The sequence below is a fragment of the Idiomarina sp. X4 genome, assembly GCF_002808045.1.
Classification (GTDB): domain Bacteria; phylum Pseudomonadota; class Gammaproteobacteria; order Enterobacterales; family Alteromonadaceae; genus Idiomarina.
In genome coordinates, this window is sequence record NZ_CP025000.1 from 746,900 (window position 1) to 803,693 (window position 56,794).

Below are 56,794 nucleotides of genomic sequence, written 5' to 3' on the forward strand. Positions count from 1 at the left end.
CCGCTTTTAACGTTGCTAGTCGCTGCTGAATGGTAACGGCGTCTGGCGTCGTGTGCCGTTCTGGTAGCAGTCGACCAATCAAGCCACTGCCGGTTGTTCCGATAACGGCAGATTCTCTTCCAACTCGCTGAGCCAGCTGCGCAATAATATGAGTCACTGAAGTTTTACCGTTAGTACCGGTAACGCCGACAACGGTCATACCTTTTGAAGGGTGGTCAAAAAAGTTGCCGGCAATTTCCGATAAGTGCTCACGAACCCCACTAAATCCGACAACAACAGCGCCACGACGCTGCTCTACGGCCAAGCCCGGAGACTCAGCAACAACGGCAACTGCACCTTGGTCAATTGCTGCATCAATATAGGCGCGTCCGTCAGTCTCATAACCAGGAACCGCAATGAACAAGTCGCCATTGGCGACTTGACGGCTATCCAGTTTAACACCCGAAACAGTGACCTCCGGAATGTTCAGTGATGCCGGCAACATTGTTAGAAGTTCAGACAATGCTTTCATTGCTGACCTCCAAAGCCTGCGGCTCTAATTTCTGTATCATTCGGGTTGTCAGGCGGTACATTGAGCAAACGCATCGTTTGCGCCACGATACTAGAAAACACGGGCGCCGCTGCCGTACCACCGTAATAGTCATCAGTTCCGGGCTCGTTAATTGTTACCACAACCACCACTTCAGGATTACTCACCGGCGCAATGCCGGCAAATAACGCCACATATTCGTCACCATAACCACCGGTTGCTTTGGTTTTGCGTGTGGTTCCGGTTTTTCCGGCAATACGATAGCCCGGAACTTGGGCTTGTTTTGCCGTACCGTCACTCACCACTTCTTCCATCATATGCAAGACCGCACGCGTGTTATCCGGATTAAAGACTTGTTCACCCGGGAGTGGCGACTCCTGTCGGAATATGGTCAGTGGTCGTTTGATACCGCCTGAAGCGATAATACTGTACGCTTTAGCCAGCTGTAAGGTTGTAACGGACAAACCATAACCATAAGAAAGTGTGGCTAGTTCAAACTCGGACCAACGACGGCGATCGCTCAAAAGCCCCATACCTTCACCCAATAAAGCCACTCCTGTGTCGCTGCCGAAACCAGCGTCAGCATAGGTTTGTAGTAGTGGGTCAACGCCTAAATCGAGCGCCATTTTAGTCACCCCAACGTTCGAGGAGTGCTTAAGCACTTCTGTCAGGGTCAGTTCTCCGCGGTTGCGCGGGTCACTGACTCGACGGCCGCCCAGGCGTAGCCACCCCGGGCTGGTGTCGATAACGTCACCCGCTTTGTGACGACCATTTTCCAGAGCACTCAGTACCACTAAGGGTTTGACCGTAGAGCCTGGCTCATAGCTGTCAGTAATCGCCCGATTCCTCATTTTATAAGACTGTAAATCGGCGCGATTGTTAGGATTAAAGGACGGGCTGTTGACCATTGCCAGGATTTCACCAGTATCAACATCGAGTACAATAGCGGAGCCAGACGTTGCCTGGTTGTAGCGCACGGCTTTTTTTAGCTCTGTATAGGCTGTCGCCTGGATCCGCTGATCAATACTCAAGGTCAATTGTTTTGGTTGTTGTGCCTCTGTCTGGCTAATTTCCTCAACAACCCGCCCTTGCGCGTCCTTGCGATAAACTCGTTTACCCGGTTGCCCGGTTAAATGTTCGTCATACAGTAATTCAAGCCCTTCCTGGCCTTCACCATCAATATTAGTCAACCCAACTACGTGTGCTGCAATTTCGCCGGTTGGATAGTAGCGTCGGGACTCTGTTTTTAAATAAACCCCAGGAATGTTCAATTGCTTGACGTAGTCAGCTTCTGACGGCGTCACTTTTCGCTGTAAATACACGAAACGCTTGCTGGGGTCATCCACTTTATCAACCAACGCTTCACGGTTCATACGGAACGTTTCAGCTAAAGCCTGCCAACGGCGGCTATCTGCCAGTGCATTGTGTTCATCAATTCGTTTCGGATCGGCCCAGACCGTTTCTACAGGAACACTGACCGCAAGTTCGCGACCGTGACGATCAACAATACTGCCGCGCTGAACCGGTAAGCTGTCAGAACGCAAGCTACGCATATCGCCTTGCAATGAAAACCTATCAGGGCTGATAACTTGAATATAAGCAGCGCGGGCGACCAGAACCGTAAACACCCCAAATAATACGATAACGGCAGTGTAAAAGCGCCAGCGAGTGCCAGCTGGCTCTGTCCGCTTTTTACGCTTCGCCATTACCATGAGACCATAACCTCCGTGTCAGATGTGACATCGCGCATACCAAGTTGTTCTTGTGCTATGCGCTCCACACGGCTGTGTTCCGTCAAAGCGTTTTGCTCAATGACCAAGTGTCGCCACTCACGATCCAGCGTGTCACGATAAGACAACAGGTCGTCACGCTCTGCAGTCAGCTGACGATTTAAGTGAGCAACATAGACAATGCTAAGCGCATTGATAACGACCACAACGCCCAATAAAACAACCCACTTGTGCTGCACTAAATCTTGCAACACCATTTTGGTTAAGCTTGGATAGCGTTGTTTAGTCATGATAAACCCTCCGTGCTATGCGCAGCACTGAGCTGCGGGCGCGAGGGTTAGCCGACACTTCCTCTTTACCGGGTTTAATTGCCTTACCGACTTTTTCTAAGGACTTGTCTTTATTCAGTTCTGCGTCTGTGACCGGTAAGCCTGCCGGCACTTGCTTACCTTCGCTGTGTTTGCGAATAAAGCGTTTCACCAGACGATCTTCCAGGCTATGGAAGCTAATGACTACTAAGCGCCCGTCTTGCTTCAATGCCGCTAGCGACGCTTCCAGCGCTTGCTCTATTTGTTCAAGCTCTTTATTCACATGAATTCGAATGGCCTGAAATGTCCGCGTTGCCGGGTGCTTATGTTTCTCTTTGACAGGGCTAACACGAGCGATCATGTCCGCTAGCTGCTTAGTGCGCACAAACGGCTCTTTTTCGCGGTCCATCACAATAGCGCTGGCAATTTTACGGGCAAAACGCTCTTCCCCGTATTCTTTAAGAACCCAGCTTATTTCATCTTTTTCGGCTCGGTTAAGCCATTCGGCAGCGGTTTCACCGCGCGTGGTATCCATTCTCATATCGAGCGGTCCGTCGCGCATGAAGCTAAAACCTCGTTCGGCGTCATCAAGTTGTGGGGACGACACGCCAAGGTCAAATAAAATACCGGTGACTTTTCCGGTTAATTGCCGCTGCTCCAGTACCTGTTGCAGGTTTGAGAAAGGGGTGTGAACAATATCAAAACGTGGGTCGCTTTGCAGTGGTTTAGCGGCTTCAATGGCTTGTGGGTCTTGGTCTAGGGCAATAACTTTAGCATCACTGCCTAGCTTTTCTAACAACGCACGCGTGTGACCACCACGTCCAAATGTGGCGTCAATATAGGTGCCTGCTGTATCAGTCACTAAAGCGTTGATGGACTCTTGCAATAGCACCGAAACGTGTTGCGGTGACGTTGTTATCATTATAAAGAGAAGTCTTCCAGTCTTTCATTCAGGGTGAAGTCGCCCTCGCGCTCAACGTCCATATCCTGAGCCACTTGGTCATGCCAAGCGTCTTCATCCCACAGTTCAAATTTGTTCAGCTGACCAACCAACATAAGCTTCTTCTCAAGCCCGGCATGTTGTCTTAACGGTGCTGATATCAGTAAACGACCGTTTTTATCCATTTCACAGTCGTCTGCATGACCGAGTAACAACCGCTGTAAGCGGCGCTCTGCGGGGTTCATACTCGATAAACGGGTGAGTTTCTGCTCAATGATTTGCCACTCGGGAAGCGGGTACAACAACAGGCACGGTTGTTTAATATCAATCGTGCATACCATTTTCCCTTCACAGTCTAAAGACAAGGACTGACGATACTTAGCTGGGATTGCTAAGCGCCCCTTACTGTCAAGACTGAGTGTTGTTGCTCCTCGGAACATGATCCCACCTGATCATTAAGATCCACTATTATCCACAAATCCCCACAATGTTACAGTCTAGGTTCCACTGTTTCCCACTGTCAAGAAAAAACCGCTCTATTTATCAGGGTTTCTGGCCGATAATCACTAAGCTATTGAAGAAGCATATGAAATCTATCTGATAGAGCGTTGAATAAATTTGTGTAATACTCGAGCGAGACACTTTGGGGTAAGTTTGCAAATGAAGCGGTTTTGGCTTTTTATAATTTTGAGCTTTGCGCTATCTAGTGCCGGCGTCATTTGGTTTGCAGAAAACCAACATGCCCAAACGGTTGAAGCGCGTAAGCGCACGGCAACAGAGCGATTGGGTAAGTTGAGAGCCGCACTAGAGGGACAAGTCAATTCCTCTTTGGTGACTGTGCGCGCCTTACGTGCCGAAATTAAACTTTCTCCGAATATTTCCAGCGACCGCTTTGCCGCATTAATGCAGGAGCTCATGACAACAGACCTACCAATCCGCCACGTCGCTCTTGCCCCAAACCTCATCATTCAATATGTGCACCCTCTTGAAGGCAACAAAGATGCATTAGGATTTAATTACCGGGATTCAGAGATCCAATTTGCCGGAGTGCAAAAAGCCATTGAAAATGGTGACGTTGTGATTGATGGTCCGGTTCAGTTGGTTCAGGGAGGATTAGCGCTCATCGCGCGTGCTCCGGTGATCATTGATAACAACTTGTGGGGGGTTATCGCTGTTGTCATTCAAATTGACGAACTGATGGAAAACAGCGGCGTTAACGCCAGTAATGGTATTTATACAAGCGCTTTAGCTAAGGTATCAGAGTCAGGCAAACGGGATTTTGAATTTGGTGACGAGTCGGTCTGGAATAAAGATCATGTGACCAGTAATGTCGTTCTGACCTCTGGTCGCTGGTTACTCGCAACAGCCCCGATGAGCGGAAGCTGGGTCTCCCGAGGACCGCTTTACTGGAGTATTGTTAGCATAGGACTGCTATTAGCGTTAATCATGAACGCTTTTATGTACTACTTGCTTCATACACAGGTAAGGCTCCGAGCCGCTCTCAAAACGATAGATGAGCAAGCCAACTTTGATTCGCTAACTCAATTACACAACCGCCGCTCTTTCATTAAACAATTAAACCGTTTAACGAGTAAAGACTCAAAATACAACAGCTTTGCCGTACTGTTTATCGACCTCGATCATTTTAAAGAAGTGAATGACAGCTTAGGACATGACTTTGGAGACGAGTTACTAAAAGTTGCTGGTTCGCGTTTAAAGCAGCAACTTAGGACGGAAGACTTTATCGCTCGGTTGGGTGGTGATGAGTTCGTCGTGGTGATTAATCGCCTTAAATCAAAAGAGGTCATTAACCAATTAGCCCTCAAACTTAATAGTGCGTTAACCAAACCGTTCCTGTTACAACACAGCCAAACACAAACGTCTTGTAGTATTGGCATTGCCTTGTATCCCGATGATGGCCTTAATACTGAGCAATTACTTAAGAACGCTGACCTCGCAATGTACGCAGCAAAAGCAGCCGGTCGTCGTACCCATTACTTCTTTAATGACGAATTACGCCAACGCACCGAGCATCAAAATTCCATACATAACCGCATGCGCCTTGGGTTAAAAAATAACGAGTTTCGTTTGGTCTACCAACCTATTGTTAATTTGACCTCTGGAAAAATAGAAAAATGCGAAGCGCTCTTACGCTGGACAGATGATAACGGCGATACAATATCTCCTGCTGAATTCATTCCCGTCGCTGAGAGTACGGGGTTAATACACGAGCTTGGTCAATTTGTTCTGGAGCAGGCATGTGCCGATTGGAGTTTATTGCATAAGGGCAACATGCGTATCGGGTTATCTATTAACCGATCCGAACGCGAACTGAACGACTTAAACGCAGCAAAACAATGGCTTGAATGTATTCGCCAGCACCAGTTACCAACGGAAAAAGTAACGTTTGAAATTACTGAGTCACTGCTTATGAGCAACAAGCAGCGGCAAATCCAAATTCTTCACTACTTACGCTCCCACGGCGTGAAAATAGCCACCGACGACTTCGGTACAGGTTATTCAAGCATTAATTACTTACAACGTTATCCGGTTGACTATCTTAAAATTGACCGCAGCTTTTTGAATAACGCACCAGAGAATCGGATTCAAGTGGCGTTAACTGAAGCGCTATTGCGTGTCGCCCGAGCTCTGGATATTGATGTGATTGCGGAAGGGGTGGAAAACAAAGCGCAATGGGAGTTCTTGCAACGCCAGCAATGCGATTTTGCACAAGGCTTTTACATCAGCCATGGCTTGAGCCTTGATGAACTTATTACTTTCCTGAAAAAGTGGCAATTCTAGTAGAATCAGGCAACGACATAAGAAAGAAGGGGAGAGTCGGCCGATAAGCCGGGTTCTGTCGTGGACAATCATTCATCTAGTGATCAGGTTGCCCTGACCCTCAAGCAGTCTACCCGGGTTCAACGCGGGCCGCGCCAATGAACCCCTATTTGACCTTGCTCCGGGTGGAGTTTACCGTGCCGCGAACTGTTGCCAGCCGCGCGGTGCGCTCTTACCGCACCCTTTCACCCTTACCTGTGCTGCAAGCAGCCATCGGCGGTTTGCTCTCTGTTGCACTAGTCGTCGACTTACGCCGCCCAGACGTTATCTGGCACCCTGCCCTATGGAGCCCGGACTTTCCTCCCCCTGTAAACAGGCAGCGATTGTCTGGCCAACTCTCCGGCGACGGATTCTACGCTGTGTCGTCCACTAACTCAATCGTTGTTTTTCTGGCTGAGTGCCCACTGATACAACTCGTTTTTACGCTCACCGTGAAGCTTCGCACATAATGCAGCGGCTTTTTTCAACGGCAGCTCTTCAAGCAATATTTGCAACGTTCGTTTCGCATCCTCTCCAGGACCAGAGGTGTCCGTTGGCGCTTCAAAAGGTTCCACTAACAGGACCATTTCACCACGCTGTTGGTTTGGGTCGTCAGTTAGGCGCTTGACGAGCTCACTCGCCGAGCCCGTTAAATACGTTTCAAACTGTTTGGTTAGCTCTCGCGCTAACACCACTTGCCGGTCTTCCTGAAAAATTTCTCGCATATCCTCAAGGGTATGGAGAATACGGTGTGGACTCTCATAAAACACCAATGTCCGCACCACAGTCGCTAAACTTTCCAGTGTCGCACGACGCTGCGTTGGCTTCGATGGTAAAAAACCTTCGAACTGAAAACTATCCGTTGGAAGGCCCGCACCAGATAACGCAACCGTCAATGCACACGCTCCCGGTAACGACGTGACTTTTACATTCTGCTGTCGACACAAGTTCACCAGCGCATAGCCCGGATCACTGATTAACGGCGTACCCGCATCGGAGACCAACGCGATAGAATCGCCTCCCTTCACACGCTCAACAAGCTGTTCAGCTTTCGCTTTTTCGTTATGATCGTGAAATGCAAACACGGGAACTTGTATTCCATAGTGCTCAAGTAATTTACGAGTATGACGTGTGTCTTCCGCGGCAATTGCATCAACTTCCCTGAACACCGACAGTGCCCGTTCAGTAATATCAGAGAGGTTTCCAATTGGTGTGGGTACAATATAGAGTGTGCCCGTATCCGACATAAGAGTGCCTTCGTTTGTGTCCATGTGCAATGCGGTTTATAGTATCACCGAATAGTCGTCAATGCGGAATCTTACTGTGTTTAAAGCGTATCGTTTTGTTTTTATCGCCATTATTGCCTGCTTTGCTCTGACACAATGCACGTCAGCGCCTAAACGCACGCAGGCGCCGCAAGAGCGTCCGGACGTTCAACAGCAAACTCTTGATTTAGAAGACGCTAAAAGCTCCACCGATTGGCTTAATGACGCTTGGCAGGCTTCCAATGACATCGCTAAAAACTCGGCTCTTGTGCAGGCAGCATTAACCTTACAAGATGAAAAGCAATGGCAAAAGTCAGCAGCGATACTGTCCCGCCTCGATAAAAGCCAACTCACTAGCGATGCAAACCGCTATTATCGTTTGGCTAAGGGTCGTTGGTACGCGCACAATGAGCAATGGTCTTTGGTTTACGACGTTCTTAACGGGCTTCCCGAACGTTTCACTCAAAAAGAATACAAGCGTTTAACCCTTGAGTTGCTTGCTTTTGCCGCTAGTGAGAGTAAGCAGTACTGGCAAGCGCTGGTATGGCAAGTGGAAGCCCAACGCTATTCCGACGAACCTTCACCGCAACTGTTATGGCAGACAGCTCGCTGGGTTACTCAATCGCAACTGCCGGAAGCGCGCCCCAGAGACCTGATTTTAGCAGGTTGGTGGCGGCTCATTGATAATCACCACCAGGCAATGGCATCGCCCGAGTCTTTCGCAAGGTTACTGGATAACTGGCAAAACAGTTTTCCGAATCACCCCGCACAAGAACTGGTTCGCTCATGGAAGCAAGACAATAGTGAACATGCTGAATCGGAAATGAACACAGCTAAAACCATTGCGGTATTGCTGCCACTGTCTGGCCAATATGAAGCTCAAGGTTTGGCCGTGCGCGACGGTATCATTGCAAAAGTCAGTGAAAACACCTCGTCTGAACTGGTCTTTATCGATACAAATGCATTAAGCTTCGAGCAACAACAGTCAAAAGTACAAGAGCTAATGCCGGCCGGCATTATTGGCCCCCTTTTAAAAGACTCAGTTACCCATTGGGTCAGCCAGGCAAATTCAACGATTCCTCAAGTATTCCTTAATCAGCTTGAAAACAATACACCTCAATCGCTTGAAAGTGGCACAACCCTTTTCTTTGCGCTAAACCCCGAAACAGAAGCACAGCAAGCGTCAGACTTTATGAGCTCGGCATCGAGCCAAACTAAGCGTCCGCTGGTTCTGGCCGCGGACACGCCAAGTTCAAAGCGAATGGTTGAACGATACAAGGCAAGCTGGTCAGGTATTAATGAGCCTTCAGTCAGCCTATTTAGTCAGCGCGATGACATGAAGTCAGCGGTTGAAACATCGCTGGGGCTTATTGGCAGTAAAGAGCGTATTCGCGCAGTAAAAATTGCAGCAGGTAAAATCATCGTTGACGAGCAAGAGCGGAGTCGCCGTGATATAAGTGGTATTTACTTGCCGGGTAATCTCCAACAAGTTCGTCTGTTAAAACCCTTTATTGATGTAAGTATATCACCGTTTGCTCAGCGCATTCCTGTTTACGGAACCTCATCTGCGCATGAGCTCAGCAATCAACTGGGCGACAACGATTTGAATGGTCTAATATTTTCAGAGACCCCTTGGCTAGTCCAAAATGGTGGGGAAAATATACTTCTCAATCAATGGCTTGAAGCTCGCCCGGGGTGGGGGCTGTCGCAAGCCAGATTAGCCGCTATGGGCTACGACAGTGTCGACTTAGTACAGCGTCTGGCTATCATGCAACGCATGCCCGGAACGCAATTGAAAGGTTTAAGCGGTGTCCTTAATGTGGAGCAACAAATTGTGCATAGGCAGTTACAATGGGCGGCATTTAGAAATGGACGTCTGACCGTATTAGAGGAACAGCCCAGTGCAGGAAAAAGTCGCAGGCAATAAAGCCGAAGCGTTGGCGAAGACGTTTCTGTCTCAACATAATATCAATACCGTAAAAGAAAATTATCGAATTGATGGCGGTGAGGTTGACCTAATCGCGAGAGATAAGAACTACTGGGTGTTTGTTGAAGTGAAGTATCGGGCGAATGAAAAGTTTGCGTCAATTCTGGAACAAATAACACCCCAGCAGTGTCGTAGAATTCGCTATACTGCGCGCCATTATTTAATGACTCATAATATCGATGAACACACCTCTGCCATTAGGTTTGATGTTATTGGTATTAGCGGAAGCTCTACTGAAATAGAATGGATTAAGGACGCATTTTAACAATGATGACTGACGAGTCTGTAAAAGCGCTTTTTACACAGAGCATTCAAACCCAAATATCAGCGGTTGAAAGTCTTTCTGAAGACATGCAAGGAACTGTTGAATTGCTTGTTGGGCACTTGCTTAACGGCCAACGCGTCTTTATCTCAGGAACCGATACGAGCAGCTCGCTAGCAGGTCATTTTGTACACTTAATGACAGAAGGAATGAAGTTGGAGCGTCCTCCTTTTCCTGTCATGAGCTTGTCTGCCAATCCGAAAAAACAACTGGCAGCACTCGGTCAGTCCGGAGATATATTACTGGTTATTGCGGATAAAGATTCAGAGCAACTGACCGGCGTCATGGAAAGTGCGATTAGCCGAGAGATGATCATTATTGCACTAACTGGCGAAGGCAACGAGTTAGTATCAGGGTTACTCGGCCCTAATGATGTTGAGCTGCGCGTCCCAAGCTTAAATGCAGCTAGAGTGTTAGAAACACAGTTATTTATACTGCACAGCCTGTGCGAGCAAATTGAGTCGACTATTTTTCCTGAGGAGCATTAAGATGGTGAGTCAAAGTCGTCATAGTCTAATTATTGCGGCACTTTGTTTAGGTCTCCTTCAAGGCTGCGCTGCAGTAGCCGTTGGTGCTGCCGCCGTAGGGGTTAGCTCTGCCAGCGATCCTCGCACTATTGGTACACAAATCGATGATCAAACCATTGAAATGAAAGCCAACGCTAAATTAGGTAATGAAGAAAGACTCAATAAAGCGCGAGTGGTCGCGGTGAGTTATAACAACAATGTCCTTCTTATTGGGCAGGCACCAACAGAAGCGTTGAAGCGCCTTGCTGAAGACACCATTCGCGATACCAACGGCATTAATCAGATATTTAATCAAATTCGCATTGGCTCTAAAGCGAGCGCCGGGGTGTTAGCTGGCGATAGCTGGATAACCAGTAAAATTAAGCTAAAGTTCGCCAGTAACGAGGCCGTACCAGCCACTAGTATCAAGGTGGTGACAGAGAACGCGGAAGTTTTCTTATTAGGTAATGTCACTCAGCAACAGGCAAACGCGGCTATAGAAATAGCCAGAAATGTTGATGGTGTAGAAAGGGTCATTAAGGCATTAACAATTAAGGGTTAATGCCTTAACACTTTACTTTACAACTTTCAGATGACTGCGCTTTTTAGGCTTATCTGAGCTGCTATCACTACTCTCTTCTGACGAAGACGTTGACGCTTCAGCTTCTTCAAGTTCAGGCATATTGTCAAGTTCGGGCTCTGCTTCGAACATGGCACCAGCGCCATTTTCACGCGCATAAATCGCTAACGCCGCAGTCATAGGAACAACGACCTGCATCGGCTTTCCACCAAATCGGGCGTTAAACCTAACTTCAGCATCACCCAACTGCAATCCTTGTACTGCAGATGACGATATATTGAGAACTATTTGTCCATCGCTAACGAAGTTTTGAGGCACTACTGTCCCCACAATAGTAGCGTCAACCACCAAATGAGGAGTGAGCTCATTGTCAACGATCCACTCATACAGTGCTCGCAATAAGTAAGGACGTTTCGGTGTCATCGTTACTTCCTCCACCTTTGAAGCAAATGGTCGCGTTTATTAGGCGCGCGCAAGCTCTCTTTCAGCTTCAGTCAAAGAGTCCTGAAAAGTCTTACGTTCAAACAGGCGAACCATATACTGTTTGATTTCTTTTGCACCCTGACCTTCCAACTCAATGCCATATGCCGGTAAGCGCCAAAGTAGTGGTGCAAGGTAGCAATCGACCAAGCTGAACTCTTCACTCATGAAGTAAGGTGCATCAGCGAAGACCGGCGCCAACGACAGAATGCCTTCTTTCAACTCTTGCTTAGCTTGTGCATCACCATTCGCTATTTGGTCCGCTAGCGAGTACCAATCTCTCTCGATGCGGTACATCATTAAGCGACTAGTGCCTCGTGCGACCGGGTAAACCGGCATAAGCGGAGGATGTGGAAAGCGCTCGTCTAAATATTCCATAATGATTTGTGCGTTATAAAGCACTAAATCACGATCAACAAGCGTGGGTGCCGCCTCGGGATATGGGTTAAGCTGCAATAAATCTTCCGGTGTATAGTCTTCCGTCACGAACGTGATTTCAACACCAACACCTTTTTCAGCCAAAACCAAACGCACCTGATGACTTTTTAAATCATCCTTTCCTGAATATAACGTCATTACTGAGCGTTTATTTGCTGTTACAGCCATTCCTTTCTCCAGATAATATCAACGGCAAAAGGGTGGCAAGCCACCCTTTTAAACTCCGCTTTCGCGGACAAACAGACCCAATTACTTAAGATCTTTCCAAAACTCTTTTTTCAAGAACCAGGCTAAAAGCGTAAATATAAGTAGGAATCCGAATACAAACCATCCAATACGACGTTGCTCTAATAGCATTGGCTCGCCCATGTAAACTAAGAACGACGTCAAATCAAGCGCTGCCTGATCATATTCGCTCTCTGATAGGCGACCGCTACCATCGGTTTTAATTCCTACATAAACGTCTTTCATCTTCCCGTCGATCATACGTTCTTCGTATGTTTTCTCCGGTACACCTTGAAGCTCTTGCAATACGTGCGGCATGCCCACATTCGGGAACACTGCATTATTCACACCAAACGGACGGCTGTCGTCTTTATAGAACGAACGCAGATAAGTATATATCCAGTCCGCACCACGTACACGAGCCACGTTGGTTAAATCCGGTGCTGCAGTGCCGAACCAGTTAGACGCTGCTTCGGTGCTCATATTATTGGTAATACGGTCACCCGCTTTTTGGCCAGTAAACTGCAAGTTTTCTTCACCCAGCTCCTGTGGAATGCCAAGATCTTCAAAGGTTCGATTATAACGATGATACTGCAATTGGTGACAACCCAAGCAGTAGTTCATGTATAACTGTGCACCACGTTGCAGTGATGCTTTATCGTGCAGATCAACCTCAGCTTCGTCCAAAGGTACGGTTGGACCCGCCGCGAAAACCAGCGACGGGACCAAAGTAATAAGAGCGATTAACAATTTTTTCATTTCGACGTCACCCTTTCTGGAACCGGTTTCGTCTTCTCACGTTTACTGTAGAACCACAGTAACCCGAAGAAAGCGAAGTATAGGAACGTAAATATTTGCGCAAAAATAGTCGCTACAGGCGTCGCAGGCTGAGTACCTAAATAGCCAAGCACAATGAAGCTAATCGCAAATACGGTTAAGTTCAGTTTGTGCAATACGCTACGGAAGCGAATTGAGCGAACTTTACCACGATCTATCCATGGCAACAGCGCCAGGAAAACAATCGCTGCGAACATTAAAATAACGCCGAATAACTTGTCTGGTACCGCACGCAAAATTGCGTAGAACGGAGTGAAGTACCAAACAGGCGCGATATGCTCTGGTGTTTTCAGAGGGTTCGCTGGCTCAAAGTTTGGTGGCTCCAGGAAAAATCCACCCATTTCCGGATTAAAGAAAATGACGTAGCAGAAAACAAAAAGAAACACACCGAAACCGAACATATCTTTAATAATGTAATAAGGGAAGAACGGTATTGAGTCGACGATGTCTTTCTTACTTGTAAAGCGCTCGTGGAATTTGAATTTTGGTTTTTCTTCGTCAGGCACAGAACCTTTTGGCTTCTTAGTATCAATGCCATCAGGGTTGTTTGAGCCAACTTCGTGCAGCGCAACAATGTGTAAGAACACCAAAATAACCAATACCAGAGGCAATGCTATCACGTGCAGTGCAAAGAATCGGTTCAGGGTTGCGCCGGAAATAACGTAGTCACCACGAATCCATAATGTCAGGTCATCACCAATTACAGGAATAGCACCAAACAATGAAATGATGACCTGTGCACCCCAGTAGGACATTTGTCCCCAAGGCAATAAGTAACCCATGAAGGCTTCTGCCATAAGTACCAGGAATATGAACATACCGAACAACCAGATAAGCTCTCTGGGCTTCTGGTACGAACCATACATCATGCCGCGGAACATATGCAGATAGACAACAACGAAGAACGCGGAGGCACCGGTTGAGTGCATGTAACGCAATAACCAGCCGTATTCGACGTCACGCATAATGTATTCAACTGACGCAAACGCACCTTCGGCACTTGGTACATAATTCATTGTCAGCCAAACACCGGTCAGTATTTGGTTAATAAGAACTATCGTTGCCAAAAAACCAAAAACATACCACATATTGAAGTTTTTTGGAGCTGGGTACTGCGCCAGGTGGATGTTCCAGGTTTTTGTCATTGGGATGCGAGCATCCATCCACTCTACAAATCGCTTAAACATTATGCTTGCCCCTTATCTTCACCCACCAAAATGGTGTTCTCGTCGACAAAGTAATGCGGCGGTACAACCAAGTTTAATGGTGCAGGGACGCTTTGGAATACACGTCCGGCGATATCAAACTTAGAGCCATGGCATGGGCAGAAAAAGCCTGATTCCACACCTTCTACGTGTTCGCCCATTCCGTTCGGCAAATAAGATGGAGAACAGCCCAAGTGAGTACAAATACCTACCGCAACAAAGAACTCTTTTTTAATTGAACGGTATTGATTCTGTGCGTAAGGAGGCTGTTGTGGTTCTTCCGAATTCGGATCACGAAGTCTGTCTTCAATTTCTGTCAGCTCATTAAGCATATCCGGTGTACGACGCACAACCCAGACAGGTTTGCCTCGCCATTTCACACGGATTAACTGACCCGGTTCAGCTTTACGAATATTCACTTCTACAGGTGCACCCGCGTTTTTCGCTCTCGCACTCGGATTCCACGACGCTATAAAAGGAACGGCGACACCCACCGCACCAGCACCGCCAACCACTGAGGTAGCGACAGTCAAAAAACGACGGCGACCTTTATCTACAGGCGCATTGCTCATCCATCTATTCTCCAGTTTTGGACGCCTCACGATTCATTGTCGCGAAGTCGGAATTAGCTGCTGCTTTTGTCCGCTTTAGCGGATCACAGAAAATGCTTTGAGATAATAAAGAAAAGACACACTTTTTACAAGAGTAATGCGTCGACAACTGAGGCGTAACCCTGTTGGAGTACGCATAAAAAAACCCAGCCGGAGCTGGGTTTTTGACACCACACAAAAAGCAAATTAACGCTTCGAGAATTGTGGGCGTTTACGTGCTTTATGCAAGCCGATTTTCTTACGTTCAACCTGACGTGCGTCACGAGTAACGTAACCTTCTTTACGCAACGTAGAACGTAGCGCTTCGTCGTATTGCATTAATGCACGAGTGATACCGTGACGAATCGCACCTGCCTGACCAGTAGTACCACCACCACTTACAGTGATGTAAAGGTCAAACTTCTCAGTCATCTCTACCGCTTCTAATGGCTGACGAACAACCATTTGTGCGGTTTCACGACCGAAGTATTCGTTCAGTTCACGTTGATTAATTTTGATGTTGCCGCTACCAGGACGCAAAAATACGCGAGCCGTGGAATTTTTGCGACGACCAGTACCGTAGTATTGATTATCTGCCATAGTGTTCTTGCTCCGTATTATATATCCAGTTGTTTCGGCTGTTGAGCATTATGGTTATGCTCAGCACCTGCGTACACTTTCAGTTTACGGAACATGGCACGACCCAATGGACCACGGGGTAACATACCTTTAACCGCTTTCTGAATGACCATTTCTGGTTTCTTAGCAATCAGCTTTTCAAAACTGATTGATTTGATACCACCCGGAAATCCAGTGTGCGAGTAGTACATCTTGTCCTGAGCTTTGTTACCGGTTACAGCAACTTTCTCAGCGTTAACAACAACGATGTAATCGCCAGTGTCAACGTGAGGTGTGTACTCAGGCTTGTGCTTGCCGCGCAGGCGACGAGCGATTTCAGTAGCTAAACGACCCAAAGTTTTGCCTTCAGCGTCTACTACGTACCAGTCGCGTTTTACCGTTTCTGGCTTGGCTACAAATGTTTTCATTGTATAAAACCTACATTTTAAAAGTTCACGGACAGTAATTCCGGGCTTCCCCGCGAATCACAACAATAAAATAATGAATAAAATCATTAATTTACTTGCTGCAACCATCACTTAACCGAAGTTAACGTAATGGACTGTAACGTGGGCTGCGCGGATTATAGGAAAAATGCGGTCAAAGATCACGCATTTTTTGAAATTTATGCTTTGTGTGCCATGGCTAAATATTCACGGCTCTGCATTTCCTGTAAGCGACTCACACAACGGCGAAATTCAAAGCTCAGTTGGCCTTCAGTATAAAGTGACTCAATGGGTACTTCCGCTGACAAAATTAGCTTAACTTTACGCTCATAAAACTCATCAACTAATGCAATGAAACGGCGGGCAATATCATCTTTACCAGCCCCCATTTGCTCAACATTGCTGACTAATACGGCATGGTATAGCTGCGCTATTTCCATGTAATCATTCTGACTACGGGCTGTTTTACAAATATCCGCAAAGTCAAAGAACACGACATCATCGCACTCGGCTCTTATCCCAATTTTCCGACCTTCGATATCAATACTGTCTGACTCATACTGATCGCGGCATTCGGGAGCAAGATCCTTAAAATATTGCCACAGGTTATCATCCGCCTGGGAGTCTAATGGTGAATGAAAAATCTCGGCTTGAGTCAGCGTACGCAACCGATAATCGATGCCGCTATCGACATTCACTACTTCGCAGTTTGCTTTTATCAGTTTAATTGCCGGAATAAAGCGTGCTCGCTGCAGGCCATTTTTATAGAGGTCATCCGGGACAATATTTGATGTTGCCACCAAAATGACACCGCGTTCGAACAAATATTCAAACAACTTTCCAAGTAACATCGCATCAGTAATGTCCTGCACAAAAAACTCATCAAAACAAACAAGCAGAGTTTCATCCGCAATCTTGTCCGCAATAATTTCTAACGGATCGCTTTTCTGCTCTAACTGCTTTAATTCATTGTGGACACGATGCATAAAGCGATGAAAGTGAATACGCCATTTTTCATCAAATGGCAGGCTTTCAAAAAAAGTGTCCACCAAATACGTTTTACCGCGACCTACCCCGCCCCAAAAATAAAGTCCTTTTGGTTTCGGTGGTGCTTTTGAAAGCCAACGTTTCAACGCTGAGCTCTGCTGGTAGTCATTCCAGGCGCAGAGCTCCTCGTAAAGTCTTTGTAAATGCTCGACAGCGTTAAGCTGCGCCGCATCTTCTGAAAAACCATTGTGCTCAATGTCGTAACGGTAACGATCAATTGGCGACATTTGCTGTTGTGGCACTACCACTTCACCCCAGTTGCGATTATCCTAATAAATATTATGTTATCATGAAGGTGTTATGCAGCAATCAAGAAAACGCTGTTGTTATTTGCTGAGGAGTCAATTATGAGCTGGATTATTGGAGTTTTATTAGTGATAGCTGGAGCCATTATTGGCTTTTTCATTGCACGCTACACGCAAACAAATGGTCAGTCCGGCAATCTTGAAGAGCAGGTAGAGAAAAGCCAACAACAACTTGGTGAATATCAGCGTGAAGTTGCCGAACATTTTGCTACCGCTAACGCAATGATGGAGCAACTGTCTGACACTCAGCAGAAGTTACAAAGCTACCTGAATCAGAGTGCCGAGCTCCTCCAGCAGCCAGGTTCTCAGGGAGATTTGCCGTTTTTCTCGGAAGATACCATTAAGCAGTTGCGAGTTGCGAATTCATTGAATCAAGATCATCGCTCAGGTCGCGATGGTCGTGAGGCTGAACAAATTCCGCGCGACTATACGGAAGGACCGAGCGGTCTTTTCTCTGACGACCGACGTGAGTCAGACAAAAAGATCCGTCTAACATATCTTGAAACATTTTTAGAGTGAACTCATATCACTGACAGACGGTCATAAAGTGGAACCGTTTGTCAGTGATTATTTAAGGAGTTACTCTAATCATGAAGCGAGTCTTAGCCTTATTCAGTGCTCTTGTTATTGTTGCATCAACATCCTTGAGCGCTCCAGCCAATGCCGGCATTCCATTTTTTGACAAAGACGATGAGCAACCAACGCTTGCTCCGATGCTTGAAGAAGTCACACCAGCCGTTGTCAACATTTCGGTTAAAGGGAAGCGGGAAGTCCGGCAGCGTCTACCCGACGCGTTGCGCTTCTTCTTTGGTCCAAACGCCCCTCATGAACAAATCCGTGAACGTCCATTCCAGGGCTTAGGTTCAGGCGTCATTATTGATGCTGAAAATGGATATGTTGTTACTAATAATCACGTCATTGACGATGCCACCGAAATTTTAGTCACGTTAAAAGACGGACGCGAGTTCGATGCCAAAGTGATAGGTACAGACGAGCGCTCCGATGTTGCGCTACTAAAAATTGAAAACGGGAAAAACCTTACCGAAATTCAACTGGGTAAATCATCGGAGCTGCGTGTTGGTGACTTTGTTGTTGCTATCGGCAACCCATTTGGATTAGGGCAAACGGTTACATCAGGCATTGTCAGTGCATTGGGTCGGGCCGGTCTTGGTATTGAAGAGTTGGAAAACTTCATTCAAACCGATGCCGCCATTAACAGTGGTAACTCGGGCGGCGCCCTGGTTACGCTAGACGGCAAGCTAATAGGCATTAACACGGCGATTTTAGGCCCTAACGGCGGTAATATCGGTATCGGTTTCGCTATTCCCTCAGACATGATGAACAACTTAGTTCAGCAATTGATTGAATTCGGAGAGGTCCGTCGAGGTGTTCTTGGCGTGCGCGGTAACGACCTCACTCACGATGTTGCACAAGCCCTGAACATTCCTGTTAACCGTGGTGCTTTTGTGTCTCAGGTTATTCCGGGAAGCGCAGCCTCGGACGCCGGTATTGAGTCGGGCGATGTGATTGTTGAAGTTAACGGTCAATCCATTCGCTCATTTTCCGAACTGGGTGCATTAGTCGGTTCGATTGGCTCTGGTCAGGAGATTAAGTTGGGTATTATTCGCGACGGCGAAGAGATGACCATTGATGTCACTCTAGGCTCCCAAGATACCGCAGTGACCGCAGCAGCAATTCACCCGGCGCTTGAAGGGGCTACCTTAGCAGTGGCCAGCGGTCAACAAGGTATAGAAGTGACAGAGCTTGAGGAGCGCTCGCCTGCGGCGCGTATCGGCCTTGAGAAGGGTGATATTATTCAAGGTGTGAACCGCAAGCGCGTTACGAGTGTCTCTGATTTAAGAGAGGCCATTGAAGACAAACAAGGCGTCATCGCTTTGAATGTCAAACGTGACGACAGCTCACTCTTCATTGTGCTGCGTAACGCTAACTGAGGTTGTGACATTGTAGTGGCATCAGTGCTATGCTGATGCCACCTAATAATAAATAAAAGGCGAGTAACGCGTGTCTCCAATACTACGGTTTTTGTTTCAATCGGTTGGTTTAGGCCTTGTCGTTGCCGCCATTGTTTTACTGACTCAACCTTTATGGAGTCAGAATCATTCCTTCCGGCAGTCTCAGGACGACGTCATCTCGTTTAGTCAGGCGGTAAAAAAAGCCGCGCCAGCTGTTGTTAACATCTACAGCATGGGTGAAATCCAGGGATCCTACTACCAGCCTCAGTCATCTCGCGTTTGGCGGCTTGGCTCTGGCGTTATTATGGACTCAAATGGCTATATTCTGACGGCACATCACGTCGTCGACAACGTCGATAAAATTGAAGTTGCTCTTCAAGATGGGCGGCGATACGCAGCGCAACTCATAGGCAGTGACCGCTACACCGACCTTGCCGTGTTAAAAATAGACGCTAATAATTTGCCCGTTATTCCGGTTCAATCAAATCGTCGCGTACAAGTCGGCGATATCGTATTAGCTATTGGTAACCCGTACAATATTGGCCAAACCATTACTCAGGGCATTATTAGTGCAACCGGCGGCCGCGTTGGCGTGAGTAACTCTTATTCCGATCTGATACAAATGGATGCGGTCATCAACCAAGGTGCCTCCGGTGGTGCATTAGTCAATACAGCCGGGGAACTCATCGGTATTAATAACGCTCGCTATAACTCGTCATTCGATGATGGCGGAGAAGGCATTTACTTTGCCGTGCCGTACGCCACCGCTCAATCCGTTATGGATACATTAATTCGTGAAGGCGAGGTAGTGAGGGGTTACATCGGCATCACCGTTAACCCCAATTTTAGTGAGCAACAGTCATTATCCGGAATTTACGTTACTGGGGTGGAAAGAGGCAGCCCCGCTGCGTTAGCGGGCTTAAGACGTAATGACTTCATTGTTTCTATTGGTGGACAGCCGGTGCATTCGGCACCAGAAGGGCTCGATAAAGTGGCGAATGCTGAACCCGGTGAAGCGTTAGAAGTTGAGTTTTACCGGGGAGAACAGAAAATGGTCACCACTGTCACCGTTGCTGCACTCCCCAAATAACTTACTTTTCGCTGACGCGAACAATATCAGCGCCGAGCGCTTGTAGCTTTTTCTCAATAGACTCATAACCACGGTCAATATGGTAAATACGTTCAACCGTGGTTTCTCCGGTCGCTACCAGTCCGGCAATTACCAGAGACGCAGAGGCTCGCAAGTCAGTACACATGACTTCAGCGCCCGTCAATTTATCAATGCCATGACAAATGGCAGTATTACCTTCAGAGTCGACGTTGGCGCCCATCCGTCTCAGTTCAGGAATATGCATAAACCGGTTTTCAAAAATCGTTTCACGAATATTAGCCGTTCCGTCAGCAATCGTATTGAGTGTACAAAATTGCGCTTGCATGTCCGTCGGGAAACCTGGGTGTGGTGCGGTAATAATATTGACCGCTTTAGGGCGTTTAGGGCTTTTTAACGATATCCAGTCATCACCTTTTTCGATGGTCGCCCCGGCTTCTTCAAGCTTTTTGATAACCGCATCCAACGCTGATGGATCCGTTTTCTCGCAGCGAACCGAACTGCCCGTTGCCAACGCCGCAACCAAAAACGTCCCGGTTTCGATACGGTCAGGCATGACGCTGTACTCGCCGCCTGAGAGCGTTTCAACACCGTTAATATAAATGGTGTCGTTACCAGCGCCCTGAACATCAGCCCCCAATGCATTCAGGAAATTCGCTAAATCCACAATTTCCGGCTCGCGAGCAGCATTTTCTATTACCGTTTGGCCTTCTGCTAATACTGCCGCCATCATTAAGTTTTCAGTGCCTGTCACACTGACCGTATCAAGCAGTATCTCAGCGCCTTTAAGACGCCCATCCACCGAAGCTTTTATATAGCCATTTTCCACATCAATATGAGCACCCATTTTACGCAGGCCCTCAATGTGCAAGTTGACCGGTCGAGCGCCTATTGCGCACCCACCTGGTAAAGATACTTCGGCCTTGCCTGTTTTAGCCAACAATGGACCTAGCACCAAAATGGATGCGCGCATCGTCTTCACCAGCTCATATGGCGCTTTAAAGTGATTGAGTGTGGTTGGATCAATGCACACAGCTGTTTCACCCACCCGAGAATGAGTGACACCAAGGCAATCCAAGAGCTCTAATGAGGTATCCACATCGTGCAAGTTAGGCACATTTGAAAGTGTTACTTTATCGGATGGCAGTACGGTTGCCATAAGAATAGGTAATGCAGCGTTTTTAGCACCAGAAATAGTAACGGTGCCGGACAACCTCTGCCCACCTCTGATTTTAAACTTATCCATCAACAATCAAGCCTTAAGGCATCATCAGTTTTTTATCACGCGCCCAGTCATCTGGCGTGTACGCTTTTATGGATACCGCGTGGATTTCACCACTGGCAATATGAGGGTTCAGCGGTGCGTAAATAGCTTGCTGACGCTTCACTTTGTTCATACTTTCGAACGCTTCACTGACGGCGATAATCTCAACATTGGCGCCGTCAACTTTAACGTAGAGTTCACTGAGATCGAGTGCGTCGTTGAGTAATGTTTTTAACTGTTCTTCATTCATTTGTAGTTTGACCGCTTATGTTCTGTTCAAAAGGCGACTAGCTTAACGAAAGCAGAGACTCAACGCCACTGACTGAGGCAATTTGCTTTAATTGTTCAGAGGCACCGATGCATTTTAGTGGCGCATTAGTACCTTGCGTTGCTTTCATTACTTCCAGTAGAAACGCAACACCGGCAGTATCAATAACCTCAACCTGGCTGACGTCGACAGACACTAACTCATCGCCAAGCCACCGTCCGCGGGTCTTCCATAAAACCGGGACGCTGTTGCGCGTCAGCGAGCCTTTAAAGGCAATAACATTGTCTTCTGTTCGACTCACCGATGCCTCTGTCGTACTCATTATATTCCCTCAGCTGGATTATCAATTTCTTCGTCAGCTTTGATAGGCTCTTGAGCTTTTTGTTCAATAAGCTCAATCGTTTTATCAATGCCGTTTGAACGAATCACCGCCGAAATTTCACTTTGCTTGCTGTTTAACAAGCTAATACCTTCGACCACTAAATCATAAGCTTTCCAGATATCTTCATCCCGATCATAACGAATACGAAAGTCCAAACGAATCTCAGGGCGACCCGCTTCTTTAACTCGCGTTTTTACAACCGCCGTCCGTGCATCATCCGGAAGATCTGCTGCGGGCTCAAAAGATACCGTGTGTTTGCTCTCATCGTACTGAGTAAAAGCTCTCGCATACGTCGCCACTAAATAGTCGTAAAAAGCACGATAAAAGGCTTCTCGTTGCTCTTGTGTGGTGTCTCTTAAGTAGCGGCCAAGCACTTTTTTAGATGCATACAGGCTATCCACATAAGGCATGAGCTCCTCTTTCACAATGACCTTTAAGTAATTTGGATCTTCGTCAATTTTAGCTCGCTCGTTTTCAATCCGTTCAAAAGTGACTTCAGCCACTTCTTTTAAGAGTTCATGCGGGTCGTCATTACGAATAAGTTCCGCATTTGCTGCTGAGCTCACAACCACCATGGCGACAAGCGCTAGCAGCCACTTTTTAAATGACATGATTGACTCCTTAATACTAATCATTGCCCTGACTAAATAAGAATTGACCAATTAAGTTCTCTAGCACTAATGCTGACTTGGTATCCGTAATTGAATCCCCGTCTTCAAGCATGCTGACGCTGTCATCAATAAAACCTGGTTGTAAGCCTAAATACTGCTCGCCCAATAAGCCAGAAGTCAGAACAGAAACAGAGCTGGTCTCGGAAAATTCGTCGTATTCTTTACTGATAGACATTTCAACTAATGGCTCGTAATAGTCTCCGGTCAACGAAATATTGGTCACTCGGCCAACAACAACGCCCCCCACTTTCACCGGCGAACGTACTTTCAAGCTACCAATATTGTCGAATTTTGCATAAAGCGTGTAGGTTTCACCCGATGTGGTCATGGTGCCGCTGGCCGCTCGCAACGCAATAAAAGACAGCGCCAACACGCCCAGTACAACAAAAATACCTACCCATAACTGTGTTTTTCTTGATTCCATGGTTACCCACCAAACATGATAGCTGTAAGAATAAAGTCTAGACCTAAAACGGCTAAGGACGCAGTCACAACGGTTGAGGTTGTCGCTGCACTAATACCTGCAGATGTTGGCACTGCCCGATACCCTTTGTAGAGGGCGATCCAGGTAACAACAAAAGCAAAAACAATGGACTTGATGACACCGTTTAATAAGTCATCCTGCCAATCGACAGCTGACTGCATGACAGACCAAAACGCACCTTCGTCAACGCCAAGCCAACCCGAGCCTACTAAGTAGCCGCCATAAATGCCGACTGCTGAGAACATAAGTGCCAGTAACGGCATACTAATTAAACCGGCCCAGAAACGCGGCGCGATAACTCGTCGTAATGGATCAACAGCCATCATTTCTAAGCTCGATAACTGTTCCGTGGCCTTCATTAACCCTATTTCTGCGGTCAACGCTGAGCCGGCTCGGCCAGCGAACAACAGACCAGTAACAACCGGTCCTAATTCACGCAACAATGAGAGTGCGACCATTGGCCCTAAACTCTGTTCGGCCCCATAATCGACTAATATCGTGTAGCCTTGAAGCCCTAAAACCATGCCAATAAACAATCCACTGACAATAATAATGACCATTGACAACACGCCAACGACATACATCTGCTTAATGAAAAGCGGCCAAGATTTGCGCGGTTGAGGCTTACCAACAATAGCGCTGACAAACATAGCTAAAGCAAAACCAATACCCGCCACGCTATCTAATACACGACGACCGACATTCTCTAAAAACTGGATCATTTATCGCCCCCCAGTAAGTCCGTCGTAAAGTCGTCATTGGAATAATGAAACGCCACAGGACCATCTGCATTGCCTTGCAAAAACTGCTGAATAATATCGGTGTTGTTATTTCTAAGCTCGTCCGGCGTACCTTCACCAACAATTTTCTTATCCGCTATGACGTACGCATAATCAGCGATAGACAACACTTCTTTTACATCGTGAGAGACCACGATGGAGGTTAAACCCAAGGATTCATTCAGTGACTTAATCAGCTTCACGATCACGCCCATTGAGATAGGGTCCTGCCCGGCAAAAGGCTCGTCGTACATAATTAATTCAGGGTCGAGAGCGATAGCCCGGGCCAGTGCCGCGCGTCGTGCCATACCCCCGGATAACTCAGAGGGCATTAAATCTCTTGCTCCGCGCAACCCAACAGCTTCCAGCTTCATCAAAACAACGCTGCGAATAATGTCTTCTGAAAGCTCAGTATGCTCACGCAAAGGGAAAGCAACATTGTCAAACACCGACATATCGGTAAACAACGCACCGCTTTGAAACAGCATACTCATGCGTTTTCTAAGCTCATAAAGCTTGTCCCGGCTTAACTGAGGCACCTCTTCACCTGCCACTTTAATACTGCCTTTACTTGGCTTGAGCTGGCCGCCAATAAGTTTCAGCAGTGTGGTTTTGCCGATACCGCTGGGACCCATCACCGCTATCACTTTTCCTTTAGGCACACTTAACGACAAACCTTTGTATAACGGTCTGTTACCATGGCCAAAATGAACGTCTTTTAACTCAACTAACTGTGTCACACGCTTTCCTGTTTCTCTCGACCGCTAAGCTTCATTAAAGCTGAAGAGTATAACGGTTTCCGGTTACATCCTGCACCGTAATAATTGTTGCAAAGTTTATCAGTTACCGGTGTGGGTTTCCGTTAATTTATCGATTTGATTCAGTAAATATTCCGCAAATTGCTCTCTTTCAGTTACACACTGCTCGCATAAGTTCAATTGCTCGAACAATCGGGCGCCATGCACCGAGTAAAAAAGCATTCGTCCGACTTGCTCGCCCAAATGCTGTTCCATCTGCTTTATGGTGTCGTTAACATGGCGCTTTAACGGTTCCAGCAATTCAGGGTTGCTCGCTGCAGCTGCCAGCATTCCACTTCCTAAACGGGCGCACTCAGCATCCGTATCCAAAGCGGCCAGTAATATACTCTTGGGGGCTTTATTTGGGTCACTATCAAGACGCTTGAGATGCTCTTTTCTCAACGACTCAAAACGCTCAACACGACGCTGCAACATGGCTTGAAGCAAAGCGTCTTTATTGGCGAAGTGGTAAAGCAAACCGCCTTTACTGATACCGGTTTTCTGACTCAACGCATCAAACGTCAGGTGTGAAGCTCCCTCACTAGCAACTAAGCTATCCGCAGCATCCAAAATCAGCGCTTTGTTACTGGGGCGACCAACTTTGTTCTGAGAATCATTTTGGGTTTGCATACACAACACCTTTTATAAACCGTCTGGTTGGTATACTAATTAATTTTAGGCAAAATCGCAAGATTTCCGCCTTGGCGGTAGGCATAACCCAAACGAATAACGTATTATAGCCCCAGTAGACTTAAGATTGGGAAAAAGCAATGAAGCAAGTGACCCAGAACTTTCGCCAACTAGGGCAGCAAGTCCTGGATATTGAGAAGCAAGCCATTGAAGGGCTTTATGAGTACCTCGATGATAACTTCGATGCGGCCTGTCAGACATTATTTAACTGCAAAGGCCGGGTTATTGTGACCGGTATGGGTAAATCAGGGCACATTGGCGGGAAAATAGCTGCCACATTGGCATCAACAGGAACACCATCGTTCTTCGTGCACCCAGGCGAAGCCAGTCACGGCGACTTAGGCATGGTTGCGGCTCAAGATGTGGTTATTGCTATTTCAAACAGTGGTGAAACGTCAGAGGTTCTGAACATTTTACCGGTGATTAAACGCCTTGGTGTGCCACTGATTGCAATGACAGGCAAGCCTGAGTCCACTCTGGCTCGGCTTGCAGATACCCACGTGTGCATTGCAGTCGCACAGGAAGCCTGTCCATTAGGTTTAGCACCAACAGCGTCCACTACCGCAACATTGGTCATGGGAGACGCTTTAGCCGTCGCACTCCTGAATGCGCGAGGTTTTACTGCCGACGACTTTGCTTTGTCTCATCCAGGTGGCTCACTAGGAAAGCGCTTATTACTGCGCCTGCACGACATTATGCACACTGGCGAACGTATTCCACTAGTGTCAGAAACCGATATTATTCGTGACGCCTTATTAGAGATGTCTCGTAAAGGCCTGGGCATGACCGCAATTACAGATACCCAGGGCCGGTTGGCCGGTATTTTTACCGATGGTGATTTACGCCGTATTCTGGATAATCAAGTCGATGTGCACAGTACCTCTATTGCTGATGTTATGACGCGTTCATGCACGACCGCGAATGCGGACATGCTGGCTGCCGAAGCATTAAAGCTAATGCAAGATCGCAAAATAAACGGACTGATTATTACCGACCATGAAGGTCGCCCTTGTGGCGCAATGAATATGCATGACTTACTGCAAGCGGGGGTTCTGTAACATGGAGTGTATTAATACCTGGTATGGGGACATTGAAAAACAATTGTTTGAGCGTTTCTCACAGGTTCGGCTGTTAATTCTCGACGTCGATGGTGTTTTTTCGGACGGTCGAATATACCTTGGCAACGATGGTGAAGAGCTGAAAGCTTTCCACACTCGGGACGGCTTTGGTATGAAAGCACTTAAGAATGCGGGCATACAGACAGCCGTCATCACCGGTCGCCAATCCAGCATCGTTGAACGTCGGATGCAGCATTTAGACGTGTCTGACATCTATCAGGGACAAGTCGACAAAACCCAGGCATTTAATGAGCTTCTGACTCATCACAGCGTGAATGCTGAACAGACTGCCTATGTCGGAGACGACACACCCGATCTTCCGCTGATACAGCAGGCCGGCATTGGTGTTGCAGTAAAAGACGCGCACCCTTCTATTCAGCAGCAAGCTCAATACATTACCCGCTGTGCCGGTGGCTTTGGCGCGGTTCGTGAGGTGTGTGACTTGATTATGTTAAGCCAGGGGCTTTTGCATGACGCCAAAGGAGCCAGTGTGTGAATTGGCGCATCGTCGGTATTATCGTTCTTCTGTTTGGTGCCGGACTACTGCTCGTTCTGCGCCCCTTTAGTGACGATGGCAGAGAAAGCGCTGCCACGGCGACAAAACTGATGCAGCCAGATTTTACCGCCTACGGACTTGAAACCAAAATATTCGAAAGTGATGGCGTCCTGGCGCATAAGATTCGCTCAGAAGAAATGGCTCACTACAACCAAATAGGTTTAACCGAGCTCAAGCAGCCTCAATACTCAATATTTTCGGAAGACGGCACAGAGACCTGGCAAGTCACCGCCGAGCAAGGTACCTTTTACGATGATAAAACGCTGATTCTGGAGCGTAGCGTTGAAATATTAGCGTTGCAGGAAAGTTCTCCCATACAGCGCGTTATGACAGAATATCTGGTTATCGACTTAGCCAATGAATCAATGAGCACTGAATACCCGGTATTAATGCGAGGTCCGCAAGTGGAAGTTCGCGGAGATGGTTTAAGCGCCGACATGAGCGCAGAAATGATGGAGTTAAAACGACATGTTAAAACGGTTTTCCAGCCTAAGTCTTAGCTTTTTTGTGCTTATCGCATTGCCTTTGACGGCGATGGCGCAAGGAAAGGCTGACTTTAAAAAGCCGATGGAAGTCGAGTCAAGCCATGAGCAATTCGACATAAAAAACAATAAGTTAGTACTTACTGACAATGTTGTTATCCGTCAGGGCACACTACTTATTAAGGCGGACCGACTCGAAGCCTCTGCCAGCGAAAGCGGCGAGCAGGCGGACACCTTTATTGCAGAAGGTTCACCGGCAACCTACACGCAGACCCTGGAAAACGGCAACGATATTAGCGCTCAGGCAAATAAAATAACCTACTTCCAAGTCGAACAACGTCTCGAGCTCAGCGGGGACGCGAAAATCTCTCAGGGCACAAGCAGTTCAAGCGGTGATACGATCGTCTACGACTTAGCCGCACAGACGATCTCTGCAAGCAGCTCTGATGCCGATAACGGGCGCGTAATTACGATATTTACGCCGAAAACAAAAGACGACAAAACCGACAACGAGAACCCTTAATTATGGCCACCTTACGAGTCAAACATCTTGCCAAAAGCTTTAAGCGTCGTCAGGTTGTAAAGGACGTTAGCCTGGAGGTCAGTCAGGGCCAGATTATTGGGCTCTTAGGGCCCAATGGTGCGGGGAAAACAACGACGTTTTATATGATTGTCGGCTTAATCAACAGCGACAAAGGCCAGATTTTACTAGACAAAGACGACCTAACGTCTCTGCCAATGCATGAGCGTGCTCGCCGCGGAATTGGTTATCTACCGCAAGAAGCATCGATTTTCAGAAAGCTGACCGTGCGCGATAACCTGATGGCGATATTAGAAACCCGTAAAGAGCTTTCAGCGGACGCTCGCGAAGAACAGCTCGACTCGCTTCTTGAAGAGTTCAATATTGGTCATATTGCGAACAGTCTGGGGATGAGCTTATCCGGCGGTGAGAGACGTCGTGTCGAAATTGCCCGCGCCCTTGCCGCAGAGCCCACGTTTATTCTTCTGGATGAGCCCTTTGCAGGCGTCGACCCAATTTCGGTTATCGACATTAAGAAAATTGTTGAACATTTAAAGCAGCGTGGTATTGGTGTACTTATTACAGACCACAATGTCAGAGAAACCTTGTCCGTTTGTGAGCATGCGTACATTGTTAGTCACGGAGAACTTATTGCCAGCGGAGATGCAGAAAGTATATTATCGAATCAACAGGTTAAAGATGTTTACCTCGGTGAGCAGTTCACCCTTTAACGTGATACCGGGACGATAACCATGAGACAAAGTCTGCAGCTAAAAATTGGTCAGCAACTGACCATGACGCCTCAGTTACAACAAGCGATACGCTTGCTGCAGCTTTCTTCGCTCGACTTACAGGCTGAAATTCAGGACGCGCTGGACAATAACCCGTTACTGGAAGTTGAAAGCGAACAACCTCATGACGGTGACAGCACCGACTCCCCTCATTCGTCAAATAAAGACGACAGTCAGCGTGAAACCTCCGATGTTATAAAAACTCAGGAAATGCCAGAAGACCTCCCTGTGGACAGCACATGGGATGATACCTATTCATCGTCGACTCCTGCTACCGGAGCGGCCTCAAACGGCAAATCCTACGACGGTGACTATGAGGTGTACCAAGGCTCAACGAGCGAGTCTTTGCAAGACCATCTGATTTGGCAAATGCAACTGTCGCACTTTTCTGAAGAAGACACTGCGATTGGCGAAGCCATTATCGAAGCCATTGACGACAATGGTTATTTAACAACGAATATTGAAGACATTATTGAGTCTGTGCGCTTACCCGAGGTTGGCGAAGAAGAAGTCTGCATGGTACTCAAGCGCATCCAACACTTTGACCCAGTCGGTGTCGGCGCACGTACCGTCAGCGAGTGCCTGGCGATTCAATTACGACAACTGGACGACAGCACGCCGTTTAAGCTCGCTGCTATCACTCTGGTTAGCGAGCATATGGACTTGCTGGGCAACCGAGACTTCCGCAATATCCAGAAAAAGCTCAAATTAACCGAAAATGACTTACGTGAAGTCATGCGGCTGATTCAGCAAATGCACCCGCACCCGGGCGAACAAGTTGCTCAACAAGAAGTTGAGTACGTGATTCCTGACGTTGCGGTCATGAAAAAGAATGGTCGCTGGGTGGTCGAATTAAACCCGGATAGCGTACCTAAATTAAAGGTCAATGAAGAATACGCGGCACTGAGTAAAGCGGCGAAGTCCTCGGCAGACAGTCAGTACATTAAAAACCATACACAGGAAGCGCGTTGGTTTATTAAAAGTCTGGAGAGTCGCAATGAAACGCTGTTGAAAGTTGCCAACTGTATTGTTCAGCGCCAGCAGGGCTTTTTTGAGTACGGTGAAGAGGCCATGAAACCAATGGTACTCAATGATGTCGCTGAAGCCGTGGAAATGCATGAAAGCACCATTTCACGGGTAACAACGCAGAAGTTTCTGCACTGCCCACGAGGCATTTTTGAATTAAAATACTTTTTCTCTAGCCATGTCAGTACAGAAGGTGGAGGTGAGTGTTCAAGTACCGCAATACGTGCTTTAATTAAGAAGTTAGTCGCTGCAGAAAACCGTAGCAAACCATTAAGCGACAGCAAAATCGCTGAACTGATAGCCGAGCAAGGCATCAAAGTAGCGAGGAGGACAATTGCGAAGTACCGGGAATCACTGAATATTCCCTCATCGAGTCAACGCAAGAGTCTTTTATAACTTGTAAACTGCAGAAGGAAGACGTTATGCAAATTAATCTTACTGGTCATCATATCGATATCACTGAGTCTCTACGTGAGTATGTGGACACAAAATTTGCTAAGTTAGAGCGCCATTTTGACCATATCACCAACGTTCACGTCATCCTTAATGTTGAAAAAACGAATCAAAAAGCGGAAGCTACCGTGCACCTGAACGGCGGCGAGATTTTCGCTGACTCTGTTCACGATGATATGTACGCAGCCATTGATGGTTTAATCGATAAGCTTGACCGTCAGGTTATTAAACACAAAGAAAAAATGAAAAAGCATTAGTCCATGCAAATAAGTGAGTTGTTAAGCCCCGACTGCACCAGGTGTGCAGTCGAGGGTGCAAGTAAAAAGCGGTTATTAGAAACCATTAGCCAAATTGTCGCGCCAAAACTGTCAGGCATTACTCGTCATGACATTTTTGAAAGCTTGGTTAACCGTGAACGCTTAGGAAGTACCGGTATTGGTTTAGGTATTGCTATTCCTCATGGGCGACTCGCTAAAGCCAGCCATCCGGTTGCGGTGTTATTGACGTTAGACGAGCCAATCGAGTTTGACGCGATTGATAACCAACCTGTGGACATTATTTTTGCGCTGTTAGTGCCAGAGTCAGAGCATGAAAATCATTTGCAGACATTAGCAGCCGTTGCCCGTCGCATGAATGACAAAGACTGCACCCGCGCGCTTCGGAACGCTGAAAGTGACAACGCACTTTATCAATTATTTATTGGGGAAGGTGAAGATAAGCCATGCAACTGATTATTGTCAGTGGTCGCTCGGGATCGGGTAAAACTATCGCCCTTCGAGTACTCGAGGATCTTGGCTTTTACTGCGTCGACAACTTACCCATTAGCCTACTTCCCACGCTGGTTCATGCGGTCATGGAGCAGTATTCAAAAATTGCCATCAGCATTGACGTTAGAAACCTGCCCGAACATTCGGAAGAGCTGCTTGACTCGCTAAACTTTTTACCCAAAGGGGTTGAACCAGAAGTACTGTTCATTGATGCCGACGACAACACCTTACTAAAACGCTTTGGTGAAACACGCCGTTTGCACCCGCTCTCACAAAAGGAGTTACCTTTAGTTGATGCGCTTCAGGCAGAACGGAAGTTGCTCGAACCAATTATGGAGCGCGCCACCTGGCGCCTGGACAGCAGCGACTTATCGTTACACCAGTTAAGTGAAGAAGTGCGCGAGCGTGTGCTCGGCCGAGCAGACAAAAAACTGATTATCGTTTTTCAGTCTTTTGGTTTTAAGTATGGACTGCCGAAAGACGCTGATTTTGTATTTGATGCACGCATATTACCAAACCCGCACTGGCAACCTGAACTGAAGTTGCTAACCGGCTTAGATGCAGACGTACAGCATTATTTTCGCCAACAGCCGTTGGTCACGAAGTTTGTCTATCAGCTCGAAAACTTTTTAGGCACTTGGCTGCCTCACTTTCAACGCAGTAACCGCAGCTATTTAACGATTGCGACAGGCTGTACTGGTGGGCAGCATCGCTCCGTTTATATTTCACAGCAGTTAGCGGAGCGCTTTGAACAAAAATCAGTGAAAGTTCAGGTTCGTCACCGGGAGTTAAAGCAGCATGAGTAAAGCTTGCAAGACGCTTGTTATACGCAATAAACTGGGCCTTCATGCTAGGGCTGCGACCAAACTTGCGCAGCTCACACAGTCATTCAAGTCAGAAATTACCGTTCAGCAGGGTGAACAATGCGTTAACGCTGCCAGTGTGATGTGCTTAATGCTGCTCGCCAGCCAACAAGGCAAGTCGGTCGAAGTTTGTGCCGAAGGCGATGATGCAGAAGACGCATTAGTAGCGGTGAGCGAATTGTTCGAAGATCGCTTTGAGGAAAACGAGTAACCAATGATAGCCGAGCTGTCCGATAAAGAATACGCCATGCAACGAATTCAGGAGGTTAACTCTGCGTTAGCCGACGGTATGTTCGTGGCAGCTCGACGCATGCTGCACAACATGCCGGCCTGCGATGTCGCTTTACTACTAGAGTCTTCTCCACCGAAAAGCCGTTCTAAAATCTGGAAGCTGGTCGATATTGACGAGCACGGTGAAATTCTTGAAGAGCTGAACGAAGAAGTTCAGAAAGACATCATTCGTCAAATGGCGCCAGAAAACCTGGCGGCAGCGACCGAAGGCATGGACACCGATGACCTCGCCTACGTTCTGCGTGGTTTGCCGGAGCCGGTGTATCAGGAAGTCTTAAAGTCGATGGACGAAGGCGACCGTGAGCGGGCAGAAACTGCTCTTTCCTACGCAGAGGACAGCGCTGGCGGTATCATGAATACCGATACCATTACGGTACGCTCAGACGTCACTATCGACGTTGTATTGCGTTATCTGCGTCTTAAAGGCGAATTGCCCGAAGCAACCGATAAACTCTATGTCGTTGATCGCAATGAGAAAGTCACTGGTGAGATTTCGTTGACTCAGTTACTTACAGTCGACCCCAGCCGCCGCATCGATGAAATTATGTCATCGGATATTACGACCATACCCGTCGATATGGAAGAAACCGAAGTGGCTAAGCTTTTTGAGCGACATGACTGGGTTTCTGCACCGGTTGTCGATAGTGAGCAACAACTTGTGGGTCGTATTACGATCGATGATGTAGTTGATATTATTCGTGAAGAAGCTCAGCACTCGATGCTCAGTATGGCGGGCTTGGAAGATGACGAGGATACCTTTGCGCCGGTATTGAAAAGTACCCGCCGCCGTACCGTATGGCTTGCGGTTAACTTGGTGACAGCCTTATTAGCCGCCATGGTCAGTTCACTGTTTGAAGACATACTGGCGCAAATGGCCATACTGGCTATTTTGAACACCATAGTTCCTAGTATGGGCGGCATTGCCGGTAGTCAAACCTTAACACTGGTTATTCGAGGTATGGCGCTCGGCCATATCGGATCCAGTAACTCCCGATGGTTAATCGGTAAAGAGCTCGCGATAGGCTTCTTAAACGGCGTAATATGGTCGGTGCTTATTGCTGCAGTCGTTGCGCTTTGGAAGCAAGACTTACTGGTTGGCGGTATTATCGCGTTCGCTATGATGATGAACCTATTAGCCGCAGGGCTGGCGGGGGCAACCGTTCCGCTTATGTTGAAGCGTTTTAACATTGACCCTGCACTTGCCGGTGGCGTAATTTTAACCACGGTGACCGATGTCGTCGGTATTTTCGCCTTCCTTGGCTCAGCGACTCTCCTGCTTTCTTAAGCGCCTTAGTGTTGTAAAGGCAGGCTAATGACCTGCCACACTCATTTGTTCTAACAGTACAGAGCCAGTGTGCAATGCATGTCGTTCATCGGTATCGTTGCCAATAGCAACGATGTTCGCCAGCATATCTTTTAAGTTGCCAGCTATTGTGACTTCTTCAACTGGGTACTGAACTTCGCCATTTTCGACCCAAAAGCCTGCAGCGCCGCGAGAATAGTCGCCGTTAACGAGGTTAACGCCCTGCCCCATGACTTCAGTCACCAAAAGCCCGGTTCCCATTTGCTGGCAAAGCTGCTGTAGCGACTTATCCTGTTGACTGACCCGCCAGTTATGAATACCACCTGCATGGCCGGTCGGTTGCATATCCATTTTACGAGCCGCATAACTGGTCAATAAGTACGTTTCCAATACGCCCTTATCGACAATAGTTCTATCCTGTGTTTTAAGACCTTCGGCGTCAAATGGTGTGCTGGCTAAGCCGCCAACAATATGAGGACGCTCTTGAATAGTCAGCCATTCCGGGAGCACTGATTTTCCTAAATAATCGAGTAAGAAGCTCGACTTGCGGTACAAGTTTCCGCCGCTAATGGCTGAGACGAAATGCCCAAACAAACTACCCGCAATATCAGCACGAAAAATGACCGGAACCTTGGCCGTTGGAACCTGTCTGGCCCCCAAACGAGACAAGGTTTCGTTAGCGGCATCTTCTGCCACTTTTTCCGGTGTCCATAAGTCAGATGTTTTTCTCGCCACGGTATAACTCATATCACGCTGCATTTTATCGCCTTCACGAGCAATAAGCGCACAACCTAAGTTATGGCGAGACTGTAGGAAGCCACCAATAAAGTCGTGTGTGTTGCCATAAACCCGAAAACCGGTGTGACTACCGTAGTGTGCTCCATCGGAATTCACTATACGCTCGTCTAGGTTCAATGCATGCTTTTCGCACGCCAGCGCCTGTTCAATAGCATACTCTGCACTTTGGTCGCCCGGGTGACACAAATCTAAATCCGCAATATCGGTTGCCATAAGCTCGGACGGTGCTAAGCCATTGTAGGGGTCCGGCGACGTAAAACGGGCAATATCACAGGCTTTGTCAACAGCGGCTTCAATAGCGGCCTTTGACAGATCTGTTGTCGACGCAGAACCTTTTTGCTGTCCACGATACACCGTAATGCCTAATGCGCCATCTTGGTTAAACTCAACGGTTTCGACCTCTCCCAAACGAGTCCCCACAGAAATACCTGAGGTTTGACTAATAGAGCATTCCGCATCACTGGCACCTTTTTGTTTCGCCAGCGACAAGGCCTCTTTTACGGCAGCCTCGACTTGCCCCATCTCTTTGTTAAGGTCATCCAGTTGTACTATCAAAAAACTCTCCTCACTGCTAAACTAGCGGCTTTAGCGCTAATCGAGTTGTAATTATGTCGAAACGAAAGTCACAAAACCCATCCTCTGATATCGACGCTCATGACAATGACGATTTCGTCAGTAAGTCACAAAAAAAGCGCGAAATGGCAGAGCGACAAAAAGTCGGTACCGACTTAGTCGAGCTCAGCGATGCTCAATTAAAGAGCATGCCGTTAGACGACGAGCTTCGTGACGCCGTATTATTGGCTCGTAAAATTCGTAATAAACACGAAGGCTACCGACGCCAGCTTCAATTCATTGGTAAGCTGATGCGCTCTCGGGATATTGAGCCCATTGAACAAGCGCTGTCAGACCTTCGTAATGCGCACCAGCAGGAAACCACTAAGTTTCACGCTGTCGAAGACGCCAGGGACTCGCTCCTCAACGGCGGAGACGAGGCCTTGCAAAGCTTTATCGAAAACTACCCTCAGGCCGATCGCCAAAAAATTCGACAGCTGATGCGCTTAGCTGAGCAGCAAAAAGCCCAGGAAAAGCCACCTAAGGCGGCTCGAGAGCTATTTGTTTATCTGCGCAGCGTTATTCTTTAATTACTCCGTACCACCAACGGTCATTGAATCCAGTTTCAAGGTTGGTTGTCCGACACCAACAGGAACACTTTGACCGTCCTTACCACAAACACCAACGCCGGCGTCCAGTTCCAGGTCATTGCCGACCATAGAAACCTGTGACATAGCATCAGGTCCGTTACCAATTAAGGTAGCCCCTTTTATTGGCGCGGTAATTTTACCGTCTTCAATTAAGTAAGCCTCTGACGCTGAAAACACAAACTGTCCTGAGGTTATGTCGACTTGTCCGCCGGCAAACTGAGGCGCATAAATGCCCTTTTTGACACTGCTGATAATCTCATCCGGCGTACTTTCGCCCGGCAGCATATAAGTATTCGTCATACGAGGCATGGGTAAATGAGCAAAGCTTTCCCGGCGACCATTACCGGTGACGCTTTGTTTCATCAACCGTGCGTTCATCTTGTCCTGCATATAACCACGCAAGCGACCGTTCTCTATCAGAACATTGTAACCACTCGGTGTCCCTTCATCGTCTATCGTCATCGAGCCACGACGGTCATTCATGGTGCCGTCATCGACAATGGTACAAAGCTCTGAAGCCACCTTTTCACCCACACGACCGGAGTAAGCTGACGACCCTTTACGATTGAAATCACCTTCAAGGCCATGACCAACCGCCTCATGCAATAACACCCCTGGCCAACCCGCTCCTAAAACGACTGGCATGTTACCTGCGGGTGCCGGACGTGCTTCTAAGTTCACCAGTGCCTGGCGAACCGCCTCTTCGGCGAAGTGCTTCCAACGTGTACTACCGTTTGTGTCTTCAATAAAAAATTCGTAACCAACGCGCGCTCCACCACCGGCGCTACCGCGCTCACGACGACCGTTTTGCTCCGCAATGACCGAACAGTTCAAACGAATAAGCGGGCGCTTATCGGTAGCAAAGGTGCCATCTGTCGCAGCAACCAGTACATCGTCATAACTGCCACTTAAACTGACAACCACTTGCGACACTCGGCTGTCCTGCGCACGCGCATGAGCATCAGTCTGTTTTAACAGCTCAATTTTTTCATCTTCCGACAGCGTATTTAAAGGATTAATGCCTTCATATCGTGATGTGGCCTGCACAGACTGTAACGCCGCTACCGACTTACTCTGCCCCTGACGGGCAATACCGCGGGCAGCTTCACTGGTGCGCTTAAGCGCTTCCAAAGTAATTTCATCAGCGTAAGCAAAGCCAGTTTTTTCGCCCTGCACCGCACGAACGCCCATTCCGGTTTCAATATGAAACGCACCATTTTTAATGATGCCGTCTTCCAGCACCCAGGATTCATTGACACTGTGTTGCAGATAAATGTCTGCAAAATCAATTGTACCGCTGTATAACGTTGCCAACGCTTTACTAATATCGCTCTCAGACAACGAATAATCATTTAGTGTCATGTATGTTTACTACCTCAAATTGGTTTTGTTTGGCGACCGGCATTTGTTGACGTATTTCTTCGGTTCGGTCTAAGTCGACTTCGACCGAAATAATGCCTTCACCTTTTGCCTGTTCCGCTAAAATTTCACCCCACGGGCTGACAATAATGGAATGCCCGTAAGTCTCGCGTCCGTTATCATGCACACCCACTTGGTTAGGGGCCACCACATAAGCCTGCTGCTCTATAGCCCTTGCTCTAACCAACGCATGCCAGTGTGCATTCCCGGTCACTTGGGTAAATCCAGACGGCAAAGCAATGATATTAGCGCCTGCCTCGCGCAACGCCCTAAACAGCTCAGGAAAACGGAGATCATAACATACCGACATACCGACAACACCACAGTCGGTATCGACTGCAACCACTTCCGTACCCGGCTTCGTCCATTTTGATTCACGGTATTGTTTGGTGTTATCAGCTACATCCACATCGAACAGGTGAATTTTGTCGTATCGCGCAACAAGCTCTCCTGTTGGCGAATACATTAACGATGCAGCTGAAAAGCGTTCACCCGCATCAATAGGGATGGTACCACCAATCAAATATACACCGTGCTGTTTCGCGAGCGAAGAAAGCGCTCTTTGCACATCGCCGTCTTTGTAGTTTTCAGCCATATCCAGTTGCGCTCGGTCACCAGCACCAAAGCAGACAAAGGCTTCAGGAAGAACCACTAGATGGGGGTAATTGGCAGACGGGAGATTGTTAAGAAGCTTTTTGACAATGTCGAGGTTGTCTTCAGGTTTAGAGCGGCTGCTCATTTGCAGCGCTGTCAGTTGCACCTTTTTCATCGTTTACCTCTGGATCTTTGGGGTCTTCCTCCAATTTTGGCAAATCAACCGGGCGGCTGTCACGCTCTATTTCCTGTACAACCGGATTCTCTATGGTGCCGGTCACTTCATAGCGTAGCTTTGAAATAACTTTTGCGTCATGCAGCACTTTGTCAATAAGTAGCGCAGCCAGTCCGCTTGGAGGGTTAACCATCCAGGCAAGAATAACCGGCAGACTCGAAGTCACTTTCGGTGCGTATGTTAACGTATAATTCAGTTCACCGCTGGTCATGTCTGTCCAGCCCCGAATATCCATATCGCCTGCGGAGCCAAGCAATCTGGCATCATCTGTTTGAGCAACACCATCCTCTATGGCGGCGCTTCCTGACAGTTCGGTAAAGAACATACCCTGAGAGAATATGTCACGGAAGTCTAGCGTCAGTTTACGTAAAATACTGTCCAAACTGAGTATCGAGAATATACGAGCCCCCCCATCACTGACTTCAGCAAGGTAACCTTTACCCAATGACCAGGCAATATTCCCGTCCAGTGAAGACCAGCTGGGTTGATGCAGATGATCATCCCAGTTCAGGGAGAAGTTAATATCCGCGGAGCTATCCCGAATGGCTGTTTCGATACCAAACTGACGCAGTAATTCACCTAAATCGTTGGTATTTAATTGACCGTTTAACTCACTATAGGCTTGTTCATTTTCATAGCGCCACACTCCGTTAGCCTGAATACGATCGCCATTTCGAGTGACGTTTAGGCGGTCAATCGTAAAACCTTTTGCCTGCGCGGACGCCTCGATTGGAGAAATCGCTAAATCGACTTCTCCTAAGTTGTGCTCGTTAATTCGACAGCTTCGGCAGTTGACATTGACCGGTGGCACTTTCCCCAGCCAATCCCATTTCGCCTCGTCATCATTGTCAGAACTTGGCAGTTCAATATCGGTGGACAGCTCGAGGTAGTCAGCCCTGACATCAATGCCTTTTTTCATAAACTCATTAGGAATACCGACGTTTAGCACGGCTTTGTCTGAATTAACCTGAACCTGCCACTCGTTTGCCTCAGGCCAGCTTCGTATATTCGCAGCCCCAAAGCTTTGCTCTGACCATTTCAGCTCATTCGCTGAAACACTGATTGAATCGGGCAACCATGGGTTGTGTGCTTCAGCGCTGGCATCCCCCACTGAAGAACCACCACTTCCAAGCGCATAAATAAGTGAATACCAACGGCCGATATCGGCGTCGCCAAGCTTAGCCAACACAGTGAATCCACTGCCCGCATCCTCAATCTGACTATCTTCACCAACCGCTAATGTCGCTTTTTGCCATCCCGGCATATCCAATCGCCAGCGGCCTTCAAAACGCGCTCTTTCGTCAATGCGCCCAGTCACTGTATAGTTATCGCCAGAGCCATTTAAGGAGAAATAAAACTGCCAACCTTCACCAAAACTCTTTTCTAACGGGCTCGGCAAATACGTTTCTAAACCGGTTAGGTCGTATTGTCCTTCAGCATCAACCTTCATAGAGTCACCGGTAAACTGCAACGTCACCCGGCTTTCCCCGTTAACCGCCCCGTAAAAGAACTCCTCCCACTGGTCGTAAGGAAACTGTTTGAATAACGGTTCAGTCTGCCAGTCTAACTCCGTATTAATGGCTAATTCATAGCCGTCATTTTTCGAATCTCCCTCAACGGAAGCTGTCACAGGCATACCGTACCAACTCAGTATCAAATCTGAGGTATTAACGCTGGCGTTATTGACGGTCAACTTCCCTTCATTGATGCTGAATCGTTGTTTTATTGCATCAATTGTTACCTGAACGCCTGCCAATGGCGCTTCAACAAATACGCCAACCTCGCGAGACTCATCAAACGGAATATCCAACGCTACTTGCCCGGTCACCTGCCCTTGCGGATTCAGTTGATTAAAGGTTTCTGTTACCGAATCTAAAGGCGAATTCTTGAATACGTTATAGACCTGCTGAGCATCGCCCGACGCTCGTGCTTCTATTTGCAGTCCAATGTTACCGTCGGTGAGATCTGGAATTCGAGCAGAAACGTTGTCGACATTAACTGAACCAATAACAGCTTTGTCAGCGTACATGAGCAAACTATTCTGGTAAAAGTCCAGGTGAATAGGCGCTTTTTCAAGGACCGGCCAATCAGGCTGGAACTTAAAGTCCAACGATTCGAAGTCCGCGCGAGCGTTAAACACCGATGCCAGACTGGCATTAGCAAAGCTATCAATATCGCCTCGCCACACTGCTTCAATGCCACTTAATTGCCCTGCGTGCATAGCTTCACTTAAGTAGCTATGCACACCATCGCCCATCGCTTTAGGCAACAGTTTGCGAGCCGTTTCTACGGAAAACGGCGCCGTCGAGTAAATAAACGAATCAATAGACGGTTTACCATTCACGCTATCTGAGGATAGCTGAGCACTTCCCCGCAAGGTTAAATCGTTTACTTGTGCCAGCATTTGCGTTAACGAAACTGACCAGCCGTTATCATTGGCCCTCCAGGTTCCGGATAAATCCAGTTCGTTAATAGCCCAGGCATGTTCTGAGGACAAATGTCGGCTTGCCACTGAGACACCACTACCATACAAATGCCATTGAGCCTGATTATTCATTTGGCTCACACTCACGTGTAAACCGCTTACACTGGGTGTATTATTACCACCTTCGATAGACAGCCCGGTGCCATCAACACGCCACTGGCTTCCTGTGATGGGATGTAACCGATATTGACCATCGACTTGACCATTAATCCCCGTTCTCTTAACCCATTTCACCACTTCCTGGGAAGTAAACGGCAACAGCGTAAACAATGATGTAGCATCGTCTAGCTTGACGTTTGAAACACTAATATCGTGAATACTGTTCTTATTTTGCCAGGCAACTCTCGGAACCCGAACACTGCCCGAAGAAGACTCCAGAGTCATTGGTAAACTATTCATTAGCCAACCATCTTCCTGCGGCCTCAAGATGACTTTTCCACCAGGAATATCCAACCAATGCGTTTGCCCAGCGTCCTTATACTGCCAGGTTATACGGTTCTGACGAAGCTGCAGAAGCCCTTCAAATAGCTCACCATTTTGCATATCCAGCCAGGCAGTAAAGTTGACATCCGACTCCTGTACGTCGATATCACCCAGTCTCTCCTCCAGCCAAGGACTAATATCGATGTTTTGTGCATTCACATAGAACTGACCCGTTAATTCCGACCAAGTATCACCATTGAGGTCAACAATGATATCCAGGGCGTTGGTCGCGAAGTCGTCCATCCTTAGGCTACCGACCGCGCGGTGCCGTGATCCTTCGTTAACCCAGGACAAACGTTCGAGCTCAATTCTTCGGGTGATTCCCCTTAAATTAGTCAGAAAGACTTGTCCCTGGTGTATTGAGAACTTCTCTAACTGATGTAGAAACAACTCACTGAGATTATCAATATCTAATGTGTCATTCCCTGGCACATCGGTTAGCTGTCTGAGATCAACGGCAATATTGGCGTTATCCAAGATAAACTCTTCAGCCACAAATTGCTGCTGAACAATGCTTTGCCAGAAGTTTAAAACCACATACACTTGCGCAACATTAAACTTCACCTTTGCATCGTTTGTCGGTGACAATGAGAGGTCTTCGAGTACGATAGACGGCCCTTGCTGAGTCCATGCCATAGACAAATCGTTAATACTGACAGGTTGCTGGAAGCGTGACTCTAGTTCATTCTCGAGGGGCTGAGTTAAGTCTGGCAGATACGGCAGACTATAGCGAAGCAAACTCAGGGCAACAGCAACCAGTACCAGCACAATAGCCAGTAGTAGCCACAGTTTTTTTAGTACCCAGGACAGTGCTTGCATTAACCTACATCATTACCACGTCAAATTGCTCTTGATTATACAGAGGTTCGGTCTGTACGGTAATTTGACGTGAAACAAACAGCTCAAGTTCAGCTAACGCATGAGATTCTTCGTTGACTAATGCTTCACTGACTTTAGCTGACGCATAAACAACGAATTTGTCGGCCTCGTAGGCCTTATGCACGCGCACAATCTCTCGCATAATTTCGTAACAAACGGTTTCAACGGTTTTCATCGTGCCACGCCCCTGACAAACGGGGCACTCGGAACAAAGCACGTGTTCGAGGCTTTCGCGGGTTCGTTTACGGGTCATCTCAACCAGTCCGAGCGTCGTAAAACCGTTAATCGTGGTCTTCGCCCTGTCTTTTGACAAGGCAAGCTCCAGGCTGTGTAAGACACGCCGTTTATGTTCTTCGTCGCGCATATCGATAAAGTCGATAATGATAATGCCACCCAAATTCCGCAACCGCAGTTGTCGTGCTATTGCCTGAGTCGCTTCTATATTGGTGTTGAATATGGTCTCTTCGAGGTTTCTGTGGCCGACGAAAGCACCGGTATTGATATCGATGGTCGTCATCGCCTCAGTTTGATCAATAATTAACGAGCCCCCCGATTTTAAGTCAACGCGGCGGTCAAGGGCACGCTGCATTTCATTTTCAATATCAAACAGGTCAAAAATAGGCCGATCACCGGTATAGTACTCCAGCACACCTGTTAATTCGGGAATAAAGTCTTTGGTGAAGGTTTTCAGGGTGTCAAAAGTCACTTTCGAGTCTACCCGAATGCGCTCGATTTCCTCACCGACAAAGTCACGCAGCACACGACAGGACAAGTTTAAGTCTTCATACAACATGCCAACTTTACGCTGACTTTTCTTGCGCGTTTTAATTTTCTCCCAAAGTCGGAAAAGAAAGTCCGCATCGCTTTTTAACGATTGCTCAGAGGCCCCTTCTGCCGCTGTACGAACAATAAATTTACCGTCTTCAGTGCTAACCGACTCCGCTATTTCTTTTAAGCGATCACGCTCTTCGCCTTCTTCAATGCGCTGCGAAACACCCACATGGTCACTTTTCGGCATGAAGACTAAATAGCGCGACGGTAGGGTAATGTCAGTAGTCAGTCGCGCACCCTTCGTACCTAAAGGGTCTTTGACGACCTGAACCATAATTTGCTGGCCTTGATGAACCAACTCAGTAATATCTCTTTCAGGTCGGTCCGGCTGAGGAAGGTCGTCTCCGTCAACTTGTACCACAATGTCTGACGCATGTAAGAATGCCGCCTTATCCAAACCAATATCGATAAAGGCCGCCTGCATTCCCGGTAAAACACGGGACACTTTTCCCATGTAGATGTTACCCACCAGACCTCGTTTCGCCTGCCGTTCAATATGAACTTCCTGCAAAATGCCATTTTCAACGAGGACCACCCGCGTTTCCGTGGGTGTAACGTTCATGAGAACTTCAACGCTCATCTCAACCACCTGTTACTTCGAACATGCGAAGTAATTGCTCTGTTTCATATAAAGGTAAGCCAACCACTGCAAAGTAGCTACCTTCAATTCGTTTCACGTATTTGCCACCGTACCCCTGAATACCATAGCCACCCGCTTTATCCTGAGGCTCTCCGGTTGCCCAGTAACTTTCGGTATCGTCGGTTGTTAGCAAGGCGAACTCAACGCTTGTGGTAACCAATGTTGATTCACTCGCCACTAAACTCTGCCCATCCCAGTGGCAAACGGCGACCGATGTCAGTACCTCATGAGTACGTCCGGACAATTGACGCATCATTTTCTGAAAGTGTTCAAAGTCCAACGGCTTTTCCATGACCTCTTGGTCACACCGAATCAACGTGTCCGAGCCAATAACGAGACACTCATCAGACTGCCGCGTCGCAACGGCTAATGCCTTTTCGTTCGCCAGCCGCAGCACGTAACCCTCAGCACTCTCATTGCTCTGTCGAATTTCATCGATATCGGGCACATCGCAATCAAACGGGCGATGCAAGAAGTTCAATAATTCGCGCCGACGAGGCGACGAGGAAGCTAAGACAATACGCATTATGACACCCCAAACTGGCGGCGAACTTTACGCAACAACGGAAATACCCAAAGCCAGAAAACAGCCGAGGTTAATACAGGCCAAAAATACGATAACGTAAATTCAGCGTCGTGCAGAAAGACGTTTGCCTCGAAGATAATGAAGCGTTTCAGGAGTATCAGAACGGCAATAACAACGGCCTGCTGTATCAGGGCAAAATTACGAATACGCTGAAAGTTTCTAGCCGCTAAATAGGCAACAACGACCATGCCTAATGCATGCACGCCGACGATAGAGCCCAGAAGAACGTCACTTAGCACGCCCAGAATGAGTGCAGTTCCAATGCTTACCCGATGAGGCAAAGCAATTACCCAGTACAACATGACCAGCGTTACCCAATCCGGACGAAACACGTCGAAGGTGGCCGGCATTGGCATGACCATTAACGTTAACGCGATGACATAGGTAACGAGCAGAGTCACTATTCCCGGCTTCAAGAGCTTCATTCCTCGTCCTCATAAATCGGCTGTTGCTTACTTTCGCTTGGCCACAATAATAAGACATTTCGCACTCTGTCTAAGGCGCTTACTGGATCGGCGAACACTGTAGCGAACGGCAGTGACTCATCCCTCACTATGCTGGCAATACGTGCGACAGGATACCCTTCAGGAAACACATCACCCAGACCGGACGACATCAGCAGGTCGCCTTCTCGCAACTCTGTGCTGTGCGGAATGAACATAAGCTCTAAACGACCAATATCCCCTGTACCCTGGGCTAACACTCGAATGTCGTTTCTTTCTGAGCGCAGAGAAATAGCATGACTTTGGTCGGAAATAAGTAGCACTCGCGCGGTACTCCCTCCAACGTCCTGGACTTGTCCAATGATCCCGCTGCTATCTAATACCGGCTGACCTTCGTACACACCGCTTAAGGTTCCCTTATTAATCACCAACTGTTGCGAAAATGGCTCAGACGCAACGGCTATCACCTCGGCAACCATTCTTCGGGCAGACTCGCGTGCGTCCGAACCGAGTAACTCTCTAAGGCGGCGGTTTTCGTTTTTCAGGAATTGTAATTGCTGCTGCTGCCCCTGAAGCATGAGTATTCGTTGTTTTAACGCTTGGTTTTCCTCACTTAACTGCTCCGTGGTTTTTACCGACTCCGAAAAGTTATCCAATAACTGTTCGGGCAATATGGCTAAATACTGAACAGGCGCAACGAGTGAGTTAAGAAACACGCGAACAGGCTGCATGGCTTGCAACCGGTGATCAATAAATATGAGCAGAAACGAACAGGCTAGTGCGAGCACTAGCCTGGAGAGTAAAGACGGGCCGCGGACAAACAGCGTTTTCATGATTTACTCATAACTGAATAAATCACCGCCGTGCATGTCGATCATTTCTAATGCTTTACCACCACCACGCGCTACACAGGTAAGCGGGTCATCAGCAATAATTACCGGAATGCCTGTTTCTTCGACAAGCAGGCGATCTAAATCTTTTAATAGCGCGCCACCACCGGTTAACACCATACCGCGCTCTGAAATATCAGACGCGAGCTCTGGCGGTGACTGCTCTAGCGCGACCATAACCGCACTCACAATACCCATGAGCGGCTCTTGTAACGCTTCTAGAATTTCATTGCTGTTCAGTGTAAAGGAGCGTGGTACACCTTCAGCTAGGTTACGACCCCGCACTTCAATTTCCTTCAGCTCTTCGCCCGGGAACGCTGAACCAATTTCATGTTTAATGCGCTCTGCGGTAGCATCACCAATCAGTGCGCCAAAGTTACGACGAACATAACTGATAATGGCTTCGTCGAACTTATCACCACCAATGCGAACGGATGACGAATAGACCACACCGTTCAGTGAGATAATAGCGACTTCGGTTGTACCGCCACCAATATCAACAACCATGGAACCGGTTGCTTCAGACACGGGCAAGCCTGCACCAATAGCTGCCGCCATCGGTTCATCAATCAAGTACACTTCACGAGCGCCCGCGCCTAACGCTGATTCACGAATAGCGCGTCGCTCTACCTGGGTTGAACCACAAGGAACACACACTAGAACTCGCGGGCTTGGACGGAAATAATGGCTGTCGTGCACTTGCTTAATAAAGAACTGAAGCATTTTTTCGCACACATAAAAGTCTGCGATAACACCGTCTTTCATTGGGCGAATAGCACGAATGTTGCCTGGGGTACGACCTAACATTTGCTTAGCAGCTGAACCAACGGCAGCAATAGACTTAGGTCCGCCTGAGCGTTCCTGACGTATTGCTACAACTGAAGGCTCGTTTAGAACAATGCCTTCGTCTTTAACGTAAATGAGGGTGTTGGCGGTACCAAGGTCAATAGATAAATCGTTTGAAAAAAGGCCGCGAATTTTTTTAAACATGAAGCGGTATATCCCTACTTATAAAGCTAACAGAGTGACAGCAAAGAGCACAGTAAGTACTTACTGCGCTCTTACAACACGGAATCCAATGTAGTTAGAGTTAAAATCTGCCGGAAGTTCCATTTTTGTCGAAACTCGGGCAAGACTTGGTGTAAAGTTCCACGCACCGCCTTTAACAACAACACCGTTGTCAGTTTGCGCCCATTCCCAGACGTTACCAACGGTATCAAATAGTCCCCAAGGGTTACGGTGAAAACTTGCCACTGGCGCAGGCCGTTGATTCGACCAGTCTGAACCACAGTTACGGCAATTTGCCTTGCCAAAACCGACATCGTTCCCCCACCAGAAGTCGGTTTCCGTTCCGGCACGAGCAGCATATTCCCATTCTGCCTCGGTCGGGACGCTGTACTTAAATCCACTTTTTGCTGTCAACCAATCAGCATAAGCCTTCGCATCGTTATAGCTTACGCATACAACAGGCGAATTATCAGATTGTTTATAGCCAGGATTCTTCCAGCTAAGTTTTTCGTTGAACTCCGGACGACCATTCTTAAGTATTGCACAGGTTCCGCGCTTCTCTGCGTCGGTTACATAGGCAGTGTCTTCAACGAAGTCTCTAAAATGCTTAACCGTGATTTCAGTATCAGTAATACCGAGTGCGTTCGGTATTTCGCGAGTTTCAGCTGGTCGTTCATTCGGCAAGCCATTACCAACCAAGTCGCCCATTTTGAACTTTCCCGCCGGGACGACAACAAGCTCCGGGCCTCTAACATCGCGATATAAGATATCCTGAATTTTCTCGCCACGAGTAAATGAATACTCAGATTTTTCCAGATCCGCTCGAATCGACATAGCATCCTTCAGGCGAATTTTTTCTGCATAGGCTGAATAGCCATACTTCAGGACTTCGACTTCATGCTCGCCACCTGGCAACATCACTTCGATAGGTGTCGAGCCATAACTAACACCATCAATGATAACTTCATCGTCGTAAACGTTTGAACGTATTGTTAACGGGTGCATGACGGAGCTATCAACCGTTTCTTCATCACCCGCCTGCAACTCCCCCGGCCTTTGTTCCGTTGCGCAATAACGCATATCAACGTCAAGTAATGTACAGGCTTGGCTTTGTGGTAACTGTCCACGAAGCTCTACTGCCAGTTTAACGCCGTAGTTACCTGCACCGCTAAAGCCGTTGCTGATTGTCTTAGAGCCTAGAATTTGAACGTTCGGGCTGGCTTTTTCCAGATTTTCACGCGCCAGCGACGACTCGCTTAAGCTTGTCAGAATCTCGTCAAGATACTGCTTAGACGCTTTCTGTTTTGCCATCAACTTGCCGCGGTTTTCACACTGACCCAAAGTTTCATTTCGGTCACAGCTAATCGACTGGCTAACTTCCAGTTCGCCTGAGCGGTTAAACTCATTTTCAAGACGGTCAACACGAGCAATGTTGCGCTGCTCTTTCAACGTTTCAATTTCGTTAATCAAGCTGTGCTTGCTGACTCGAGCCTCTTCAACTTCTTTAGACTTTTGGTTCACCAAGCTGACTTGTTGTTTGATGTCTTCTTTATTTTGCTGGTGAGCCATAACCGCTTGCTTGTAGGCTTCCTGAGCCCCAGCAATATCAATGGTAGGATCTTCCACTAAGCGTTGATAGCGGTCATTCATTTCCGCCAGTGCAGACTCTCTTTTCTCTTCTAATTCCTGGTTACGTTCACGTAGGGACTGAAGCTTTTCTCTAAGCTCTCGCTCCTCCTGCTGTAACGTATTAACCGTCGTAGAAAAGTTATCAAACTCACTCTCTAAGTTTGTAATTTGATTTGTAATTTCTTCGACGGTCATCTCTTGCTGAGCAAGAGCCGTCGAGGCGAGAGTCAATGTAGAGGCCATAATTAAGGCCAGTCGAGCCAATCGCATCATGTTTCCATTCCAAGCTTGAAAAAATAACAAAGCGGCGTAAAAGCCAAAGCCGTCATCGCGCTATCGTTATTGTAATAATAATGAACGTTCGTCAACGTCGCGCATTTTTTGTTTAAACTCTGCTTTATGCTATTTGCTTGTTAACAAAAGAGCAAGAGGCATTGTCACCGAATTGTCGATTATTCGTTAAATGAATACTACCATCCTAACTCACGCCAGTAAATCTGGCGATCTCGCCCACGGTAAATACCAAAGGTGCCTTCGGCTTGAGGGTTGTCATCATAGGCGCCATTTCCCGACCAGTCATATTGCAAGTAAGCAGGTACTTCTACCTCAAAACCAAACGAATAAGGTTCGTCATCTCCCGAGGATACCCACCGGAATAACTCATTAATATCTTTATCCGGCGAGCTTAACAAACCGTTAGTCAGTTGCACGTTAACCGGTTCAGGCTCCAGACTTGCCATTGACTCATCAATCAGATTGACCGCATCTCTCTCAATAGCCGTGCAGTCATCACCGTCATTTACAAAAAACTCGCCGCTTTCCCAATATTCCACTGCGCCGGCAATTGGCATCACATCATCCATTGCCGCATAGGTGTCCTGAAGACTGAAACGACCATAGTAAAGGTTTGCCGTATCTAACTCCGCAGCTCCCGGAGAAATCGGTAGAACACTATTTTGAAGCGTTGAGTAAAAATTATCATCTTCCTGGTCGTCAAGTTGCCAGCCCAGAATGTAATCTCTGAACGGTCCATCGGGTTGTCCCGAACTTAAACGGGAAACCGTTACTGAAGCACTTCCGGTAAACTGGCCGACGCCATCAGTCCATTCCCAAACCCCGTCATAACTGACGTTATGATTGGCGAGTTGATTTTCAGATGAATCATAGGCGTAGAATAGCGGCGTCGCTTTTGCTAACGCTCCGGTATAATTTAGAGTCAGATCTCCTGCGGCATTAACCGCTTGCGCTGACAGAACGATAGGCTGAGCCTGCCCCATGTAGTAAGAATCAGTGCAGGCTCCATAGAATTCAGCAGTTAAAGGCTCAAACTCGTAGGGAATAAATCGCCCGATAATATGTTCGGTTGTAACAGGACCAGCACCTAAGTAGTTGGCGTCCGCTACTTTCGCGGTAACTTTCGCACTGCCCACTTCAGAGTATGAAATTGAATCATTTTCAAAACGTATGTTTCCAACACTCTGAGCGCTGAAACTAGCGTTGTTATCGAGTTGGCCATTCACTTCAGCAGGCGCGACAGCGTCAACCGTCACCGCCAAGTCCAGTGACTCCTGCGGTGTTTCACGCCCAAAATTTGGCGTGACCTGATCATCTGAATTTAATGCCTGCAATGCCACAAAGAATGGCTCTCCGGCTTTCGCTAGAATGTCACCACTATAAGTGCTCGCCGTATCCATACCGATGCTTGCCGGCTTGTAAACAAACTCATTGGACACGCCTTCAATCACTTTACCGTTCGGTAGCTGCGCTTTCGCCCTTAAGCTTACTTTACCCGCGTCGCCGTACTGAACTTCTAACGCTTGCTGGCCAGCCTGAAAATTAGTGGTTACTGGAGTCCAACCGGTAAAGCTACCTGAACCGTCTTCCTGAAGCTCGTTAATAAGCTGCTGCTCAATAGACATTTGCGCATACGGAAACTCACTAAAATCACTGCAGCTCCCAGGGTTAAAGCAATGCATCCCCATGTCTACCTGGGTAATTTGTTCGGCAATCACCTCACACGCCCGCGTGATGTCGTTCGTCCGTACAACCGACAAGTTAGTAAGAAAGCTATCACCTGCTGTTTGCGTGCCGATAGAATCAAATTTGAGGCCAGTATCATTGAAGGCAATAGAACAATTTGCATCAAAGTCTCCATTCACATAGCACTGGGATGGATTCAGCGCTCCCGGCATGGTTTGTATGTCGTCTATTGCAAGCGTATAAGTGCCCGCTTCAGTTTGACTTAGCTGCGTGGTTGCTAATGGCGACGCTGAGACCGGGTTTTGGCTCCAGTCACCAGCACTTTCTGATAAAAACACGGAACTGGAAACTGAAGCGTAACTTGAGCAGGACGCGTCAGCGCACGCTTCAACGGTTACGTCTGCCGCTTCGCAGGTCAGTACCGGACTTGTGTACGATAGACGATAGTGGTGAGGCGCTGTTACAGGTGGTTCAACATCTCCCGCATTACAAAAGCTACCGCCGTCGAGTGGCTCTGCCGGTGAACGATACTCAATGCTAGGCGCAAAAAAGCCAAAGAAACCATAAGCCGATGCTTGTCCATCAAGACTTAAGCCACCTTCGATGCTACTTCTATTCCACCACCAAAAGCTTCGCTCAAAAAACAAATTTCCGCTTACGTATATGAACCCGTTAATCTCGACATCTCTTTCTAAATATAAGTCTCCAGTAACTATCAAGATAAGTTCATTCGCCTCACCCGCCATATTAATTCGACGCCCAGACTGAATGGTTAGGTCGCCATCGATATAAACTCTGGAGGTTTGTCCGTTCGTCGAGTAGTCCTCGCCAACATCACCAAAGTCACCAACACGCAAGTAATCTGTTGGTTGTAAAATCTCAGGTAACTGAGAGTTAAGCTCTCGGTCAGGTAAATCAAAGGGAAGCGGCACATCGTTTAACGGACTAAACGCTTGCGGCCAAACGTCAGAACACTGCGGACGAGCGTAAGCGCATGGTCGTGTTTTATAGTACAAAATTGCAGCGGTTGTTGTAGTAAAGACGCCATTACTGACATAAACCTCATCAATTTCGCCCCGAAAACTGTTCTGAGGGCCACTTTGACCGCCAATATAGAGGGTGGGTTGCACGCTATCATTCAGCTTCGTATCACCGCCATACGAGTTCGTATCAATCAATTCTCCATCAATATAGATATACAGAACGTTGTTATCGGAATTATAACTGGCCGCTAAATGATGCCACTCATCGTCAAATAAGCTCTCACTGCCATTATTGGTGTTACCGGCTTCAATCGTCAGTAAGTCACCGTTATTTTTACGGACTTCAAAATACAAGCCACCGCCATCGGAGTCATCTTGCCGGTAGACCTCAAATCGCCCCGCAGCGGTTTCCGTTGTTCCCTCACCCAGCAGTAACATCGTTTGATAACTGTCATTGGGGTTCTGGAGCTCAGCAGCACCTTTAAACCAAAACGCAACCGACACCGTGTTTGAGCTAATCGCTTCGTTGACATTAGGTACCCGAACTCGGTTACTACCGTCAAAACGACCATAACGACAGGTGCTATCGCCATTGAATTCGAGGGCGGGGTTAAAGCCGGACGTGAATGCGTTACTGATTGCAGTGCCGTTGTAACCGTAACCGGATGAATCAATAACCTCTCCGGCAACACCACTCCAGCTCAACTCATCGAAATGCCAGTAACCAATGGTCTCAGGGAGTGTTTGCGAACAGTCGCCCACATTACCGGGCGTATTACAGGTTTCGCCATTGATGGATCCACCGTTGTTATTAATTACCGGCGCGTTGACGTCACCATTCACTGTACTGTCAGCACCGATAGTCACGGTTCCTGATGCGCTGAGATCACCGTCCACAGTAACGTCATCACCTAAGGTAATATTACCGTTGGAACTGATATCTCCGGTCACCGTTGTTCCATCACTGATAACAACATCGCCATCACTATCAAACGACGCATTGACCGAACTGTTCGATCCGATAGTGGTTTGCCCTCCGGACAGAAACTGCATGTCGAGCGAAGGACCTTTACTGTTTATGGTGACACCCTCACCAAAGTCGACCGCTTCAACAATAATGACCACGCCTTCGTTACCGGTAACTTCGATTTGATCGCCGCTGTTAAGGGTTAAGGTGCCACAGGTGTATGTTGTCCCGCTTTGTGTGCAGCCTGGTAAGCTTTGGTTTGGTAAGTTGTATTTTTTAGCTTCAACCACAAAAGTAGTTAATAAGCTAAGTAAAAAGATAAGCAACAGGGCGTAGCGCTTCATATCAGTTCTCCACCCGCGTCTCTATTTGCAGCTCTCGCGAGGCTCGCTGTTCACCCGCCTCGCATAAAGCGCTCGAGGTGATGACGATATGAGTATATGTTGTACTCGACTCATCGGTATATTCAGTACTGCTACAGCTAATATCCGCGCTGCACTGCTCAAGACTCTGATTGCCAGCAAAGGTGTACTCAGTCGCATCAACACCGCAACTGGTATCAGGAGCACTGCCTAAAGGATAAACCGTCATCATCGCTTGCTCCAAACCTGACTGCGCAGCCAAATAACTGCGTGCACCGAGCACTTCGATGACCACGCTCTCAGAAGAGGTTCTCAGTAAACTGGCCAGTGCCGCAACCAATCCTCCAAGCACGACAATCACAAACACCGCGATAACCAGGGTGTTGCCTCGTTGTGTCTTTATTGGCTTAGAAAGTCTGTTATGGCGCATTGGGAATGTGCACCTCGCGATAATAGAAAACCTGCTCTTCCGCATTGTCACCAAACTGAAGCTGAATGGTGACAATATTGTTACTTTGCTGGTTATTCGCCGAGACGTCAAAAGGTTCGTCTGAGCTCACCCCTGTTGCCATCAAGTCTCCGCTGGTCCACTCCGTTTGCGCCTGACTCCATCCATAGCCACTGATTCTAAACAGACTTCCCACGCTTAGGCAAAAACTTACTGGCGTGCTGCCAATGTAGGCTCTTTTTAACGGGGACTCTTTTGCAAACTCGCTCCCTTCTTCTAATGGCAAGTTATTATCCACACTGGTAGAAGAGTAAGCCCCGTCAATATTAGCGTAACGCTGTGGAGTATCCGCATAGATATAATTAGGCCGTGTCGCATATATAAAGACACGCTCTGTACCGTCGAGCCCCCAGTCAATATTGGTAGCGTCTGGACTTCCTGCAAAAGTAACCAACGTCATTTCATTCGATGAATCGGGTCGAATCGGTGTGTCGTAGTAGGCTCCCACCACTTTCGCGGGAACAAACTCAATACACTCACCACTCACACGGACACTATTTGGAACCGCGCCGCGTATTTCCCGGGTCAGTCGTTCAATAGCAAAGCGGCTTTTCTCAATAGTTTGTAAACGTTCAGAGCCGGAGCTAAACATTTGTGCACCAATGCCCACAAACTGGAAACTAAAACCCGCAACGATTGCCAGCAAAACAATAACAATAATAAGTTCGATTAAGGTAAAACCTCGTTGCGGACTCATCACCAATTCCCCTTAACGGAGCTGAACTCAATACTTTCGTCTTGTGGTGTTGTAACGGTGACTGTAATTCTCTTCAACTTATTCGCTTCTTTTTCAGCAACGCATACCAGGGCTTCAAAGCCATTATAACGGTTAGGTGATGAGCCACTGAGCTGTGCGCCGTTAAGCTTCAAACCATTGTAGTCGTCGACATCATCAAATTGAGAGCGCTGAGCTTCTTCTGCATTGGGCGTGCTTCCGTCACCGGGACATGGCACCGGTGTTGTGCAGCTCCCCGAGCCTTCAGAGCAACGGACATACTGGTTTCCAACATTGGAGTTCTCATCGAAACGGCGCGCCATTATTTCATTCATTAGGCTTTGCCCAACTTCAGTCGCTCTTACCTGTTGCCAGGGGTCAACACTTTGCCGAAACAGTTGACCTAACCCTGCGGTAACGACTAACGTCACAATAGCAATAACCACAATGCCCGCTATGAGCTCTATAAGCGTAAACCCGCCTTCTTGTTTATAGCGCATCAATAAAGCCCTCTTTATTAATGCTGATAGTGCGGCTAACGCCTGAGCCTTCAGTAATGATTACCGCACAGCCACCAGCACAATCATCAGTTGGCTGCCCCAACGCATTGAAGCCTATTGTTATGTCTGCAGGCGAAAACGTGATGTCATCTAAGTTACTCAGCTGAAGATTATTGTCATCGCTGTACGGAGGGTTACCCAAAGTGCTTTCTGTCACAGAGACGCTATAGTCGTTCACCGTATCTTGCATCGCCTGCTGTTGAACAGCTCGCAAAATGCTCATCGCTTGTAGACGTGTAGTTTGGCTTTTCGTACCGGAATCACTAATAAAAATGGGGCTGGCAGATACGGCTAGGATACCGATAATAACCAGTATGATAATGAGCTCTATGAGGGTGAAGCCTTGGGACTTCATAGTTGGCCTTTAGGGGAAAGCTCGCAGCAACTAGCTGCGAGCTCCTAAGATCGAATTAGCAGCCAGTCGTTACAGTCCCAATAACAGGTTTTGTATCTGCATCCGCTGCGGCTGTGTAATACAGGTAGCACTCTGAATCCGTGCTACCGTCAGCACTTGTTGTTAAATCCGCAGGAAAAATAACTAGGTCGCCATCTGTAACCGCAGCATTGCCACTCCAGCTAGCAGCAACTACATTTCCCCAATCTGCACTATCAACGTCAAGCGCGGCGTAAAGTCCTGCAGCTGTAGCAGCTGGATAACCATATACTGTATCCACCGCAGGATCGCTAATAGAGCCGCTCGCTTCATCGTCTGTACCTGCAACTAAAGATTTAGCGTAAACCGTTTGGCTTGCTCCCTTAGCTGCTCCTTTCAAACCCTCGATAGTTGAAGTACGAGCGTCACTCGAAAAATTAATAAACTGAGGTGCGGCGGTTACTGCCAAAATCCCCAAAACTACAATGACAATGATCAGTTCGATCAGAGTAAAACCTTTTTGATTGCGCATAATTAAAGCTCTCAGTTGTGATTTAAAATATTATTGGTTATTGCTGTGAATACTCACGCCGCCATTACGTGGATTATAAACAAAAGCGTTGCCCAGTGTCAGATAATCATCACCAGATGGCGCATTCGTTTCATTTTTTATGGTGTTCGCCAAGTAGTAAACACACATATCATTGCCAGTTGTCGAGTCTTGCGTCACGTACGTGTAGTAACGCGTCTCCTCCAGGTTAGCAAAGTCTTCCGACACTGTCGGGGCACCCTGCAATATTGATTGCATGATGCTTGCACAGTCAGATGCCTGAATATTTTCATCGTGCGCAGCGTTATTATTGCCACTCACCGGATAGCCGGTGTTGCCATCGACATAAAGCAACACTTGATCCATCGACACTTCAGCGCCAGCACCGGTAGACGCAGCCCCTTTAGGTCGTCCGCTCAGCTCCCACTCGCCACGAACAATACCAACAGCGCTGGCAAAGCCTCCGGCAACGCCTTCAAGCGCGGCATCCTCGGCATCAGAAGAAACGTCCGTAAAGCGCGGAATCGCCGCAGCGGCAAGCAAGCCGAGAATCACCACGACAATTATCAGTTCAATAATGGTGAAACCCTGTTGTCTCTTCTGTCTATTGCCCATGTTTCCACTCATAATTAGCCTCTATAAATCCATTTTATAACAAGTTCTCAACAATGCCTACCGGCCTTTTTCTCGCTGTATCCGACCTTGATCTGTATCAAACCAGAACCATGGTTTCTCATTAATGGCAAAGTAACAGCGATTTTCATCTTTTTTCGCACTTAGCGCGCTAGCGGGTATTTCGCCACCTAACTTGCTCCACAAAACCAAGCAGTCATTATCAGCCGACGGCCATCCTTTTTCATTCACCTTAATAAAACCTGCCGGTGAATCGGCACGTTCAAATAACGCAACAACACCGGGTTTTCCTTGCCGCAACCACTCAGCCCGAACTAAGCTCACCGCTTCTGAAAACGTCGATAATGCGACGTCTTTCTCCGTTTCCCGCCAGTGCTGCGGCTCATCAATAAGCAACATTCTTACGGCTACTGCTGACAACAGCAAAAATACCGCAACGACAAGCACATTCTGCAATCGCCGAATACCTTTACGTTCTTGAACGTCATTTTCTGTCATTATTAACGTCCCTGGTAGGCACTCATCATGTCCCACATTGGCGTGAAAATACCCAACGCTAATATGAGCACCATAACCGCAACAACTGCAATCATCAGCGGCTCGATACGCGCTGTTAAGGTCTTCAGATCATAGTCCGTTTCGCGCTCGTAATATTCAGCAACTTCCAGCAACAAAGTGTCCACACGCCCCGTTTCTTCACCGACTGAAATCATTTGCAGAATTAACGGTGTGAACAGGTTTGACTGCTTTGCTACGCGAGATAAGTTCTCACCTCGTTCAATACCGCGACGCATTTCAATGACTCGGTTTTCCATCCAGGCATTATCCACCGCTTCCGCCACCAATGACAGTGCCTGCGTTAGTGGTACGCCGGCTCCCAACATGACTGAAAAGCTGCGCGCAAATCGCCCCAACATTGCGCGACGCAATATAGAGCCAATAACGGGGACTTTCAGCTTTAACGTGTCCCACATCAACCGCCCCGGCGGAGTCTCTTTGTAGTATCTAACACCAAAGAAAGCGCCCACCATAAGCGCCAATAACAGCGGCCAGTAGGAAACAAAAAACTGCGATGAACCCAACAATGCTCTTGTCGCCCATGGCAGCTCCACATTGAAACGCTCAAACATGGAGGCGAACGTTGGAATCACAAATATATTCAGTACAAACATCGCAACGACTAAGGCTATCATTACGAAGCTCGGGTATCGTGTCGCTGCTTTTATACGCTTACGGGTATCTTGCTCATTTTCCAAATAAACCGCTAACTGCTGAAA

At 47.6% G+C, this 56,794-nt stretch carries 61 protein-coding genes and 1 other RNA gene (2 of these 62 cut by a window edge); 20 read left to right on the plus strand and 42 right to left on the minus strand.

All coding sequences use genetic code 11. The features are described 5' to 3' along the window. The 5 genes in view from murE to mraZ are tightly spaced (each overlapping or abutting the next) and all read right to left on the minus strand, a layout consistent with a single transcriptional unit that may run on beyond the window. Positions 1–511, minus strand: the 5' end (the start) of a protein-coding gene (gene murE / locus CWC33_RS03540) for a UDP-N-acetylmuramoyl-L-alanyl-D-glutamate--2,6-diaminopimelate ligase (protein ID WP_100690811.1). It extends 956 nt beyond the left edge of the window; only the first 511 of its 1,467 coding nucleotides appear in the window; its start codon is at positions 509–511; the stop codon falls past the left edge of the window. Continuing rightward, on the minus strand, positions 508–2,241 hold the full coding sequence (locus tag CWC33_RS03545) for a peptidoglycan D,D-transpeptidase FtsI family protein (RefSeq protein ID WP_100690812.1): 1,734 nt from the start codon (positions 2,239–2,241) through the stop codon (positions 508–510). Before CWC33_RS03545 ends, murE begins: the two co-directional genes overlap by 4 nt. Continuing rightward, on the minus strand, positions 2,235–2,549 hold the full coding sequence (ftsL, locus tag CWC33_RS03550) for a cell division protein FtsL (RefSeq protein WP_100690813.1): 315 nt from the start codon (positions 2,547–2,549) through the stop codon (positions 2,235–2,237). Before ftsL ends, CWC33_RS03545 begins: the two co-directional genes overlap by 7 nt. After that, entirely contained in the window at positions 2,542–3,489 is a 948-nt protein-coding gene (rsmH, locus tag CWC33_RS03555; protein ID WP_100690814.1) for a 16S rRNA (cytosine(1402)-N(4))-methyltransferase RsmH, read from the minus strand. The genes ftsL and rsmH overlap by 8 nt, the downstream gene beginning before the upstream one ends. After that, positions 3,489–3,947, minus strand: coding sequence for a division/cell wall cluster transcriptional repressor MraZ (gene mraZ, locus CWC33_RS03560; RefSeq protein ID WP_100690815.1), 459 nt, complete (start codon positions 3,945–3,947; stop codon positions 3,489–3,491). Before mraZ ends, rsmH begins: the two co-directional genes overlap by 1 nt. Positions 3,948–4,167: 220 nt before the next feature. Between mraZ and CWC33_RS03565 the strand changes: the two genes are divergently transcribed. After that, positions 4,168–6,309: a putative bifunctional diguanylate cyclase/phosphodiesterase gene (locus CWC33_RS03565; RefSeq protein WP_100690816.1), complete on the plus strand. Its 2,142-nt coding sequence runs from the start codon at positions 4,168–4,170 to the stop codon at positions 6,307–6,309. Positions 6,310–6,337: 28 nt separating this feature from the next. On the opposite strand, the gene rnpB is transcribed toward CWC33_RS03565, so the two are convergent. After that, positions 6,338–6,687, minus strand: an RNA gene (rnpB, locus tag CWC33_RS03570) — RNase P RNA component class A. Positions 6,688–6,722: 35 nt separating this feature from the next. Further along, positions 6,723–7,574, minus strand: coding sequence for a 16S rRNA (cytidine(1402)-2'-O)-methyltransferase (gene rsmI / locus CWC33_RS03575; protein WP_100690817.1), 852 nt, complete (start codon positions 7,572–7,574; stop codon positions 6,723–6,725). Between the two features lie 76 nt (positions 7,575–7,650). Here rsmI and CWC33_RS03580 point away from each other — a divergent pair, with 76 nt between their 5' ends. Genes CWC33_RS03580 through dolP form a run of 4 tightly spaced genes read left to right on the plus strand, consistent with a single transcriptional unit; the run spans position 7,651 to position 10,969 of the window. Continuing rightward, on the plus strand, positions 7,651–9,519 hold the full coding sequence (locus CWC33_RS03580; RefSeq protein ID WP_100690818.1) for a penicillin-binding protein activator: 1,869 nt from the start codon (positions 7,651–7,653) through the stop codon (positions 9,517–9,519). After that, complete coding sequence (locus CWC33_RS03585; RefSeq protein WP_100690819.1) at positions 9,494–9,844, plus strand: YraN family protein; 351 nt, start codon at positions 9,494–9,496, stop codon at positions 9,842–9,844. Before CWC33_RS03580 ends, CWC33_RS03585 begins: the two co-directional genes overlap by 26 nt. Positions 9,845–9,846: 2 nt before the next feature. Next, the gene (locus tag CWC33_RS03590) at positions 9,847–10,389 is read left to right on the plus strand and encodes an SIS domain-containing protein (RefSeq protein ID WP_232709834.1); all 543 of its coding nucleotides are present in this window, start codon (positions 9,847–9,849) and stop codon (positions 10,387–10,389) included. Between the two features lies 1 nt (position 10,390). Beyond that, on the plus strand, positions 10,391–10,969 hold the full coding sequence (gene dolP / locus CWC33_RS03595) for a division/outer membrane stress-associated lipid-binding lipoprotein (protein WP_100690820.1): 579 nt from the start codon (positions 10,391–10,393) through the stop codon (positions 10,967–10,969). 12 nt (positions 10,970–10,981) lie between these two features. Here dolP and CWC33_RS03600 read toward each other — a convergent pair whose 3' ends face one another. The 8 genes from CWC33_RS03600 to zapE all read right to left on the minus strand — a co-directional run bounded on the left by CWC33_RS03600 (position 10,982) and on the right by zapE (position 17,100). After that, a complete protein-coding gene (locus CWC33_RS03600) occupies positions 10,982–11,410 on the minus strand; it encodes a ClpXP protease specificity-enhancing factor (RefSeq protein WP_100690821.1) in 429 nt (142 codons plus the stop codon). Positions 11,411–11,449: 39 nt separating this feature from the next. Beyond that, positions 11,450–12,073: a stringent starvation protein SspA gene (sspA, locus tag CWC33_RS03605; RefSeq protein ID WP_100690822.1), complete on the minus strand. Its 624-nt coding sequence runs from the start codon at positions 12,071–12,073 to the stop codon at positions 11,450–11,452. 81 nt (positions 12,074–12,154) lie between these two features. Continuing rightward, the gene (locus CWC33_RS03610) at positions 12,155–12,889 is read right to left on the minus strand and encodes a cytochrome c1 (RefSeq protein WP_100690823.1); all 735 of its coding nucleotides are present in this window, start codon (positions 12,887–12,889) and stop codon (positions 12,155–12,157) included. Next, positions 12,886–14,154, minus strand: a complete 1,269-nt coding sequence (locus tag CWC33_RS03615) for a cytochrome b (RefSeq protein ID WP_088768910.1) — start codon at positions 14,152–14,154, stop codon at positions 12,886–12,888. Before CWC33_RS03615 ends, CWC33_RS03610 begins: the two co-directional genes overlap by 4 nt. Further along, positions 14,154–14,744 (minus strand): ubiquinol-cytochrome c reductase iron-sulfur subunit, encoded by a 591-nt coding sequence (gene petA / locus CWC33_RS03620; RefSeq protein WP_100690824.1) that lies wholly within the window; start codon positions 14,742–14,744, stop codon positions 14,154–14,156. The genes CWC33_RS03615 and petA overlap by 1 nt, the downstream gene beginning before the upstream one ends. 225 nt (positions 14,745–14,969) lie before the next feature. Then, entirely contained in the window at positions 14,970–15,362 is a 393-nt protein-coding gene (gene rpsI, locus CWC33_RS03625; protein WP_088768912.1) for a 30S ribosomal protein S9, read from the minus strand. 17 nt (positions 15,363–15,379) lie between these two features. Beyond that, complete coding sequence (gene rplM / locus CWC33_RS03630) at positions 15,380–15,808, minus strand: 50S ribosomal protein L13 (protein WP_053953056.1); 429 nt, start codon at positions 15,806–15,808, stop codon at positions 15,380–15,382. A 197-nt stretch (positions 15,809–16,005) separates the two neighbouring features. Continuing rightward, positions 16,006–17,100 carry a cell division protein ZapE gene (gene zapE / locus CWC33_RS03635; RefSeq protein WP_100690825.1) on the minus strand — a complete coding sequence of 365 codons (1,095 nt, stop codon included), beginning with the start codon at positions 17,098–17,100 and terminating at the stop codon, positions 16,006–16,008. 120 nt (positions 17,101–17,220) lie between these two features. Between zapE and CWC33_RS03640 the strand changes: the two genes are divergently transcribed. The 3 genes from CWC33_RS03640 to CWC33_RS03650 all read left to right on the plus strand — a co-directional run bounded on the left by CWC33_RS03640 (position 17,221) and on the right by CWC33_RS03650 (position 20,241). Further along, positions 17,221–17,697, plus strand: a complete 477-nt coding sequence (locus CWC33_RS03640) for a YhcB family protein (protein ID WP_100690826.1) — start codon at positions 17,221–17,223, stop codon at positions 17,695–17,697. 71 nt (positions 17,698–17,768) lie between these two features. Next, entirely contained in the window at positions 17,769–19,130 is a 1,362-nt protein-coding gene (locus CWC33_RS03645) for a DegQ family serine endoprotease (RefSeq protein ID WP_100690827.1), read from the plus strand. Positions 19,131–19,200: 70 nt separating this feature from the next. Beyond that, positions 19,201–20,241, plus strand: a complete 1,041-nt coding sequence (locus CWC33_RS03650) for a trypsin-like peptidase domain-containing protein (protein ID WP_198511829.1) — start codon at positions 19,201–19,203, stop codon at positions 20,239–20,241. Between the two features lies 1 nt (position 20,242). On the opposite strand, the gene murA is transcribed toward CWC33_RS03650, so the two are convergent. The 8 genes from murA to CWC33_RS03690 form a co-directional block, all read right to left on the minus strand. Then, complete coding sequence (gene murA / locus CWC33_RS03655) at positions 20,243–21,505, minus strand: UDP-N-acetylglucosamine 1-carboxyvinyltransferase (protein ID WP_100690828.1); 1,263 nt, start codon at positions 21,503–21,505, stop codon at positions 20,243–20,245. A gap of 13 nt (positions 21,506–21,518) precedes the next feature. Next, positions 21,519–21,773 carry a BolA family protein gene (locus tag CWC33_RS03660; protein ID WP_088768917.1) on the minus strand — a complete coding sequence of 85 codons (255 nt, stop codon included), beginning with the start codon at positions 21,771–21,773 and terminating at the stop codon, positions 21,519–21,521. A 37-nt stretch (positions 21,774–21,810) separates the two neighbouring features. Then, positions 21,811–22,113: an STAS domain-containing protein gene (locus tag CWC33_RS03665; RefSeq protein WP_100690829.1), complete on the minus strand. Its 303-nt coding sequence runs from the start codon at positions 22,111–22,113 to the stop codon at positions 21,811–21,813. After that, entirely contained in the window at positions 22,113–22,784 is a 672-nt protein-coding gene (locus CWC33_RS03670) for an MlaC/ttg2D family ABC transporter substrate-binding protein (protein WP_100690830.1), read from the minus strand. The genes CWC33_RS03665 and CWC33_RS03670 overlap by 1 nt, the downstream gene beginning before the upstream one ends. Before the next feature lie 16 nt (positions 22,785–22,800). Continuing rightward, entirely contained in the window at positions 22,801–23,268 is a 468-nt protein-coding gene (gene mlaD / locus CWC33_RS03675) for an outer membrane lipid asymmetry maintenance protein MlaD (RefSeq protein ID WP_088768920.1), read from the minus strand. A gap of 2 nt (positions 23,269–23,270) precedes the next feature. Next, a complete protein-coding gene (mlaE, locus tag CWC33_RS03680; RefSeq protein WP_100690831.1) occupies positions 23,271–24,050 on the minus strand; it encodes a lipid asymmetry maintenance ABC transporter permease subunit MlaE in 780 nt (259 codons plus the stop codon). After that, positions 24,047–24,847, minus strand: a complete 801-nt coding sequence (gene mlaF, locus CWC33_RS03685) for a phospholipid ABC transporter ATP-binding protein MlaF (protein ID WP_100690832.1) — start codon at positions 24,845–24,847, stop codon at positions 24,047–24,049. Before mlaF ends, mlaE begins: the two co-directional genes overlap by 4 nt. Positions 24,848–24,946: 99 nt before the next feature. After that, on the minus strand, positions 24,947–25,534 hold the full coding sequence (locus CWC33_RS03690) for a TetR/AcrR family transcriptional regulator (RefSeq protein WP_100690833.1): 588 nt from the start codon (positions 25,532–25,534) through the stop codon (positions 24,947–24,949). Between the two features lie 140 nt (positions 25,535–25,674). On the opposite strand from CWC33_RS03690, the gene CWC33_RS03695 reads away from it, so the two are divergent. Genes CWC33_RS03695 through mgtE form a run of 11 tightly spaced genes read left to right on the plus strand, consistent with a single transcriptional unit; the run spans position 25,675 to position 33,746 of the window. Further along, on the plus strand, positions 25,675–26,652 hold the full coding sequence (locus CWC33_RS03695) for a KpsF/GutQ family sugar-phosphate isomerase (RefSeq protein WP_088768926.1): 978 nt from the start codon (positions 25,675–25,677) through the stop codon (positions 26,650–26,652). Position 26,653: 1 nt separating this feature from the next. Continuing rightward, positions 26,654–27,208, plus strand: a complete 555-nt coding sequence (kdsC, locus tag CWC33_RS03700) for a 3-deoxy-manno-octulosonate-8-phosphatase KdsC (protein ID WP_100690834.1) — start codon at positions 26,654–26,656, stop codon at positions 27,206–27,208. Then, positions 27,205–27,768 (plus strand): LPS export ABC transporter periplasmic protein LptC, encoded by a 564-nt coding sequence (lptC, locus tag CWC33_RS03705; RefSeq protein ID WP_088768930.1) that lies wholly within the window; start codon positions 27,205–27,207, stop codon positions 27,766–27,768. Before kdsC ends, lptC begins: the two co-directional genes overlap by 4 nt. Then, positions 27,737–28,273, plus strand: coding sequence for a lipopolysaccharide transport periplasmic protein LptA (gene lptA, locus CWC33_RS03710; protein WP_100690835.1), 537 nt, complete (start codon positions 27,737–27,739; stop codon positions 28,271–28,273). The genes lptC and lptA overlap by 32 nt, the downstream gene beginning before the upstream one ends. Positions 28,274–28,275: 2 nt before the next feature. Continuing rightward, on the plus strand, positions 28,276–29,001 hold the full coding sequence (gene lptB, locus CWC33_RS03715; RefSeq protein WP_100690836.1) for an LPS export ABC transporter ATP-binding protein: 726 nt from the start codon (positions 28,276–28,278) through the stop codon (positions 28,999–29,001). A gap of 21 nt (positions 29,002–29,022) precedes the next feature. After that, positions 29,023–30,483: an RNA polymerase factor sigma-54 gene (locus CWC33_RS03720; RefSeq protein ID WP_100690837.1), complete on the plus strand. Its 1,461-nt coding sequence runs from the start codon at positions 29,023–29,025 to the stop codon at positions 30,481–30,483. Between the two features lie 26 nt (positions 30,484–30,509). Then, positions 30,510–30,797 (plus strand): ribosome hibernation promoting factor, encoded by a 288-nt coding sequence (hpf, locus tag CWC33_RS03725; protein ID WP_053953073.1) that lies wholly within the window; start codon positions 30,510–30,512, stop codon positions 30,795–30,797. 3 nt (positions 30,798–30,800) lie between these two features. Further along, positions 30,801–31,271, plus strand: coding sequence for a PTS IIA-like nitrogen regulatory protein PtsN (ptsN, locus tag CWC33_RS03730; protein ID WP_100690838.1), 471 nt, complete (start codon positions 30,801–30,803; stop codon positions 31,269–31,271). Next, the gene (rapZ, locus tag CWC33_RS03735) at positions 31,262–32,113 is read left to right on the plus strand and encodes an RNase adapter RapZ (RefSeq protein ID WP_088768938.1); all 852 of its coding nucleotides are present in this window, start codon (positions 31,262–31,264) and stop codon (positions 32,111–32,113) included. Before ptsN ends, rapZ begins: the two co-directional genes overlap by 10 nt. Continuing rightward, positions 32,106–32,381, plus strand: a complete 276-nt coding sequence (locus CWC33_RS03740) for an HPr family phosphocarrier protein (RefSeq protein WP_100690839.1) — start codon at positions 32,106–32,108, stop codon at positions 32,379–32,381. The genes rapZ and CWC33_RS03740 overlap by 8 nt, the downstream gene beginning before the upstream one ends. 3 nt (positions 32,382–32,384) lie before the next feature. Then, entirely contained in the window at positions 32,385–33,746 is a 1,362-nt protein-coding gene (mgtE, locus tag CWC33_RS03745) for a magnesium transporter (RefSeq protein WP_100690840.1), read from the plus strand. Positions 33,747–33,770: 24 nt separating this feature from the next. Here the strand turns inward: mgtE and pmbA are convergent, their stop codons facing one another. After that, positions 33,771–35,084, minus strand: a complete 1,314-nt coding sequence (gene pmbA / locus CWC33_RS03750; protein WP_164976532.1) for a metalloprotease PmbA — start codon at positions 35,082–35,084, stop codon at positions 33,771–33,773. Positions 35,085–35,170: 86 nt separating this feature from the next. On the opposite strand from pmbA, the gene yjgA reads away from it, so the two are divergent. Further along, positions 35,171–35,704: a ribosome biogenesis factor YjgA gene (yjgA, locus tag CWC33_RS03755; protein WP_100690842.1), complete on the plus strand. Its 534-nt coding sequence runs from the start codon at positions 35,171–35,173 to the stop codon at positions 35,702–35,704. On the opposite strand, the gene tldD is transcribed toward yjgA, so the two are convergent. The 18 genes from tldD to CWC33_RS03845 form a co-directional block, all read right to left on the minus strand. Next, positions 35,705–37,126, minus strand: coding sequence for a metalloprotease TldD (gene tldD, locus CWC33_RS03760; RefSeq protein WP_100690843.1), 1,422 nt, complete (start codon positions 37,124–37,126; stop codon positions 35,705–35,707). Beyond that, a complete protein-coding gene (locus CWC33_RS03765) occupies positions 37,113–37,952 on the minus strand; it encodes a carbon-nitrogen hydrolase family protein (RefSeq protein WP_232709835.1) in 840 nt (279 codons plus the stop codon). Before CWC33_RS03765 ends, tldD begins: the two co-directional genes overlap by 14 nt. After that, positions 37,906–41,799 carry a YhdP family protein gene (locus CWC33_RS03770; RefSeq protein ID WP_100690844.1) on the minus strand — a complete coding sequence of 1,298 codons (3,894 nt, stop codon included), beginning with the start codon at positions 41,797–41,799 and terminating at the stop codon, positions 37,906–37,908. The genes CWC33_RS03765 and CWC33_RS03770 overlap by 47 nt, the downstream gene beginning before the upstream one ends. Before the next feature lie 4 nt (positions 41,800–41,803). Further along, positions 41,804–43,270, minus strand: a complete 1,467-nt coding sequence (gene rng / locus CWC33_RS03775; protein WP_100690845.1) for a ribonuclease G — start codon at positions 43,268–43,270, stop codon at positions 41,804–41,806. A 1-nt stretch (position 43,271) separates the two neighbouring features. After that, complete coding sequence (locus tag CWC33_RS03780; protein ID WP_100690846.1) at positions 43,272–43,856, minus strand: Maf family protein; 585 nt, start codon at positions 43,854–43,856, stop codon at positions 43,272–43,274. Further along, the gene (mreD, locus tag CWC33_RS03785; protein WP_088768953.1) at positions 43,856–44,341 is read right to left on the minus strand and encodes a rod shape-determining protein MreD; all 486 of its coding nucleotides are present in this window, start codon (positions 44,339–44,341) and stop codon (positions 43,856–43,858) included. The genes CWC33_RS03780 and mreD overlap by 1 nt, the downstream gene beginning before the upstream one ends. Continuing rightward, positions 44,338–45,192 (minus strand): rod shape-determining protein MreC, encoded by an 855-nt coding sequence (mreC, locus tag CWC33_RS03790; RefSeq protein WP_088768955.1) that lies wholly within the window; start codon positions 45,190–45,192, stop codon positions 44,338–44,340. The genes mreD and mreC overlap by 4 nt, the downstream gene beginning before the upstream one ends. Before the next feature lie 3 nt (positions 45,193–45,195). After that, complete coding sequence (locus tag CWC33_RS03795) at positions 45,196–46,239, minus strand: rod shape-determining protein (protein ID WP_058576770.1); 1,044 nt, start codon at positions 46,237–46,239, stop codon at positions 45,196–45,198. A 60-nt stretch (positions 46,240–46,299) separates the two neighbouring features. After that, positions 46,300–48,159 (minus strand): formylglycine-generating enzyme family protein, encoded by a 1,860-nt coding sequence (locus CWC33_RS03800; protein ID WP_100690847.1) that lies wholly within the window; start codon positions 48,157–48,159, stop codon positions 46,300–46,302. 197 nt (positions 48,160–48,356) lie between these two features. Next, positions 48,357–52,160: a DUF6701 domain-containing protein gene (locus CWC33_RS03805; protein WP_100690848.1), complete on the minus strand. Its 3,804-nt coding sequence runs from the start codon at positions 52,158–52,160 to the stop codon at positions 48,357–48,359. 1 nt (position 52,161) lies between these two features. Continuing rightward, the gene (locus CWC33_RS03810; protein WP_100690849.1) at positions 52,162–52,608 is read right to left on the minus strand and encodes a Type II secretory pathway component; all 447 of its coding nucleotides are present in this window, start codon (positions 52,606–52,608) and stop codon (positions 52,162–52,164) included. Continuing rightward, the gene (locus CWC33_RS03815) at positions 52,598–53,383 is read right to left on the minus strand and encodes a PilW family protein (protein ID WP_100690850.1); all 786 of its coding nucleotides are present in this window, start codon (positions 53,381–53,383) and stop codon (positions 52,598–52,600) included. Before CWC33_RS03815 ends, CWC33_RS03810 begins: the two co-directional genes overlap by 11 nt. Beyond that, positions 53,383–53,901 carry a type IV pilus modification PilV family protein gene (locus CWC33_RS03820; protein WP_100690851.1) on the minus strand — a complete coding sequence of 173 codons (519 nt, stop codon included), beginning with the start codon at positions 53,899–53,901 and terminating at the stop codon, positions 53,383–53,385. Before CWC33_RS03820 ends, CWC33_RS03815 begins: the two co-directional genes overlap by 1 nt. Further along, a complete protein-coding gene (locus CWC33_RS12755) occupies positions 53,891–54,316 on the minus strand; it encodes a prepilin-type N-terminal cleavage/methylation domain-containing protein (RefSeq protein ID WP_100690852.1) in 426 nt (141 codons plus the stop codon). Before CWC33_RS12755 ends, CWC33_RS03820 begins: the two co-directional genes overlap by 11 nt. A 55-nt stretch (positions 54,317–54,371) precedes the next feature. After that, positions 54,372–54,866 (minus strand): type II secretion system protein, encoded by a 495-nt coding sequence (locus CWC33_RS12760; RefSeq protein ID WP_100690853.1) that lies wholly within the window; start codon positions 54,864–54,866, stop codon positions 54,372–54,374. A gap of 30 nt (positions 54,867–54,896) precedes the next feature. Continuing rightward, on the minus strand, positions 54,897–55,511 hold the full coding sequence (locus CWC33_RS03835) for a prepilin-type N-terminal cleavage/methylation domain-containing protein (RefSeq protein ID WP_232709836.1): 615 nt from the start codon (positions 55,509–55,511) through the stop codon (positions 54,897–54,899). Between the two features lie 45 nt (positions 55,512–55,556). Next, the gene (locus tag CWC33_RS03840; protein WP_100690854.1) at positions 55,557–56,015 is read right to left on the minus strand and encodes a Type II secretory pathway component; all 459 of its coding nucleotides are present in this window, start codon (positions 56,013–56,015) and stop codon (positions 55,557–55,559) included. A gap of 2 nt (positions 56,016–56,017) precedes the next feature. Beyond that, positions 56,018–56,794, minus strand: partial view of a type II secretion system F family protein gene (locus CWC33_RS03845; protein ID WP_100690855.1) — the 3' portion only. The gene runs 465 nt beyond the window's last position; only the last 777 of its 1,242 coding nucleotides appear in the window; its start codon lies beyond the right edge, outside the window; the stop codon is at positions 56,018–56,020.

What these genes read in the sequence shown, in the direction of transcription:
- CWC33_RS03545 (WP_100690812.1), bottom strand. Translation starts at nt 2,241, where the DNA reads ATGGTAATGGCGAAGCGTAAAAAGCGGACAGAGCCAGCTGGCACTCGC.
- ftsL (WP_100690813.1), bottom strand. Translation starts at nt 2,549, where the DNA reads ATGACTAAACAACGCTATCCAAGCTTAACCAAAATGGTGTTGCAAGAT.
- rsmH (WP_100690814.1), bottom strand. Translation starts at nt 3,489, where the DNA reads ATGATAACAACGTCACCGCAACACGTTTCGGTGCTATTGCAAGAGTCC.
- mraZ (WP_100690815.1), bottom strand. Translation starts at nt 3,947, where the DNA reads ATGTTCCGAGGAGCAACAACACTCAGTCTTGACAGTAAGGGGCGCTTA.
- CWC33_RS03565 (WP_100690816.1), top strand. Translation starts at nt 4,168, where the DNA reads ATGAAGCGGTTTTGGCTTTTTATAATTTTGAGCTTTGCGCTATCTAGT.
- rsmI (WP_100690817.1), bottom strand. Translation starts at nt 7,574, where the DNA reads ATGTCGGATACGGGCACACTCTATATTGTACCCACACCAATTGGAAAC.
- CWC33_RS03590 (WP_232709834.1), top strand. Translation starts at nt 9,847, where the DNA reads ATGATGACTGACGAGTCTGTAAAAGCGCTTTTTACACAGAGCATTCAA.
- dolP (WP_100690820.1), top strand. Translation starts at nt 10,391, where the DNA reads ATGGTGAGTCAAAGTCGTCATAGTCTAATTATTGCGGCACTTTGTTTA.
- CWC33_RS03600 (WP_100690821.1), bottom strand. Translation starts at nt 11,410, where the DNA reads ATGACACCGAAACGTCCTTACTTATTGCGAGCACTGTATGAGTGGATC.
- sspA (WP_100690822.1), bottom strand. Translation starts at nt 12,073, where the DNA reads ATGGCTGTAACAGCAAATAAACGCTCAGTAATGACGTTATATTCAGGA.
- CWC33_RS03610 (WP_100690823.1), bottom strand. Translation starts at nt 12,889, where the DNA reads ATGAAAAAATTGTTAATCGCTCTTATTACTTTGGTCCCGTCGCTGGTT.
- CWC33_RS03615 (WP_088768910.1), bottom strand. Translation starts at nt 14,154, where the DNA reads ATGTTTAAGCGATTTGTAGAGTGGATGGATGCTCGCATCCCAATGACA.
- petA (WP_100690824.1), bottom strand. Translation starts at nt 14,744, where the DNA reads ATGAGCAATGCGCCTGTAGATAAAGGTCGCCGTCGTTTTTTGACTGTC.
- rpsI (WP_088768912.1), bottom strand. Translation starts at nt 15,362, where the DNA reads ATGGCAGATAATCAATACTACGGTACTGGTCGTCGCAAAAATTCCACG.
- rplM (WP_053953056.1), bottom strand. Translation starts at nt 15,808, where the DNA reads ATGAAAACATTTGTAGCCAAGCCAGAAACGGTAAAACGCGACTGGTAC.
- zapE (WP_100690825.1), bottom strand. Translation starts at nt 17,100, where the DNA reads ATGTCGCCAATTGATCGTTACCGTTACGACATTGAGCACAATGGTTTT.
- CWC33_RS03640 (WP_100690826.1), top strand. Translation starts at nt 17,221, where the DNA reads ATGAGCTGGATTATTGGAGTTTTATTAGTGATAGCTGGAGCCATTATT.
- CWC33_RS03645 (WP_100690827.1), top strand. Translation starts at nt 17,769, where the DNA reads ATGAAGCGAGTCTTAGCCTTATTCAGTGCTCTTGTTATTGTTGCATCA.
- murA (WP_100690828.1), bottom strand. Translation starts at nt 21,505, where the DNA reads ATGGATAAGTTTAAAATCAGAGGTGGGCAGAGGTTGTCCGGCACCGTT.
- CWC33_RS03660 (WP_088768917.1), bottom strand. Translation starts at nt 21,773, where the DNA reads ATGAATGAAGAACAGTTAAAAACATTACTCAACGACGCACTCGATCTC.
- CWC33_RS03665 (WP_100690829.1), bottom strand. Translation starts at nt 22,113, where the DNA reads ATGAGTACGACAGAGGCATCGGTGAGTCGAACAGAAGACAATGTTATT.
- CWC33_RS03670 (WP_100690830.1), bottom strand. Translation starts at nt 22,784, where the DNA reads ATGTCATTTAAAAAGTGGCTGCTAGCGCTTGTCGCCATGGTGGTTGTG.
- mlaD (WP_088768920.1), bottom strand. Translation starts at nt 23,268, where the DNA reads ATGGAATCAAGAAAAACACAGTTATGGGTAGGTATTTTTGTTGTACTG.
- mlaE (WP_100690831.1), bottom strand. Translation starts at nt 24,050, where the DNA reads ATGATCCAGTTTTTAGAGAATGTCGGTCGTCGTGTATTAGATAGCGTG.
- CWC33_RS03690 (WP_100690833.1), bottom strand. Translation starts at nt 25,534, where the DNA reads ATGCAAACCCAAAATGATTCTCAGAACAAAGTTGGTCGCCCCAGTAAC.
- CWC33_RS03695 (WP_088768926.1), top strand. Translation starts at nt 25,675, where the DNA reads ATGAAGCAAGTGACCCAGAACTTTCGCCAACTAGGGCAGCAAGTCCTG.
- kdsC (WP_100690834.1), top strand. Translation starts at nt 26,654, where the DNA reads ATGGAGTGTATTAATACCTGGTATGGGGACATTGAAAAACAATTGTTT.
- lptA (WP_100690835.1), top strand. Translation starts at nt 27,737, where the DNA reads ATGTTAAAACGGTTTTCCAGCCTAAGTCTTAGCTTTTTTGTGCTTATC.
- lptB (WP_100690836.1), top strand. Translation starts at nt 28,276, where the DNA reads ATGGCCACCTTACGAGTCAAACATCTTGCCAAAAGCTTTAAGCGTCGT.
- CWC33_RS03720 (WP_100690837.1), top strand. Translation starts at nt 29,023, where the DNA reads ATGAGACAAAGTCTGCAGCTAAAAATTGGTCAGCAACTGACCATGACG.
- hpf (WP_053953073.1), top strand. Translation starts at nt 30,510, where the DNA reads ATGCAAATTAATCTTACTGGTCATCATATCGATATCACTGAGTCTCTA.
- ptsN (WP_100690838.1), top strand. Translation starts at nt 30,801, where the DNA reads ATGCAAATAAGTGAGTTGTTAAGCCCCGACTGCACCAGGTGTGCAGTC.
- rapZ (WP_088768938.1), top strand. Translation starts at nt 31,262, where the DNA reads ATGCAACTGATTATTGTCAGTGGTCGCTCGGGATCGGGTAAAACTATC.
- CWC33_RS03740 (WP_100690839.1), top strand. Translation starts at nt 32,106, where the DNA reads ATGAGTAAAGCTTGCAAGACGCTTGTTATACGCAATAAACTGGGCCTT.
- mgtE (WP_100690840.1), top strand. Translation starts at nt 32,385, where the DNA reads ATGATAGCCGAGCTGTCCGATAAAGAATACGCCATGCAACGAATTCAG.
- pmbA (WP_164976532.1), bottom strand. Translation starts at nt 35,084, where the DNA reads ATGGGGCAAGTCGAGGCTGCCGTAAAAGAGGCCTTGTCGCTGGCGAAA.
- yjgA (WP_100690842.1), top strand. Translation starts at nt 35,171, where the DNA reads ATGTCGAAACGAAAGTCACAAAACCCATCCTCTGATATCGACGCTCAT.
- tldD (WP_100690843.1), bottom strand. Translation starts at nt 37,126, where the DNA reads ATGACACTAAATGATTATTCGTTGTCTGAGAGCGATATTAGTAAAGCG.
- CWC33_RS03765 (WP_232709835.1), bottom strand. Translation starts at nt 37,952, where the DNA reads ATGAAAAAGGTGCAACTGACAGCGCTGCAAATGAGCAGCCGCTCTAAA.
- CWC33_RS03770 (WP_100690844.1), bottom strand. Translation starts at nt 41,799, where the DNA reads ATGCAAGCACTGTCCTGGGTACTAAAAAAACTGTGGCTACTACTGGCT.
- rng (WP_100690845.1), bottom strand. Translation starts at nt 43,270, where the DNA reads ATGAGCGTTGAAGTTCTCATGAACGTTACACCCACGGAAACGCGGGTG.
- CWC33_RS03780 (WP_100690846.1), bottom strand. Translation starts at nt 43,856, where the DNA reads ATGCGTATTGTCTTAGCTTCCTCGTCGCCTCGTCGGCGCGAATTATTG.
- mreD (WP_088768953.1), bottom strand. Translation starts at nt 44,341, where the DNA reads ATGAAGCTCTTGAAGCCGGGAATAGTGACTCTGCTCGTTACCTATGTC.
- mreC (WP_088768955.1), bottom strand. Translation starts at nt 45,192, where the DNA reads ATGAAAACGCTGTTTGTCCGCGGCCCGTCTTTACTCTCCAGGCTAGTG.
- CWC33_RS03795 (WP_058576770.1), bottom strand. Translation starts at nt 46,239, where the DNA reads ATGTTTAAAAAAATTCGCGGCCTTTTTTCAAACGATTTATCTATTGAC.
- CWC33_RS03800 (WP_100690847.1), bottom strand. Translation starts at nt 48,159, where the DNA reads ATGATGCGATTGGCTCGACTGGCCTTAATTATGGCCTCTACATTGACT.
- CWC33_RS03805 (WP_100690848.1), bottom strand. Translation starts at nt 52,160, where the DNA reads ATGAAGCGCTACGCCCTGTTGCTTATCTTTTTACTTAGCTTATTAACT.
- CWC33_RS03810 (WP_100690849.1), bottom strand. Translation starts at nt 52,608, where the DNA reads ATGCGCCATAACAGACTTTCTAAGCCAATAAAGACACAACGAGGCAAC.
- CWC33_RS03815 (WP_100690850.1), bottom strand. Translation starts at nt 53,383, where the DNA reads ATGAGTCCGCAACGAGGTTTTACCTTAATCGAACTTATTATTGTTATT.
- CWC33_RS03820 (WP_100690851.1), bottom strand. Translation starts at nt 53,901, where the DNA reads ATGCGCTATAAACAAGAAGGCGGGTTTACGCTTATAGAGCTCATAGCG.
- CWC33_RS12755 (WP_100690852.1), bottom strand. Translation starts at nt 54,316, where the DNA reads ATGAAGTCCCAAGGCTTCACCCTCATAGAGCTCATTATCATACTGGTT.
- CWC33_RS12760 (WP_100690853.1), bottom strand. Translation starts at nt 54,866, where the DNA reads ATGCGCAATCAAAAAGGTTTTACTCTGATCGAACTGATCATTGTCATT.
- CWC33_RS03835 (WP_232709836.1), bottom strand. Translation starts at nt 55,511, where the DNA reads ATGAGTGGAAACATGGGCAATAGACAGAAGAGACAACAGGGTTTCACC.
- CWC33_RS03840 (WP_100690854.1), bottom strand. Translation starts at nt 56,015, where the DNA reads ATGACAGAAAATGACGTTCAAGAACGTAAAGGTATTCGGCGATTGCAG.